This is a genomic window from Streptomyces sp. NPDC050625 (genome assembly GCF_040654755.1).
Taxonomy (GTDB): Bacteria; Actinomycetota; Actinomycetes; order Streptomycetales; family Streptomycetaceae; genus Streptomyces.
In genome coordinates, this window is the sequence record NZ_JBFAIQ010000042.1 from 1 (window position 1) to 51422 (window position 51422).

Here is a 51422-nt window from a genome sequence, read left to right on the forward strand (position 1 = left end):
ACACACGCCGCAACGACGCGCACAGAAAAGCCGATCACGGCCACTGTCAACCATCAGCTGGGACCGAACTGTCAAGCATCACCCGGGATCGGACACCGACGAATGTCAGTGGTTGTTCATACAGTCTTCACATGACTCAAGGGCGCGCCTACGGCGCGCCGGGGCGCCCCGCCGCCCCGGCCGGGCATGCGGCGTGGACGCCGGTCCCGTCCGGTCGCCGGACGCCCCGCACGTAGTCCGCCCGAGGGGCAGAGCGACGACGGGCCGTTCGAGGCCGCGGCGTGGTGGGCCGGGGGTCGACGGCCTCCGAGACTTTACGCAGCTCCCATGGGGCGAGCCTCGAAGAACAGGGGGCCGATCGGGCACCCCCGCGAGCAGGGCAACTCCCTGCCCGATTCGCCGGGCGAGCGTACGGCCCCCTGTTCACTCGCCCCATGGCAGCTACTGCCCAAAGTCTTTACGGCCGGCGACGTGCCCACGCGCGCCGCTCACCAGGGACAGGTCGCGTCAATCGGGATCCAGGGAGCCCAGGAGGAGTTCGTCCCCGGCGGGAAAGCGGGCGGTGCCACCGTCCTCCCAGATGACCACGACGGCCAACCCGCCCATCGGTCCCCGGTCGGTCTTCGCGGTCTTGACCCTGCGCCACTCGCCCTCGTACCCGATCACGTCTCCGGGGGCGATCAGAGCCGCACGCTTCGTCGGGACGTCTAATCGGCCTCGACGGGGCGGACGTGCCTCAAAGGGGCGTCCCACTCGATGCCACCCCCTTGAGGGCGGATGTACGCGATCTCGTTGATGATCTGTCCGGTCTTTTTGACCCGCTCCTCGATCACGCCTTGGAGCTCCCCGGTCCGCCCCGAGACCGTGTCCTCGACAATCGTTCCCTGCGGGTACGGCAGCTTGCCGTGGCTCAGCATCGTTGATGGTTTCTCGGTCTGTGTCATGACCCCTCGTCCCACCTGCGCATACGTCTGTCATCCAAGAGAACTCCCGCTGTGCGGCGTCAACTTGCACAGCGCTTGCACAAGGGAGGGGGGTCGAGGTGGCGGGGTGAGACGATGGAAGGTAACGGAAGTCGAGCGGGGAAGACGCACATTATGAGCGCGATCAAGATTCCCGGACCCGGCACGAACGTGGCCGTCTGCCGCAAGGAGCGTGGCCTCAGCCAGGTCGCCCTTGCCCGGCGGGCGGGTGTGTCGGTTTCACTGCTGAGCAAGATCGAGGTCGGCGACCGCGCCCTCACCCAGGGCATCGCCGCCGCCCTGGCGCGTGCCATGGGACTGACCCTCGACGAGCTGTTGGGCACGGAGCCGGTCGCCAAGACGGACGAAGCCAGCCTGGCCGCGCTGAACTTCGCCATCCGGCGTTTCGACATTCCCGATGCCCCACCATCGCACCCGGAGGATCTACCCCGCGAGTTGGCCGAGCTGAACGAGCACCGCTACCGCACCGAACTGGGCGGGGTCCTCCAGAAGTTGCCCGGCGTGCTCGCGAGGTCGACCAACTACGCGCATGCCACCGAGTCGCCAGACGCCTGGACACGCGTTGCCGACACGTACTCGGTCGTGTACTGGCTGGCCGCCCGCTTCCGGTGGATGCACCTCGCCGAACTGGCCGTCATGAAGCAGCGGCTCGCCTCCGAGCGCGCACATCCGATCGCCGCCACGGTGGCAGCCCGCGACGAGGCCGGGACGTTCCTCAACTCGGGCGATTTCGCGGGCGGGTTGGCCGTCGTCGACCGCGCGATCGTCGAGGCGGAGTCGATCCTTGAGGGACGCGACCGCGCTTTCGGTCTGGGCATCCTGCACCTGCGCGGCCTCACCCTTGCCGGTCGCCTCAAGGACGAGGCTGCCGCCGACGAGCACATCCGGGCGGCGTGGCGGACCGCCGAGGAGTACGGCGAGGACGCCGACGAGCACGGCATCCACTTCGGGCCGGACCAGACCGCTACCCACGTCATCTCGACGTACTCCGACATGGACCAGCACCGCCGGGCGCTGGACACCGCCGACGACCTCATCCGGGAGGGCACGACCCTGCCCGCGACCCGCATCGGTCCCCTACACATGAACCTGGGGCGGTCGCATCTGGCTCTGGGGGATCGGGATTCCGCCCTCGAAGCCCTCGAAGAAGCCTGGAACGTCGCCCCCGAGATGGCACGGGTCCACCCTACGAGCCAGGAACTGATGCGCGTGCTGACCTCGCTGCACCGCCGCAGCAATCCGAGGCTGACCCGTCTTGCCAAACGGGCTGGCGTGCCCTTCTGATCTACCCCGCCCAACCAAGACTGTATGAACGACCGTTGACGAACGCGGACCATCCCGCGTCGTGCACGGACTTGGCGAGCCGGGTGCGGCCGAGTCCGGACACCGCGAGGTCTTCCACGTACACCGCTTGGTTGTCGCGGATGATCTGCGTGGATGCCTTGTGGTGCCAGTCCCGGCGCCGGTCCGCCACCTTGGCATGCCGGCGTGCGCCGCAGGGACTGTTGCAGGACGACCGCTGAGACGTCGGCGAGCCAGGCGCGTTCCTCGCTGCGCTTGGCCTGGGTGATGTGAAGCCGGGACAGGTCTGCCGACTTCACGTACGGCAGCCCTGCCGCGTGCGCTTCCTTAGCCGCCGTCCGACCGGGTTCCACACAGAGATCTACCGCCGCCGCACCGGCCGCGCCGCTGAGGACCGTCTGCCCCTACTCCAGCAGGCGTTCGGCGTCCTCCGGGACCCATGGGAAGGGCACGTCGGGCCAGCGGGCGGCAGCCCACGCGTCGAGATCGACAGCGAGAACGGCATCGATGAAAACCTGAGGCGGCCGGTAGCCGTGAACGGTGCTGTAGTGCGTGATCAGGAACGGGGCGGCGTAGGCGATGCCGATCTCGCCCGGGATCCGTATCTCCCCGTTCCCTTCCGGGGCCTCCCCTGTCTCAGGACACAGGTCGCACTCATGGACGCCGAGGCAGACGTTCATCCACTGGACCCGCTGGACGGCCTGCAGCTTCTCCACGAAGCCCGCGGGGACAGGCCCTGTCGAGTACGGCTTGCCGGCTTCCAGCCATCCGACGTTCAGGCGCGTGTACTCAGGGCGGTACCAGAGCTCGTAGAACGACTCCCTGTCCCCGAACGTGTCCTCGTCCTGGTAGGTGTACTCGCTGAGATCTTCGTAGAACACCCGCACATCATCGCCGCACGCTGCGCGAACTGCTTCCGGCTGAACTCGGCAGCGACGCCGGGGCCCCTGCCCGCCGCCGGAATCGACAAAGACGCCGCAGCCCGACCCACCCGGGGGCATGGCTCATTCGCCGGCGAGGACGCAGAACTCGTGGCCCTCCGGGTCGGCCAGGCACGTCCAGGGGACGTTGCCCTGGCCGAGGTCGAGGTCGGTGGCGCCGAGGGCCCGCAGCCGGGCCACCTCCGCTTCTTTGTCGTCACCGGGGTACGGCAGCAGGTCAAGATGGACGCGGTCCGGCACGGTCTTCACGCCCGGCGTGCGGAGGAACTCGAGATACGGGCCGACACCCTTGGCGGAGCGCAGCACCGCTTGATCGTCGGTCACCTCGTGCAGGGTCCAGTCCATCGCCTCACCCCAGAACCGGGCCATGGCCCGCGGATCCACGCAGTCGACCACCACCGCGGCGATCGGCCCGGTGTCGCGGTAGACCTCCCGAGGCTCCAGCACGCAGAACTCGTTGCCCTCCGGGTCGGCGAGGACCGTCCACGGCACGTCGCCCTGGCCCACGTGGGCCGACGTCGCACCGAGAGCCGTCAGGCGCGCGACCAGCTCCGCCTGATGGACGGCAGAGGTGGTGGCGAGGTCGAGGTGCACACGGTTCTTTGTCGTGGTCTTGGGTTCCGGGACGGGAACGATGTCGATGCCTACGGCGACGGGGTCCGGCCAGACGAGACCGCCGGCGGGTCCGACGTACGTGGTCACGCCGGGGCTGTAGGCACTCCAGCCGAGCGCCTGGGCCCAGAACCGGCCGACGGCCGATGGATCAAGAGCCTTGATATTCACCATCACTGGTCGCAGTGCCATGCCGGCGATCCTATGCACCCGCCCTGCAACGTGGCTGCAATCCGTGGCGTACAGCGGCCGTCACGACCAGGCACCGATGGTCCGCAGCAGCAGGTGGAAATCGTGGGCGGCCTCGGCGGTGGAGAGCGTCGCTGCGGTCAGCACGGCTGCGGTCGCCGCGGTGAGGGCCGGATGGCGCCCCAGCGGCGGTGCGAGGAGTGCGGCGACGCGGCGGGGCACCGGGCCGGCCGAAGCGAGGGGGCTGCGGCGGCCGAGGATGCCGAGGGCGGCACCGGTGGTGCGGGCGCGGGCCGGGGCGCGGTGGGCGGCGAGGGCTGCCTTGCCGACGGTACGGGCGACGCGGGTGCGGTCGCCGGTGGCGGTGGCCGCGTTCTCGTCGGCCCAGCGCTCGATGGTGTACGTGGCGGCGGTGGCGAGGGGGCGCAGCAGCGGGTTGGCGGCGGCGCCGAGCTGGGTGAGGGCGACGAACGCGTAGTGGTGGGCGGTGAGGTGCGCGCGTTCGTGGGCGAGCAGGACGTCGTGCTCGGACTCGTCCAGGGTGTGCAGCATGCCGGTCGATACGACGACCCGGCCGGGCAGCCCGGGGACGGCGAAGGCGTCGGGGGTGTCGTCGTCGAGGACGACCAGGCCGTCGCGTGCGGGCATGCAGGCGGCCTCCCATGCGGCGGTGGCCAGTGAGCGGGCGCGTCGCCACAGCATCCGGGCGGCCATGAGCACGGCGCCGCCGAGCAGCAGGCCGGCCATCAGCGAGACGGACAGTTCGGCGGGGTCGTCGTGCCGTGCCGTCTGTGCCGACCAATGCCCCAGGGCCGCGAGTTGCGGGATGCGGACCAGGCCGGCCACGGCGAGCAGGCCCAGGGAGATGGTGGTCGCCGCGCCCAGGACCAGGGCCGAGGCGGCGAGCAGCCAGGTGGCAAGGCGGGGCTCGCAACGTTCGGCCAGCGGGCGGGCCCGACCAGAGCCACAACGTGGCCGCCGCGCGGAAACTGCGGGCCGAGAAGGCCGGACTCGTCCACGGCCTCCCCTCCGCCGTGCAGTGCGGCGTCTACCAACTGAGCGGGAGTGGCGCTGCCCACACCGGGCCTGCATCCCTCCCGCGAGATCACGGTGAACCGCGACGACCCGCAAAAGCCCGCCGTATTCGCCGTCTCCACCATCCGCTTCGTCCACTACGACCACGCGTCACGACGTCCGATCGGCCGATCGGCCGATCGGCCGGAGCGACCTCCCCGCAACCAAACTTCTACAACATGTAGTACGTTTGTCGGGTAGCCCCTGCCGCTTCACCTTGATGTCACTTTAGAGTCACCGGAGTGCGGGAGCCGACCGGTGGCGCGGCCCGTTCCGTGTCGTCGTCCGACCACCCGTAAGGACCGCCCATGATCGTGCCCGCCACCGCCCAGCTCGCCTTCGACGGCTCCGGTATCGACGGCTCGTTGTTCACCTCGGTCACCGACTTCGCCCGTGACACCAAGTGGCTCAATACCCCACTGGAGCTGGGGACCAACCTCGGCCTGGGCGTTTTCGCGGTGCTCATGGCGGCGGGCTGGTGGTCGGCGCGCCGCCGGGGCACGGAGGCGATGACCGTCGCGCTGGCCGCTCCGGTCGCCGTCGTGACCGCCTTCGCCGTCGCCGAGGTGGTCAAGAAGCTCGTCGCCGAGGTGCGGCCCTGCCGGTCGATGCCCCACGCCTACCTCGTCGACGCCTGCCCCGCACGGTCCGACTACGCCTTCCCCAGCGGCCACGCCACCGTCGCCGCCGCGACCGTGGCCGCGCTGTTCCTGCTCGACCGCCGCCTGAGCGCCATCGCCGCCGTGTTCGCCCTGGTGGAAGGCTTCACCCGGGTCTACGTCGGCGCCCACTACCCGCATGATGTGCTGGGCTCCGTGCTCATCGCCCTGCCGGTCGCCCTCCTCACCAGCCTGGCGCTGCGCCGCTGGGCCACTCCGCTGGTCGGGGCCCTGAGCCGCGGCACCCTGCGACCGTTGCTGACCGCCGGGGCCGGCGCCGCCGCGCAGCCCGCCCGGTAGCCTCGGCCGCAGAGGTGATCCGTGATGACCGCACCTCCTCTGCCCGGAGTCTTCGCCGACCTCGCCCCGCTCCTTGACCACTGGGGTTACGCGGCGGTCGGCGGCCTGCTCTTCGTGGAGGACTTCGGTGTGCCCGTCCCCGGGGAGACGGCGCTGATCGCCGCCGCCGTGTACGCGGGCGCGGGGCAGCTGAACGTCGTCGCGGTCGCCGTGATCGCGTTCCTCGCCGCGGTCTGCGGCGACAACATCGGCTACGTCATCGGCCGGTACGGCGGCCACCGCCTCGTGACGCGTTACGGCCGCTACGTGCTGCTCACCCCGGCCCGGGTCGCCAGGGCGGAGGCGTTCTTCGTACGCAACGGCGGCAAGGTCGTCACGGTCGCCCGCTTCATCGAGGGCCTGCGCCAGGCCAACGGCATCGTCGCCGGACTGAGCGAGATGCCCTGGCGCCGCTTCCTCGCCTTCAACGCCCTGGGGGCGGCGCTGTGGGTGGGGGTCTGGATGACCCTCGGCGATCTCGCCGGAGACCACATCGGCACCCTGTACCCGGCCATCCAACGCTACGAGTTGTACGTGCTCGCGGCAGCCGGCGTCGCCGTCGCCGCCATTGTCGTACGTCACCTGCTCCGCCGTCGGACCGGTGGGCGAGACAGTGAGCCAGGGCGGCGGGTATGAGCCGAAGGCGTCGCCAGTCGTAGGGCGGATGGCCGAACTTCGGACGGTGCCAGTAGTAGGCGTTGACGAGCGCCCAGCCGCGTCAGTCGTAGCCGTTGAGCAGCGCCCAGTTGCCGACGCAGACCACGATCCCCCAGCGCGACCGTGCCCATCCCCCTTGCGGGGTCGTATCCCGAAATCACGCCGGTCAGGTCAGCGCGCACGCAGACCGGCTCCGGCCGCGTGGGCGCGCATCGCCGCCTCGAACAAGCGCTCAGTGTCATGCGCCGTCAGTGCCAGGCTCGCGCAGCACGCCGCCACCAGGACCGCAGACGCCGCCATCGCACCGCTGCGTCGGGGCACCGGCGGGGCCAGCAGCGCCTTCACGCGCTGTGGCACCGGGCCTCCCGCAGCGGCCAGCGCCCCCTTGCGGGCCTGGCTCGCGGCCAGAGCCACCCGCGCGATGGCCCGCGCCACCAGCGGCCGGTCCGCGACCACAGCCCGGGCCCCGGCCTCCTCGTCCGCCCACCGCTCCGCCGCGAGATGCAGCACGAGCGAGATCAGATGGTGCCGATTCCGCAGGCGCGCGCTCGTGGGGGAGCAGGGCCTGCCGCTCCTGCGGGTTCAGCAAGCGCAGCATCCCGGAGGAGACGACCACCCGTCCCGGCAGGCCGAGCACGGCGAACGCCGTGGGCACCGGGCGGTCGACCACGGCCAAGTCACCCCCGCGGCGATCTGACGGCACTGCCGCCAGGCGTCGACCAGAGCGCGTCCCCGCCGCCAGGACGCCACCGTCACGCTGACCACCACGACGAGCACGACACCGGCGCACACCGCGGACACCCCCGGCTCACCGGGTCCTCCGCCTTCAGCGCACCCACCGACCACGGCCCCTGCGCCGCCACCGGCGGCACCTGGCCGACGACGGTGAACGTCAGGATCGCCAGCTCCCTGGGCGGGACGCAGCCAGCACCGCGCTCACCAAGCAGCGGCAGATACATCGGCACCGGCCAGAACGCCGTGCTATCCCCGCTCGGGGCCGTCACCGTGCAGCAGCTGCCCGAGCAGCCGCTCGTCCTCCGGCGACAGGTCCGACACGAACCGCGCCAGCACCGTCGCACGGTCCCCGCCCTCGTCCAGCAGCGAGTGCATCCCCGCCGCCGCGAGCCCCGGCTGGTCGTGCACGGGCGCGTACAGGTGGCTGCGCCCCTCCTTCCGCCGGGTCACCAACCCCTTCTCGCACAGCCGCGTCAGAATCGTCAGCACCGTGGTGTACGCCGAGTCCCCGCCCAGGTGCTCGTGCACCGCGGCTGCCGTCGCCGGCTCGCCCGCCGCCCACAGGGCCGCCAGCACCTCGCCCTCCAGCTCCCCGCGCGCGCGGCGCCCGGACTCCTTGCTGCCCGTCACGCGGACACCTCCTTCTGCTCGACCCCACCTCCGCCCCACAGGGCTCTCTCCGGCCGGTCCAAACTACTACGAGCCGTAGAAAGATGAAGACCGTCGGATTCGAGGCGGGGCCGCGCCGGTCTGCCACCGGCCGGCCAGATCCTGATCACCGCCTCACCCAACCCCTACGACCAAACAGACACAACGCCTCAAAAAACCCTCGGACTGCGCCGCCCAAAGGCTCTTCACAGGGATTCGCCATTCCCTCACGTCACCGGCTGACTACTGTACGAACACGCCGCGCTGCCCACGGCCACCCGAGGAGGAATCCTGTGTCATCGCCCTGCGACCCCCAGTACGCCCCCGCCGGCGATGTGGGCGCAGCCCTCATGATGATCGACTCTCGGCTCAAGGCCGTCTACGACCAGAAGACCCAGACCGACGCCGAACAACAAGCGCTGACCGACCAGTTCGCCGCGTCCCTGGGTCCCGGCGGAATCGATGACATGCTGGACGGCACGTGCACGCTCATCTACATGTTCATGCAGTGGCTACGGATGGCCTACGAGGACCACGGCAAGGACGTCATCGAGTACGTGGTGCCCAATCTCGTGGCCTCGATGCGCATGATGCCCAGGAGCGTCCGCCCCGAGGCCATCCCCACCATGGCCGGCCTGCTCATCGCTGCGGGCACCGGCCTGAGCCCCAGCCTGTGGCGCAAGCAGTACGGATACTGGACCAAGGACGAGTTGACTCCCCTGGAAGCCACCACCTTCCTGCTGGCGGAGCACATCAACCGACTCACCGACGACCGCGACTTCGCCACCCGCCTGATCACCGAAGCCCTGTCCAGCGCAGACGAAGGCTGACGTGCGCGGCGGTGCCGGGTCGAGGACGAACTCCCCATCATCTATGGCGCGGTGAGGCGTTGCAGTGCGGCGTGGGCGGGTGGGCCCCAGGTCGGCTTGCCTCCGGGGCGGCCGTGGACGCCGGCGTGTCCGATGTGGATGCAGGCGAGGGCGCGCAGCACCGCCCAGCCGCGGGCGCGGCGTAGGGTCGCGGTGTCCGGGCTTGGCCGGTAGGTCTCGTGGAAGCGGTCGATGGCGCCGTCCGGCAGCAGGATCCAAGCGGCGGCGAGGTCGCAGGCCGGGTCGCCGGCGAAGAGGTCGCCGAAGTCGATCACGCCGGAGAAGGTGCCGTTCGTGGTCAGGATGTTGGCTGGATGCAGGTCGCCGTGGAGCCAGAGACGTGGGCCCGTCCAGTCCGGCGCGGCGGCGGCATCCTCCCAGACCGCGATGACGGCGTCCGGGTCGCGAATCAGCCCCAGCTCGGTGGCCGAGGCAAGCCCTTGGGTGAAGTGGTCGGCCGTGTCAGCCAGCGGGCCACCGCGGTCCCGGCCTGCCGGCGCCCCGTCGGGGGCAGGGTGGTGAAGAGCGGTCAGGAAGTCGGCCAGGGTGACGGCCGCCTCCACGGCGCGCGTAGCGGGGGCGCGGTCGGCGGGCTCGCCCGGTACCCAGGTGGTGACGAGCCAGGGCCGTGGAAACCGTTCGGAGGGCTCACCAAGACGCTGCGGGACGGGGATCTGCAGAGGAAGGTGCGGGGCGAGGAGGGGCAGCCAGGCGTGTTCCTTGCGCAGCAGCGCGTCCGCGGACTGCGTCGCCCACGGCAGCCGGACGGCGAGGTCGTCGCCGAGCCACCACACTTGATTGTCCCAGCCGAGCGCTCCGAGCTTCAGGGGGCGATCAGCCAGGTCGGGGTGCTGCTCGCGCAGCAGATCCCGGATCAGGTCCTCGGTGATGTCCATTTCGGTGTCCGTCATGTGGAGCGACGGTAGTCGGGTAGAACTCACGACCACGGCCTGGAGCTTGATACAGATCCGCCCGGAACCCCTGGCAGGCCACGTTTCCACCAACGACCGTGAACCCCATTGTGCGAAACGGCATTTCATGACCTGTTCCGGAGGCCGATACGGTCGGATTCATGGAGTGGAGTTTTCAGACGGCCGAAAAGCTCGCGGCTGCGTTACGTGCCGGCGAAGTGACCGCGGCGGAACTGACCGACGAGGCGATCGCCCGTATCGAGCGGGACGACAAGGCGATCAACGCGATCTGCGTGCCGGACTTCGACCGTGCACGGGCCGCCGCGCGCGGTGCCGACCAGGCGCGCGCCCGCGGTGAGGACCGGCCACTGCTCGGCATTCCGGTAACGGTCAAGGAGTCCTACAACGTCGCCGGGCTGCCCACGACCTGGGGCATGCCGCTGCACCGGAACTACCTGCCGGCCGAGGACGCGGTGCAGGTGTCGCGGCTCAAGGCCGCCGGCGCGGTGGTGCTCGGCAAGACCAACGTGCCCTTGGGGCTGCAAGACGTGCAGAGCTTCAACGAGATCTACGGCACCACCAACAACCCTTGGGATCACGCTCGCACGCCGGGTGGATCCTCCGGCGGATCCGCGGCGGCCCTCGCAGCCGGATTCGGCGCGCTGTCCATCGGCTCCGACATGGCCGGTTCGTTGCGCACCCCCGCACACTTCTGCGGTGTCTACGCACACAAGCCGACACTCGGGCTGGCGGCGATCCGCGGCATGGTCCCGCCCCCGGCGCCGGCATTGCCGGCCGACCATGACCTCGCCGTCGTCGGTCCGATGGCGCGCACTGCCCGCGACCTCACACTGCTGCTCGACGTCATGGCCGGACCGGACCCGCTGACGCTCGGTGTGGCGCACGAGTTGAGGCTGCCGCCCGCGCGCCACGAGCGGCTCTGCGACTTCCGCGTCCTGGTCCTCGACAACCATCCGCTCATTCCGACCGGGTCCGCAGTACGGGCGGGCGTGGACCGGGTCGCCGACGCGCTGGTCGACGGCGGCGCCCGAGTCGAACGGCGCAGTCCGCTGCTGCCCGATCTGGCCGAAGCCGCGCTGATCTACAGGCAGTTGCTGTTCTCGGGATCCGCTGCGCATTTTCCCGTCGAAGCGTACGAGCAGCTGCGGAGCCGCGCCGCCGGACTGAGCCCAGACGACCAGAGTCTCAATGCTGCGATGCTGCGCGGCATGGTGCTCAGCCACCGCGACTGGATCGAGGCGAACAGCCGTCGCGAGCTCCACCGCCATGGCTGGCGGCAGTTCTTCGGCGAGTTCGACGCCGTGGTGTGTCCGATCACGCCCACGCCCGCGTTCCCGCACGACCACAACCCCGATCCAAGGGAACGCCGGATCGACATCGACGGCGTCGAGTACCCGTACTTCGACCAACTGGTTTGGGCCGGTCTGGCCACCATGCCCGGCCTACCCGCCACCGCCGTACCAGCGAGCCGGTCCCCAGAGGGTCTGCCGGTGGGAGTGCAGCTCATTGGTCCGATGTTCGAGGACCGCACCCCACTGCGGCTGGCCGAACTGCTGGAGCAGAAGATCGGCGGCTTCCAGTCACCGAAGTAGGGCGCATCCTGGCAGGTCACGGCCCTGGCAGGGTGTGCACCGCTCCGCCGGCCAGTGCATTCCTCACTGTCCGCGTTCACCGCGTGATCCGCCGATGTGGGCGAAGCGACTCCCGATGTTATTCAATGAGGTGTGCCCGCCAGGGAGAGAGCCGCATGGACTCCACACCCTCCCCTTCGTCCTCTTCGCCGTTCGAACTGGTCAGCAGCGCTCTGGGGCGCTACATCCCGAGCGGCGGAACGGCACCGGCCGCGCGTCCTGCCGACGCGCAGGGCGACCGCACCACCACTCGACGCGTACCCGACGACGCGGCAACCAGCCGTCAGGAGCAGATTCTCGGCGCGGTCAACCTGGACAGGGACCTGAGAATCACCGGCTGCAATCTGGACGCCCCCGTGTTCGCGGGTCTGGACGCCGTGGTCGGGAGCCCTTTCGTCGATCTCCTGCCTCCCGGGGACATACCGACAGTCACCAGGCGGTTGCGGCAGGTCCTGGAAACCGGTGAGGCGCACGTCGCCCGGATCCAGCGCCTGCGGCGCGGCGACGGGTCGGAGCTGGTGGTCTCGCTGAGCATCCTGCCCGCGGCCGTGCCCCAGGAAGGCCTGACCGTCTCCGTGATCGCCATGGCCAGGCGGCTGCACCTGTACGCCGCGGAGACCGCGATCGGCACCTCGCTGGACATCGGCGAGACCGCGCAGTCGCTGGCGGAGTCCCTGCTGGCGTGGGGAGACGTGGCCGCCGTCGACCTCGACTTCGCCGTGTGGACGGGCGAGGGAGTCACCGAGCGGGCGCAGGGGCGCATCCGGCTACGTCGGGCGGCCCTGGTACCCGACCGGGCCTGGCCCGAGGGCTATGTGACTCCGGGCGACGATCTTCCCAGCGACGCGAGTCGCCTGCTGGCGCAGGCGGTACAGCGGGACGATGCCCCGCAGGCCATCGTCATACCCGACCGGGAGGCGGTCGAGCGGGTGCTCGGCAGTCCGCGAGTGATGCGTGCCCTGGTGCCCGGTGACCGGTCGGCGGGTGTGGCATGCATACCACTGGTCCTGGACGGCCCGCCGCCTGTCGTACTGGGCGTGGCGGAGGTCTGGCGGCGGGCGGACTCTCCCTTCCGCGACAGCGAGCTGTTCGACCTGCAGGAACTGGTGGCCAGGACCGTCCATCACGTCGACCTGGCCCGTCAGCACCAGCGCGAGCACACGCAGGTGCTGGCGTTGCAGCGCCGGCTGCTGCCCCGGGCGGGCGGCGACACCATCGAGATCGCCAGCGTCTACCAGCCCGCCACCCCCGACAGCGCGGGCGTCGGCGGCGACTGGGTGAACAGCTTTCCGCTGCCGGACGGCCGTACGGCGCTGGTGGTCGGTGACGTCGTCGGGCACGGCCTGGGAGCCGCGGCGACCATGGGCCAGCTGAGCATGGAGGCCCGCGCGCTGCTGTCCGCGGGGCTGGCGCCCGACGAGGTGCTGCAGCACCTGGACGCGACCGTGACGCTGCTGGACGACTCGGAGTCCGGGCTGGCGGCCGGCTACAGCGCTCTCGGGTCGACCTGCTGCATCGCCCTGTACGACCCGGTCAGCCACGACGTGGCGCTGTCCAGCGCCGGCCATCTCCCCCCGGTCCTGGTGTCCCCGGACGGGCACGCGGGCCCGCTCGCGGTCCGCCCTCATCCCGGGCTGGGCGCCGAGTTCGCGCTGCGAGAGCCGTTCGACGTGCACACGTTCGACGCACCCCCGGGCTCGCTGCTCGCCCTCTACACCGACGGCCTGGTGGAGGATCCGGCCCTGTCGATCGACGAGGGCATCAGCAGGCTGGCGGACACCGTGTCCAGGGTGCACCCCTGGGACGCCCTGCAGCAGGCCGCACGGCGCGTCGTCTCCACGCTGGCGCCCGTGCGTCAGCGCGACGACGTGACCCTGCTGCTCGCGCGCATGATCGGCTACCGCAAGGGGGACACCGCGACCTGGCGGCTGCCCGCCCGCTACGACGCGCCCGCCCGTGCCCGCGCACAGATCTCCGCGCTGCTGCGGCAATGGCGCACCAAGGACGACACCCTGGACAACGTGCTGCTACTGGTCAGCGAGCTGGTCACGAACGCGGTGCTCTTCGCCACCGGTCCCATCACGGTACGGCTGATCAGGGCCGGTCATGGCCTTCTGTGCGAGGTGGGCGACACCGGCAACGGCAGTCCGCGTCTGAACCGGGGCGGCCTCCTCGACGACCGCGGTCGTGGCCTGTACATCGTGCACAGGCTCACCACCCGGTGGGGGGTGCGGTGGACGGACACCGGCAAGGTGGTCTGGGCGGAAGTCGCCAGGTGACGCGGTCGCAGGGCGGGGCGCGGCCGGCGTACGGCACCTGAAGCGCGGCGAGGGTACGGGCGGCGTGCGCGTCCGCCGGAGCCACCGACGGTACGCACGGCGCCCTCAGCTGTACAGGTGTCGTGCCCTGTGATGCGGGCGACCCGTTCTGCTGGTGCGGGTCGCGCGGGCTCGTGCTACAGCCACTCCCCCTCCAGGGCGGTGGCGGTCAGGCCCGGTGCCGCCGCGTACAGCACGGCGCGGCTGCCCGACTTCTGCCCGGCGTCGTGCGCCCGCCGCATGATGTCGAACACGGCGGCGCCTCCGCGGTTGCCGCTGGTGTAGCTGTCCCGGCTGTAGTCCAGCAGCCCCGACGGCCATGTGTCGGGCATCGTCTGCTCCATGTACTCCAGCACCCGGGTCCCGCCGGGATGCGCGAGCAGCACGTCGGGGTGCCAGGAGTCGGGGTTGTCCTGGTAACGGACGCGCAGCCACTCCCACATCGCGGTGACCGTCTCCTGTACGGCGCGCGGCCCACGCCGGTCCATCACGAAATGGGTGCCGTCCGACCGAGTCTCCAGACGGTGCAGGTCGTGGGTGCCGGGCAGGGTGTGGTGCCAGGCGGCGTCCAGCCGCAGCATCGACTCGCGCCTCGGGCGGCCCGTGACCACCGCGGCGACCGCGGTGTCCGCGAACAGCAACCGGACGATCAGGGACTCAAGGGTGTCGTCCGCGGGCTGGTAGGTCGTGCTCAGCGCCTCCGCGATCACGACGAGGACCACCCGGTCGGGGTCCGCGGCCACGAGTTCCGCCGCCAGCGCCAGGGAGCGGGTCCCCGCGATACAGGCCCACTGCGAGGCCGGCAGCAGCATCACATCGTTGCGGAGCTGGAGCCTGTTGGCCAGGGAGACGTCCAGACCCGGCAGCGCCGGGGTGGTGGAGTGACTGGTGATCAGGCAGTCGATGTCCGCGGCGTCCAGCCCGGCGATCTGCAGGGCACCGCGCGCCGCATGCTCCCCGTAGGACTGCACGGCCTCCCAGGCCGGCGCGGTGCGCTCCTGGACGGTCTGCGGCGCGGGTATCGCCTCAAGGGCGGCGATCACGCGGTCCACGTCCTGCTGGCTGAACCCGTCGCGTGCCAGCGCCTCTTGGGCCGGCCCGACGCCGACAGCCTGCAGGCCGTTGCCCTTGCCCGGCGCGACGGCGGTCTCCAGCGGCAGCATCCACCCGCGGGTCTCGATGCCCGTACTGGCCGCGATGCCGTCGATCCGCGGCGCCCACGCCGCGTGCGGGTGCCGGTCGCGCACCTCCGCCACGATCTGGCTGGTCTCCACGGCGTGCTTGCCGTGTATTACGGCAGGAGGACAGAGGTAAGCGGCCATAATGGGGCACCTTTCCGGGGGAACAAGCAGGAATGTCGCGAGTGCTGTGTCATGGGTCACTTTGGGACTTCGCACCCAAGGCGTTGCCGATGGGCTCCACTTCGGGAGCCGGTGGCCGTTTCGAGCATGGACGCTAAATGGACATTTCCGCTGTGATGCAGGCAACTTGGGCAGCCTTGGAATGCGTGACACGGCACACACCGCCGCAATAGGGACCTTCAGTCCAGTTCCACAGGTGACTTCCCGTCAGTCAGGGAGAGCCCCTGGTCATTGCCGCCACAGCCGGGAGACACGCCGCCGCCCCCTACCTTCACGGCCGGCCACCTTCGACGCGAGCATCACTAATCGCACGCTTGCTCTTCCGGGGCCTCCGCACGTGGGCCAGTGACCTGACAGGTCATCATCGCCGCGACCGCGGCCCTCGCTCACTCCGTGCACAGAACCCGAGCCACGCCACCACGGCACACCGATGACACACCGGCCACTCAGAGCCCACCACAGGGATCACGACCGGTTCCCGGCCCTGACGCCGAGCCGCGGGTTACCCGGTGGGGAAAATACCCCAGGGGGTATTTGACGCTCGTCGCCGGATGGCCTTACTCTCACCGAAGAGATACCCCCGGGGGTAATTGAGGAGGCAACCAATTGGCGCGTGAAGTGACACCCGAGACATGCGCCGCGGCCTGGGCCGACGGTGCGCTCGTGGTCGACGTACGGGAGGCGGACGAGTACGCGGCCGGACACGTACCCGGCGCGCGACTGATGTCGCTCCGCACCCTGCCGGCCCGGTGCGACGAACTGCCCGCCGACCGGCAAAGAAGGTAGAGCCGCCTGACCCCGTCCGGCACCCGCACACCCGCCAGCTGGAAAGGAGAGCCGTCTTGGCCGCCACCCCCTCCCCCGCCGACGCACCGATCTCCGGCCGCCACCGCGTCGCCGTCATCGGCGGCGGCAGCGCCGGCATCAGCGTCGCCGCCCGCCTGCGCCGCGCAGGCGTCAACGACATCACCCTGATCGAACCGTCCGACACCCACTGGTACCAGCCGCTGTGGACCCTGGTCGGCGGCGGCCAGGCGACCCTGGGCACCTCCCGGCGCCCCGAGGGGTCGGTGATACCGGACGGCGTGCGCTGGATCCGCCGCCGCGCCCTGGCCATCGACCCGCAGGCCCGCACGGTGACCCTGTCCGGTGGCGGCGAACTCGCCTACGAACACCTGGTGATGGCACCGGGGCTCCAGCTCGACTGGGGTGGCGTCCCCGGCCTCGGCGAGGCCGTGGGCCACGACCGGGTGAGCAGCAACTACGCACCCGAGTACGCCCCGCGCACCTGGGAGCTGATCAAGCAGATGCGCTCGGGCACGGCCGTCTTCACCCATCCGGCAACCCCACTGAAGTGCGGCGGCGCCCCGCAGAAGATCGCCTACCTGGCCGCCGATCACTGGCGCAGGCGCAAGGTCCTCGACGACATCCGGATCGTCTTCGTCATCCCCGATCCGGCCATGTTCAAGGTGCCCGCGTGGTCACAGGTGCTGGAGAAGGTGGCCGACCGGTACGGCATCGAGGTGCGGCTGCGCTCCGAGATGACCGCCGTCGACGGCGACGCCCGCGAGCTCACCGTCACCGACCACGTCGACGGCACGAAGGAAATCCTCGGCTACGACTTCCTGCACGCCGTGCCGCCGCAGAGCGCGCCGGACTGGGTCAAGGCGAGTCCGCTCGCCGATCCGGCCAGCCCCCAGGGCTTCGTCGCCGCGGACAAGCACACGCTCCAGCACCCGTCGTACGACAACGTCTTCGCGCTCGGCGACGTGGCGAACCTGCCCACCTCCAAGACCGGCGCGGCCGTACGCAAGCAGGCCCCGGTGGTCGCCGCGAATCTGCTGGACGTGATGAACGGACGCTCCCTGTCGCGCCGGTACGACGGCTACACGTCGTGCCCGCTGGTGACGGCCCGCGACCGGATGCTGCTCGCCGAGTTCGACTACGACCTGAACCCCACGCCCTCGTTCCCGCTGATCAACACGTTCAAGGAGCGGCGCGACATGTGGGTGTTCAAGCGGTACGTGCTGCCGCCGGTGTACTGGCACGGCATGCTCACCGGCCGCCTCTGACCGGTCGGCCCGGGCTTCCCCCGACCCGGGCCGGCCACCGCCCCCGCCCTCCGACAAGGGCGGACCAGACCCTTCTATATACCCCCCGGGGTAATTAGCCCTTCCGCTACGGAGGTCACCCGACCATGTTCTTCGCCCAGTACTACCTCGACTGCCTCTCCCAGGCCTCGTACATGATCGCCGACGAGACCACGGGCAAGGCTGTCGTCGTCGACCCGCGCCGCGACGTCTCCGAGTACCTCACCGACGCCGCCGCCCACGGTTTCACCATCGAGGCGGTCGTCAACACCCACTTCCACGCCGACTTCCTCGCCGGCCACCTGGAGCTCGCCGACCGCACCGGTGCCTGGATCGGCTACGGGCAGCGCGCCGAGGCCGAGTACCCCATCCACAAGCTGACCGACGGCGAACGCATCAGCCTCGGCGACGTCCAGCTCCAGATCCTCGAAACCCCGGGTCACACCCCGGAGTCGATCAGCGTCCTGGTGTACGAGCATGCGGACGACACGGTCCCCTACGGCGTGCTGACGGGTGACGCTCTCTTCATCGGCGACGTCGGCCGCCCCGACCTGCTGGCCTCGATCGGAGTGACCGCCGAGGAACTCGGCAGGATGCTCTACGACACCGTCCAGCACAAGCTGATGGCCCTCCCGGACGCCGTCCGCGTCTTCCCCGCCCACGGCGCCGGCTCCGCCTGCGGCAAGAACCTCTCCACCCAGCGCCAGTCCACCATCGGCCGGCAGCGTGCCACCAACTACGCCTGCCGGCCGATGAGCGAGGAGCGGTTCGTGGAGCTGGTGACGGAGGGGCAGCCGTCCGCGCCCGCCTACTTCGTCTACGACGCGATCCTCAACCGCAAGGAGCACGGCCTGTTCGACGCGACCGTCGCACCCCGGCCGCTGTCGGTCGAGGAGTTCATGGAGCGGCGCGCGGCGGGAGCGGTCGTGATCGACACCCGCTCGCCGCAGGACTTCGCGCCCGGCTGTCTGCGGGGCTCCGTCAACGTGCCCGCGGACGGCCGCTTCGCCGAGCAGGCGGGCATGGTCGTCGCCCCCGAGCAGGAGGTCGTCGTGGTCGCGCCGCAGGATCGCGAGGAGGAGGTCGTCACCCGGCTCGCCCGGATCGGCTTCGACAAGGTCGGCGGGTATCTGCGCGAGCCCGAGGGCGCCTTCCCGGCCCTGGCCGACGAGATGGAGCAGGCCAGCCGTCTGACCACCGACGAACTGCGCCTGCTGCTGGACGGCGACGAAGCACCTCTGGTCCTGGACGTGCGCAACACCTCCGAGCGCGAAGAGGGCTTCATCGACGGCTCGTTGCACATCCCGCTGGCCGAACTGGCCCGCCGCATCGACGAGATCCCGGCCGACCGGCCTCTGGTCGTGCACTGCGCCGGCGGCCACCGCTCCTCCATCGCCGCCAGCCTGCTGCGCCACAAGGGCCGCTCCGACGTCTCCGACCTGCTCGGCGGCTACGGCGCGTGGCTCGCCCTGCCCGCGTCGGCCGACGTCTGATCCACCCGCTAACCGGGCGGTGACCGGGACACCGGCCGCCGCCCGCCCCCGTCGAAAAGACGCTTCACAGGCAAAAAGAACGCTTCACGGACAACAGGGAACCCCCGATGCCCCTCCATGCCGACACATCACGTCTCGATCCCGCCGCTCTGCGCGAGCTGACCCAGTCGGGCCAGGGCCCGCGTCTGCTGGACGTACGCACGCCCGGCGAGTTCCACACCGCGCACATCCCCGGCTCCTACAACGTCCCTCTCGACACCTTGCGCGAGCACCGCGCCGAACTGCTCCACCACCTCGACGAGGACGTCGTCCTCATCTGCCGCTCCGGCGCCCGCGCCGCCCAGGCCGAAGGCCCTCGCCGAGGCCGGCTTGCCCAACCTGCGCGTCCTCGACGGCGGCGTCATGGCATGGGAGTCCGCCGGCGGCCCGCTCAACCGGGGGCCCGAGCGCTGGGACCTGGAGCGCCAGGTCCGGCTCGTCGCCGGAAGCCTGGTGCTGGTGACGGGCGTCGCGGGCCTGTTCGTGCCCGGACTGCACCTGATCGGCACGGCCGTCGGTGCCGGGCTGGCGATCGCCGCGCTCACCAACACCTGCGCGATGGGCATGCTGTTGTCGAAGCTGCCCTACAACCGCGGCCCGCGCACCGACCTCGACACGGTCGTCGCCGCCCTGCGGGATGCGTCATGATCGCCGTCATCATCGCCGCCTCCCTGCTCATCGGCGTCAGCCTCGGCATCCTGGGCGGCGGCGGATCCATCCTGACCGTGCCGATTCTGGTCTACCTGGCCGGCATGGAGACCAAGGAGGCCATCGCCACCTCCCTGTTCGTCGTCGGCGTCACGAGTGCCGCCGGGGTCGTCTCGCACGCCCGTGCCGGACGCGTCCGCTGGCGTACGGGGCTGCTGTTCGGTCTGGCGGGCATGACCGGCGCCTACGCGGGCGGACGTCTCGCCGAGTTCATCCCCGGCACGGTCCTGCTCATCGCGTTCGCCCTCATGATGATCGCCACGGCGGTCGCCATGATCCGGGGGCGGAGGCAGGCGGCGAAGAAGGTCCACCACGAACTCCCCGTTCTCCACGTGCTGTTGGACGGCATCGTCGTCGGCCTGGTCACCGGACTGGTGGGCGCCGGCGGAGGCTTCCTCGTCGTGCCCGCCCTCGCGCTGCTCGGCGGTCTGCCGATGACCGTCGCGGTCGGCACCTCACTGCTGGTCATCGCCATGAAGTCCTTCGCGGGCCTGGCCGGTTACCTCGCCGGCGTGCATATCGACTGGGGCTTCGCGACCCTCGTCACGGCGACCGCCGTGGTCGGCAGCGTGCTCGGCGGTCTGCTCGCCGGACGTATCCCGCAGGACGCGCTGCGCAAGTCCTTCGGCTGGTTCGTCGCCGTCATGGGTGTGTTCGTCCTCAGCCGGCAGATCGGCACCGACCTGCGCCACACCCTGCTGACCAGCCCCTGGACCTGGGCCTTCGTGGCCGCGGCCGCGGGGATCGCCTTCAGCCGGTACATGCTCAGGCGCTCCGGACGAACGCCCATGCAGACGAGCGACGCCCCGGCGATGCCGGACAGCGGAAGCCCGGATCGCCTCGCCACCCGCCCGTGAACGGGAAACGCGCACCCCGTGCCGGGGAACAATGCGGCCTCGCCTGACGCTGCTATTCATACCCCTCTGGGTATTCAGATCGCAGACGACAGCCGAGGGGGACCGTCAGCAACCCGGCGGAGGAGCGTGAGGACCATGACGACGGCAGGACGTGACCGGCCCCCGACGGGCGAGGACAGCTGCGTCGTGACCAGCTGCGGGCGCAGGATCGCCGTGCGGTATCTGCGGCTGGCGCCCGCGGACCGGCCCATCGGCCGGGTCACCCTGGACGTGGGCCGCGACCAGGGCGGCGAACCGGGCGTGTGGGCCGCGCTCACCGCCGACGAGGCACGTGACCTGGCCCGCCTGCTCCTCCTACAGGCAGGCCAGGCCGAGCGCGGCGCCTGACCCGTCGTACCCACCCCCGAGGACCCCGGTCGTCTCAGGTGTAGATGATCTGGCTGCCGGCCGCACGCTCGTAGAACTCCCCGACCGTGATGATCCCCTGGACCTGCTCGACCAGGTCGTCCTTGTCGAGTTCGAAGAGGTCGACGGACGCCTTGCAGGCGTAGATGCCCGCGCCGGTGTCGGCGATCATCTCGATGAACTCGGGGATCGGCGGGATGTCGAGCTTGTCCATCTTGCGTTCCATGTACCGGGTGACCAGGTCCGGCACGCCCGGCATGCCGCCCAGCAGGGTCGGCAGGTGCAGACCCGGGTTGCCCACGGTGGGCAGCTTGATGTGCTCCCACCGCTTCTTCGTGATCGCGTCCAGGCCGAAGAAGGTGAAGAACAAGTCCGCCTCGATGCCCTCGGCACGGGCGCCGTTGGCCATGATCAGGGCCGGGTAGATCCCTTCCAGGGATCCCTTGGAGACGATGATCGAGACCTTCTCGATCGTTGCGGTGTCGGCCATGACGGGCCCCCTCCTCAGATGCAGCCGCGGGGCTTGGGGATCCCGGCGATCTTCGCGGCAATCTTCGCCGGGCCCTTCGGGAAGAGCTGGTAGAGCTCCTTGACGCTCACGCCGGAGGTCTTGCCGAGCACCCGCACGGTGGGGCCGGTGCCCTTGGCCGCGTGCTGCTCGCGCATGAAGCGGATGACCGTCCAGTGCCGCTCGGTCAGTTCGTCGATCCCCTGCTCGCGGGCGATCTGCTCGGCCATCGGCTCGGTCCACTGTGCGGGGTCGGTGAAGAAGCCTTCGTCGTCGACGGGGACGGCGGTGTCGGCGTAGGTGGCGGTGGGCATGACGGTGTGCTCCTCTCGGTCAGGCGGACACATGGTTCTTGCCGCGCTCGGGCATGGCCGAGCCGATGCCGGGCACTTCTCGGCCGGGCAGCAGGCTGTGCCAGTACAGCCACTCGAAGGCGAGCTTGCCGAGGTGGCTCGCGTGCGACTCCTTCAGCAGCGGCAGGCCGACGGGGCCGGGGAAGTGGCCGGGCAGCGGCTCGGTGTCGTAGTTGAAGTCGATGAGCAGGGCCTTGTGGAAGCCGGTCTCCACGAAGCAGTTCGTGTGCCCGTCGAAGGCGGCGTCCAGCGGCTGTCCGGCGAGGAAGCGTCCGATGTTGTGCACCAGCACCTCGCCCTCGAAGTGGGCCACCGAGCCCGCCTTCGACGCCGGCAGACCGGCCGCGTCGCCGATGGCGAACACCTCGGGGCGGTCCGGGTGCTGGAGGCTGTGCGGGTCGACGGGGATGAAGCCCAACTCGTCGCCCAGTCCCGCGGAGCGGCCCACGTACTCCGCGCCGGCGTGCAGCGGCACGACCACCGCCAGATCGAAGGGCACCTCTCGCTCGTCGTACGACACCAGCCGGCCCCCGGCACCGTCGACCTCGCCGAGCGTGAACTCGGTGACCAGCTCAACTCCCTTCTCCTTGAGCAGCCCACCCAGCGCCTTGGCCGCGACCGGCTTGGTGAAGGCCGCGTCCAGCGGGGTGACGTCTGTCAGCTCGACCCGGTCCCGGATGCCTCGCCGCTGGAAGTACCAGTCGGCAAGGAACGCGAACTCCAGTGGCGCGACGGGGCACTTGACCGGCATGTCCGCCACGTCGATCACCACGCGGCCGCCGTCGAAGCGTTCCAGCGCGTCGTGCAGACCGGCCGCGCCGGGCAGGTCGTAGAAGGTGAAGACCTTCTCGCCCCAGCCGGGACCGGTCAGGCCCTCGGTCTCCTCCGGCAGCAGCGTCGCTCCGGTGGCGACCACGAGGATGTCGTACGACAGCCGGATGCCCTCGGCGAGGTGCACCGTGCGCGCGTCCAGGTCGACCCGCTCGATCCGCGCCTGCTTGTAGTCGACGGCCGTGTCCAGCTGCCGGGGACGCGACCGCACGAGGTGGCGCGGCTGGGCGAGCCCGAACGGCACGAACAGCAGGCCGGGCTGGTAGAGGTGGTCGTCGTCCTGGTCGACGACCGTGATCCGGCACTCGCGCCGGTCGTATGTGCGACACAGGCGGTTCGCCGTCATGGTGCCGGCGGTTCCGCCGCCGAGAATCACGATGTGTTTGCCCATGTCTTCAGCGTCGTACGGGAGATGGCGGCCGGACATGGGCCTCTCGTCCCCACTCGGGTACCCACCCGGGTATGTCTTCGGCTGGGACCACCGACCCCGGCGGTCCGCCCACGCGCCGCGAACCTCCTGGAAAAATACCCCGCAGGGTATACCGGTGCGGCCATGGGTGCGAGGGCCGAACGGTCCTCGGCGGACCCCGTCGGCCCCTCGCCCCGCACCCGCGCCCAGTGGTCGACTGGATTGCGGAGCAGCCGACACCAGCGAGAAGGGCTCGGCCATGACCGGCAGCGCACCTCACGCCCTCAGCACGAACCGCCCGCAGTCCACAGCCGTGCACCGTCTTGAGGTCACCCACGTCGAGCAGGACGCCTACACGGTGGACGTCCGAGGACACCGCTCCGGGTCGACCAGCCGCCGGAGGCGGGCGGCACGGACACCGCACCCACCCCGACCGAGCTGTTCGCGGCGTCGCTGGCCACCTGTGTCGCGTTCTACGCGGGCCGCTACCTCCACCGGCACGGACTCCCCCGCGCCGGCCTGCGCGTCCGCACGGAGTTCACCATGGCCACCGACCGCCCCGCCCGGGTCGCCACCCTGCACGTCGTGGTCGTCCCACCGCCGGAGCTGCCCGAACAGCGCCGCGCGGCACTGCTGGCCGTGGCCTCGCACTGCACGGTCCACAACACCCTCCACCAGCCGCCCGAGATCGACATCGCACTGGAACCCTGAGGCCGCCCCCTTCCGTCACCACTGGTCCTGGCCTGCATGGAACAAACCCGACCCCGCACCGGTTGAACCCGGCAGATACCCCACCGGGTATATACGCAGCAGGAGAGGGAACCCCATGTCGACCGTCGAACTGACCAAGGACAACTTCGAGGAGACCATCACCGGCTCCGACATCGTGCTGATCGACTTCTGGGCCGCCTGGTGCGGACCGTGCAGGATGTTCGGCCCCGTCTACGAGAAGGCGGCCGAACGCCACCCGGACATCGTGTTCGGCAAGGTCGACACCGAGGCACAGCCCGAACTCGCCGCGACTTTCCAGATCTCGTCCATTCCCACGCTCATGGCGGTCCGCGACCGGACCGTGCTGTACGCCCGGCCGGGCGCCCTGCCGCCGCAGGCGCTGGAGGAGCTCATCGGCAAGATCCGGGCCGTCGACATGGAGGACGTACGCCGGCAGGCCGCCGCGGGGACGGCGGGCGGGAACTGACGGCACAGGGCACCCGCGGCGGCTGCGTGGGTGCCCTGTGCCGCAAGGGTTCAGCGGTTGCGCAGAGCGGCGAGCGTGGCATCCAGGTCGGCCGCGCGCGGGCGGTTGTGCGGCAGCTTGCCGAGCATGACCGCCATGCCGCAGGTGTTCGTCAGGGCGGAGAAGACCAGGCCGCCCGCGATACCGGCCGAGATCAGCAGGAGGGCGGGGTGCACGAGCAGGCCCAGGGCGAGGCCGAGGAGCACCATGGTGCCGGCGGTGAAGCGCACCTGGCGTTCGATGCTCCAGCCGGCCCGGGTGTCGCAGGCCGCCGGTGTGTGCAGGTCGTGCCCCTCGGCGGCCCAGGCGCCGGTGCCGCCGGCGAGGGTCGCCGTGGCGATGCCGTGCGCGGCCAGGAGCCGGCAGGCGTTCTCGGAACGGGCTCCGGAGGCGCACACGACGAGGACGTCACCGCGCTCGGCCGCGTCCCGGATCTCCGGCAGCGCCCGCCGGATGTGGTCCACGGGGATGTTCAGCGCGCCGGGCAGGTGGCCCGAGGCGTACTCGGCGGGCGTGCGCACATCGATGACGGTGAGCTCGTGCAGCCGGGTGCGGGCCTGGTCCGTGCCGAGTGTGACGGGAGCGGGGGAGTTGGTCATGGCAGTTGTGATCCTTAATGGTCGACGTCGTCCCGAACCGGGACGTACAGTACCCCTAGGGGTATCTTTCGAGGAGTGATCGTGGAACTGGAGCTTGAGGGTGCGGGCCTGAAGGCCGTGCTGAACCGGCTGCGCCGGGCACAGGGGCAGATCTCCGGTGTGATCCGGATGATCGAGGAGGGGCGCGACTGCGAGGACGTGGTCACGCAACTCGCCGCCGCCTCGCGCGCGCTGGACCGCGCCGGTTTCGCGATCATCGCGACGGGCCTGCAGCAGTGCGTGACGGACATGGAGTCCGGCCGCAAGAACGGCGAGGACCCGGAGGCGATGCGCGCCCGCCTGGAGAAGCTGTTCCTGTCTTTGGCGTGATCATGTTTGAGGCCGGCCTCACGCGACCGCGTCGATCAGCATGAAGGCGGCCACGGCCAGCAGCGCCAGGGCGAAGATCCGCTGAAGCGTGCCCCCGGAGACCTTGGCGGACAGCCGCCTGCCGTCCCAGGCGCCGAGGATCGCGGCCCCGATGAAGGGGCCCACGACCGCCCAGTCCAGCCCCTCGACCGTACCGGCCCGGGTCGCCAGCGCGGCCAGTGAGTTGACGCTGATGACCAGCAGGCTGGTGCCCACCGCGTTGCGCATCCGCATGCCGAGCACGCCCACCAGGGCCGGTACGGCGAGGAAGCCACCGCCGACACCGAGGATGCCGGTGACCGCGCCGAGCCCGGTACCGGCCGCCGCGGCGCGCCCCGGCCGCACCGTCACGGTGCCCTCCGCGGCCGGACCGGAACGCAGCATGCGGACGGCGGCCGCTCCCGCGACCACGGCGAACGCCGCCGTCAGTGCGGCCTCCGGCACACGGGCGGCGAGCGCGCCGCCCAGCATGGCCGGACCGATCCCGGCAGCCGCGAACAGCAGCCCCGTACGCCACCGCACATTCCCGTCGCGGGCATGCGCGAGGAGCGCGGTGACCGAGGTGAGCGTGACGATGACCAGACTCGCGGTCGTCGCCCCGACCGGACTGAAGCCGAGCAGGTAGATCAGCGCGGGGACGGCCAGGACGCTGCCGCCTCCCCCGAGCGCGCCGAGCGCCAGGCCGATGACGGCTCCGGCGGCCAGGGCGAGTATGACCGCGCTCACGCGACGGTGCCGTTACGGCCACGCTCGTCCACCACCGGCAGACCCGCTTCGGCCCAGTCCCGCATCCCGCCGATCACGTCCACGGCCTGGGAGCCGCGGGCGACGAGCAGTTCGGCCGCCTGTCGGGAGCGGTTGCCGGAGCGGCAGATCACGACCAGGGGCAGAGCCTGCGCGTGAGCGGGCAGCCCCGCCCCGGCGGCCAGTGCGGACAGCGGCAGGTGCACGGCTCGCGGCGCGTGCCCCGCCTGCCATTCGTACGGTTCGCGCACGTCCAGCAGCACGGCGTCACCGCCGTCGTCGGCGCCGCCGTGCCCGGTGCGCACGGCCGCCTCCTGCACGCTCACGCGCCCTGGGCCGCGCCGGCCTCGTCGGAAGATGCTCATCTCGGTTTCTGGCTCCTGTGTCCCATGTCGGTACGGAGTTTCGGCCTCTGCGCCCGGCGCCGTCAGGCGGTCCGGACGGTGAGTCCCGCCTTCTCGGCCGCGTCGAACGAGTCGTCCACGGCGACGACGTCCCGGCCCGCGGCGTCCAGCAGGGAGGCGGCGATCGCCGCGCGCGCTCCGCCCGCGCAGTGCACCCACACCTCGCCCTCGGGAACCTCGTCCAGGCGGCGGTGGAGGGTGTGGATCGGGATGTGGACCGAGCCCTCGACGAACCCACCGGCCCGCTCCGAGGCCCGGCGCACGTCCAGGACGACGACGTCCTCGGACCGCCCGGCGAGGTCGGCGAAGGTTCCCCTCGGGAAGGAGGCCGGCGCCTCGCCCTCACGCATCCAGTCGGCAGGCCCACCCGTGGCCGCGGCGGCCGGCCGGTCGATACCCACCCGCACCAGCTCACGCTGGGCGGCAGCGAGCTGCTCGGGCGACTCGGCGAGCAGGGTGACCGGCTTGCCCCAGGGGATCAGCCAGGCCAGATACGTGGCCAGTTGCCCCTCCGCCTCGAAGTTGAACGAGCCTGCGACATGCCCATGGGCGAAGGCGACCCGATTGCGCAGGTCCACCACCCACTCCCCCGCGCCCAGCCGGGCGGCTATCTCCTCGGCGTCGGCAATGGCGGGCGGGGTCAGATCGACGGGCGCGGGTCCGGCGGCGTTGGCCGGGCCCATGTGCGTGTAGTAGGCGGGGACGTCGTCCAGGCCCGCCAGCAGATCGGCGACGAAGGTGTCGACGTCCCGGGTGAGGGCCTCGTTGGACGCCTTCTCCTTGCCGATGGTCGTGCCAGTGCCCTCGGCCTGGGAGGACGAGCAGAAGCTGCCGAACCCGTGGGTGGGCAGCACGGCCGTCTCCTCGGGCAGCTCGGCGGCCAGCCGGTGCGCGGAGGCGTGCTGGGCGCGGGCCAGCCCCTCGGTCAGCCGGGGCTCGACCAGATCGGGGCGGCCGACGGTGCCGATCAGCAGCGAGCCACCGGTGAACACCGCGGCCGCCGTGCCGTTCTCCTCCAGCACATAGGAGGTGTGGTGGGGGGTGTGTCCGGGCGTGGACAGCGCACGCAGGGCCAGGCCGGCCTCGGGGTCGACCTCCGTACGGTCACCGTCGTGCACCGGTACGCGGTCGAAGGCGACGCGGGCTCCGGCGGGCACGAGGTAGGCGGCACCCGTGACCCGGGCGAGCTCCAACCCGCCGGTGACGTAGTCGTTGTGCACGTGCGTCTCGACGACGTGCGAGATCCGCACCCCGCGCCGAGCGGCCGCCGCGATCACCTGGTCGAGGTCGCGCGGCGGGTCGACGGCCACGGCCGTGCGCTCACCGCCCGCGAGGTAGCTGCGGTTGCCGAGTCCCGACACCTCGATCGTGTCGATGAAGAACACGAGGCACTCCCTTCCGGTGATGGATTACCCCAGGGGGTATACCTAGGAAGGTAACATGATTACCCCAGGGGGTATTTTCAAGGGCCGGAAGGCCCGGAGAAACACCTCATGTGCACGTCGCACGCGGCCGGACACCCGCCCCGCGCCACACGAGCCGATCAGAAGGGCAGACCACCGCCATGCGCTACGACCGCACCGTCCACCTCGACACCGACTTCGCCACCGCCGTCACCCGCACCCGCGAGGCCCTCGCCGCCCAGGGCTTCGGCATCCTCACCGAGATAGACGTCACCGCCACACTGAAGGCCAAGCTCGACCACGACATGGAGGACTACGTCATCCTCGGCGCCTGCAACCCGCCCCTCGCCCACCGCGCCCTGGAGACCGACCGATCCATCGGTCTGCTGCTGCCCTGCAACGTGGTGGTCCGCCGCGACGGCGACCGCACCGCCGTACAGGTCCTCGACCCCAACACGATGGTCGCTCTCACCGAACTCGACGCCCTTCGCCCGGTCGCCGAGGAGGCCACCCGCCGCCTCGACGCCGCCCTCACGGCCCTGGCGTCGACGGACACGACCGACTGACGGCGCTCCGCCCTCCCACGCGGGCCGCTGTGTCACCGCACCGTCCACGTCAGTGAGGTGGTCGTCTGCGCCCGGACCGCTGGATCCCGTATGGCAGTCGCGTGGTCGGTCACGGTGGCCGTGACTTCGTGGCCGCGGCCTCGGACGCCCAGTTCACGTGGTGTCACCGACAGCTCGCCCGTGGCCCACCTCACCTGCCTCCCGTCGGCGTACCAGGTCAGTTCGAGGTCGGCGAGGCCGGTCAGCGGTGCGAGACGTACCGTGATCCGGCGACCTGGCCCGATCGGCCGGGATCGAGGGAGGGAGGAGGTCAGCGCGTCCGCGTCGGCGCAGAAGCCGGCGATCATCGCCTCGCGGCCGACGAGGTTGAACTCGGTTGAGGCCAGGGAGCGCATGAGGGACGTCTCGGTCGGACGGTAGACACCCGCCTCGTAGTACCCCCCGCCTTCGTACGTGCCCACGACCGAACCGGACGGATCCTGCTCCCCGAGCCAGCGGTACCACTTCGTCGCGCCCGGATCGCGGCGGAGGGTGAGGTTGGCGACGGCCGGCTCCTCGGCGGAGGGATACGTGCCGTAGCCCGTGTATTGGTACTCGTCGGCCAAGTGACCTATGGAGTGGCCCAGTTCGTGGGCGCCTATCAGGTACGACCTGTCGTTGTCGGACGACATCGTCGCCACCCCATGGAAGGCCGAGCCCGACGGCAGGTCGGCAGCGGAGTAGCCCGCGCCGCCGTACTTGGTGGAGTTGGCGACGACGAAGACGATGTCGGCGTCCGGGGCCAGCTCGGCGTACCGCGCGACCTCATCGGTGTGGACGCACAGCAGTCGCTCGACGCCGTCGCAGAAGAAGGAGGCGCCCAGCGCGGTGTCCTTGACGACGTCGGCCCCCGGGTCACCGGAGACGCCGGACTCGTTGGAGACGGTGTTGACCAACCAGACGTTGAACAGGCCGCGGTAGCTCCGGTACGGCTCGATACCGAAGATCGCGTCCAGCTTCTCCTCGGCGTCGACGGCGAACTCGCCCTGCTCGTCCGCCGTGTAGCCGTCGCCCAGCACCACCAGGTCGACCCGTCCGGACACCGGACCGGTGCGCTGGAGTGCCTTCACCGCCGAAGTGGCGCCCGCCGGTGTCGGCGTGTGGCGGGCGATCCGGCCCGGGGTGCCCGCCGGGACGGTCACCTGGCGGGGCTCGGACAGAGGTCCCGGGAAGTACTCGACGTGCTGAGTGCGGACCGGAGGCACGGCCGCCTCCGCCCGCCCGGGATTCACTCCGCCGACCAGCGCCGTCATGGTGGCCAGGACAGCCCCGACGGCGGAGGCCCAACGCATACGCGGTCTTGCGCGGTACGGCACGGCGACCTCGCTTAAGTATTCAGTTAAGTGGATTTAATGCCGCGCTTAATGTAGGGGACGAGGCCGCAACTGGCAAGGCTGTCACCGCAGTTGACCGAAGACCGAGAGCCGCTACTGCGTGACCGCTGCGGCAGATCGACGTACCGGTGACGGCGGCCCCGGGGATGTGCGGGTGAGTACGGAGGGCGGCCGGGTGCCGGTGGCCACCACCACGGCCACCGCCGACGGCCCGCTGTTCGGTATGAAGGTAAATGCCGGGCGATAATTTTGTCCGTATTTTGGACACGGTATTTCCGTGTGTGACCAGACTCGCGATGCGCTGCCGGTTTCCGGCTATTTCACTTACCGACCTATTACGTCGTGGTTACCTATGCACTTTCGCTTGGATGCCCTCATCCGAGCCGGCGGACTAGCGTGGTTATTGCACGAAGCGCCCCGTACAATCATGGTCTTTGACGGGTCGTCCTTCTCTTCGATGGAGGCCGCCATGTACGTGCATGCACGGGCATTCGCCGCGGGAGCGATGTCGGCCGCGCTACTCGCCGTCGGCGCAGGTGGAGCCGTGGCTGCTACGACGCCGCCGCATCCCGCATCGATCACGGTCAAGGCTAGCCCCACGACCGTGAAGGCCGGACGCACGGTCCACTTCGTCGGGCACACGACCGGCATTCGGGCCGGAGCAACCGTGATGCTGCAGTTGGACAAGAACGGTAAGTGGGTTCCGCTTCACGTCAACTCCAAGATCAAGAAGGGCAACGCGTACGCCCTCGCGACCCGAGTGAACATGAAAGGCACACAGGAATTCCGTGTCGCCTCGGGCAAGACCCACTCCCCCGCTGTCAAAGTGACAGTGCAATAGGCCATTTCCCTACCGAGGGATGGAGCACCCTCGGTGTACGGCCGCTCCGCGTCTGATCGTGACCCTCGGGCCGGAGCGGCCGACTTTGCGTCCGCTCCCGGCCCCACGCGTCAATCCTGGTCATCGGGCGAGCTTCGCAGACCGCCTTTCGATCATTGTGTGTCACCTCTGGAGAGACACCCCTCGGGCTGGACCCACCCGCCTACGGTGCGGCCACGAGGGCGGGTCCCAAGCGGGCGGCCCGCCGCAGCCGACAACCAAAGGGGAGGCTTCGATGACGAGTGTGGAAGTGTCACTGAAGGAGATGATGGCGGGGGTCGACGGGGCGCTGGGGGCGGCGGTCGTCGACTACACCAGCGGTATGGCCCTGGGCACCCTGGGCGGGGGCAAGGGCCTGGACCTGACGGTCGCCGCGGCCGGGAACACGGATGTCATCCGCGCCGAGGTGCGCACCATGGAGCATCTGGGTCTCAAGGGCCAGATCGAGGACATCCTGATCACCCTGGAGAAGCAGTACCACCTCATCCGGCTGGTCGCCGGTCGTAACGGCAACGGGCTGTTCCTGTACCTCGTACTCGACAAGACCCGCTCCAACCTGGCGATGGCTCGCCATCAACTCAAGAAAGTGGAGGAGCAGATCGAGGTGTAAGCCGCTCCAGATCCGGGCTGACGTGTGCTCATGAATTGAAGAGTTCTTCAAGTCATCACATGCACATGATCCCAATTCGGGTAGGCGGGCAGCGCGGCCGCGTCCTTCCTCCGGCTAAGGGAAGGCCAGTTCGGCCCAGATGGTCTTCCCGGATGCGGTGTACCGCGTGCCCCAGCGCTGGGACAGCTGGGCGACGAGGAACAGGCCCCGGCCTCCCTCGTCGTCCCGACGCGCTCGCCGCAGGTGTGGTGCGGTGTGCGCGTTGTCGGACACCTCGCACAGCAGGCAGCGATCCTTGATCAGCCGCAGCATGACGGGTCCGGTGGCGTACCGCATGCCGTTGGTGACCAGCTCGCTCACCACGAGTTCGGCGTTGAACGCAAGCTCGGACAGGCCCCAGATGTCCAATTGGCGCTCGGTCAGTGTGCGGGCGTGAGCCACCATGGCCGGGTCGGGCGGCAGCTCCAGGTCCGCCACATGGTCGGCGTCGAGCCGCCGGGTGCGGATGAGCAGCAGCGTGGCATCGTCCACCTGCGGTCCCGGCGGCAAGGCCGACAGCGCCCGGTCACACAACTCCTCCAGCGGGCATCGTTGCCAGGTGAGCACCTGGGCCAGGCGGTCGATCCCGCTGTCGATGTCGGTGCGCCGGTCCTCCACGACGCCGTCGGTGAAGAACGCCACCAGGCTGCCGCTGGACAAGCTCAGGTCGACGTTCTCATAGGGCAGGCCGCCCAGTCCCAGGGGCGGTCCCGGCGTCAGCGAGGACAAGGCCACCGAGCCGCTCGCATCGGCCACGATCGGCGGGGGATGGCCCGCGCTCGCCCAGGTGCACCGGCCGTTCACCGGGTTGTAGATCGCGTACAGGCAGGTCACCCCGAGCGCCTCGTCGCTCAGCCAGTCATTCGCGTGGGGTTCGGAGTCCTGCGCGACCAGGCCGTCCAGCCGGGTGAGCAACTCGGCCGGGTCCAGGTCCAGCAGCGCAAGGGTCCGTACGGTGGCGCGCAGCCGGCCCATGGTCGCGGCCGCGTGCACGCCGTGGCCCACCACGTCGCCGACGGTCAGGCCCACTCTGGCACCGGACAGCGGGATCAGGTCGAACCAGTCGCCGCCCACGCCCACGCGGTTGTCGGCAGGCAGATAGCGGTACGCCACGTCGACCGCGCTCTGCTCGGGCAGGTGCTGTGGCAGCAGGCTTCGCTGCAGTACCAGGGCCGCCGCATGCTGGCTGGTGTAACGGCGGGCGTTGTCGATGCCGACGGCGGCTCGCTCGGCCAGTTCCACGGCGAGCGTCTGCTCCTCGGGCCCGAAGGGGTCGGGGTTGCTGCTGCGCCGGAAGGTGGCAAGGCCCAGGACGGTGTCGCGGGTGAGGAGCGGGACGAACAGGCAGGTGGCCGAGGCGGCCGATCCCCTCTCGCCCGGTGTCTCGGACGATGAGTCGTCGACGACGGGGCGGCTGGTGGCCAGGCTCAGAGCCTGCGGTGACGACGGTGCGTAGGAGATGGGACTGGTCCGGAACTCCTCCGGGGTCCGGCCGTGCAGCCGCAGCAGACTGTGCCCCGGTGCCGAGCCCGTCGGCGGCTGGCGTCCCTCGATGACCGCCGGCGGCAGATCGACCAGCACTTCGTCGGCCAGCTGCGGTACCGCCACATCGGCGAGCTCCGCGGCCGTACGGCGCACGTCCAGCGAGGCACCGATGCGCTTTCCTGCCCGGACCAGCAGCGACAGCCGTTCCTGGGCCCGGTAGCGGTCGGTGATGTCCAGGGACTCCTCGAACAGTCCCAGCAGCTCGCCGCGGGCGTCCACCAGCCGGTGGTAGGAGCAGGACCAGACGTGCTCGCGCACCGGGTCGGCGGGGGCGCGGCCGCGATAGTGCATGCCCATGATCGGTTCGCCCGTCGTCATGACGTGCTCCATGATCTGGTCCTCGTCCGGAGGGTGGTGCCGGGAGATGAATTCGCCTTCGGGAAAGAGATCCGCGGCCGGCCGGCCGATGTACTGGGCGATCCCCGCGAGCTCCAGATCGGTGGAGACGTTCCCCCAGACGACGCGCATGTCGGTGTCGAAGATGGTCAGGCCCACGGTCGACTCGGTCGCCATTCCCTGGAGCAGCGCCAGCTGCGCCTCCCAGCCGCGCAGTGCCTCCAGCTCGGCCGCGACCACGACGGTGGCGGCGACACCCAGGTGTTCGAGGGGACTGAACGTCACGGCCGCGCGCAGGGTGCGTCCGTCCCGGCAGCACAGGTCCAGGACGGTGCTGCGGGGCTTGTGCGTCTTGCACAGGGCCGACAGCCGCTGCCCGGGGGTGGACGCCAGCAGTCGACCGGCCGGCTTTCCGAGCACGTCCTCCGGTGAGTGTCCGAGGAGGCGCTGGGCCGAGGCTCCCCACCCGGAAATGCGGCCTTCGGCGTCCAGTACTGCGGCGGCGGCCTTGGAGAGGTCCAAAGGACTGTGGAAATCGACGTTGGCCGTATCCGGAAAACGATCCATGACACCGCTTCCCTCCGTGCTCCCTCAGCATCCCGTGCCGCAGGAGGGACGACAACCGCACCCACGATCAGCACCTGCTCACGCAGGGCGACCACCGATGGTCCCCACGCGGTTCGGGGCTGCTCGACAGGAAATCGCCTCCGCGCCCAGCCTCGACGCGCGGGTGCCGACCTGCCCCGAGTGGACGCTCTTCGATCTGGTGCGGCACCTGGGCGAGGGGCGCCGCCGCGGGGCCGCCATCGTTGCCGCAGGGCCTGCCTCCGCTCCCCCGGCCAAGTCCGCATGGGAGGGCGCCCCGGCGGCGCCTCGGGAGCGCGAGGCCCTGGCGGCCTGGTTGGCCGCGTCGACGCGGCAGCTACTGGACGCACTGCGGGAGGCCGGCCCGGATCGCGGCTGCTGGACGTGGTGGGGTACGTCGCAGTCGCCGCAGACCTGCAGTGCCGTGGCCCGGCACCAGCTCCAGGAGATCGCGCTGCACATCTACGACGCCAAGATCACCGTGGGTGCCCCGCAGCCGCTGCCGGACGAGGTGGCCCTCGACGGTGTCGACGAGTTCCTGTCCACCTGCTGCGCAACGACGAGCGCCTGGCCGCACCAGCCCGCTGTCGTCGATTACCACACCACCGAGGGCCGCTCCTGCTCCAGGCCTGGGAGCCGGAGGAGTAGGCGGTTCAGGTTCAGGAGTGTTTCTCGAATCGGCTCGGCACGGGGAAGTAGGCGTCGAGGAAAGACCTCAACAGCCGGTTGCACCGGTCGAAGTCTGCCTCCGTCGAGCAGGTATCGTTGAGGCAGAACACCTTCTTGTCGCGCTTCAGCAGCAACTGGTCCAGTCGATTCGCCGAGTTGGGCAACGACACGTCGACGTAGACATAGGAGAGTTCCGAGGGCAGCGCCCGCTGTGTGTGGAACGCGTAGTAGTGGTACAGCGACGATGGCACAGCCAGGTCGTCCGGCCCGCGGAAGCGTGTGCTGGCCGTCAGCTGATGCTGTTCGGGGAAGTCCTTTTCGATCTCGTCGAGAATGGTGCGCCGCAGGGGGTGCGGGACGTGGCGCATCTTCTGTACGAGCAGCCTGCCGAACCGGTCCTGGACGATGGCCCTGTTGTTCTTGCCCGCGAGGGAAACCGGTGGGTCCTCGGTGAGGCGGGGCCCCAGGGGCACCAGGGCGGGTGAAGGGAAGAACTTGCTCAGGCCGTTGGCGAGGAAGAAGTCTTCGGGAAGGACCTCGTTGCCCAGGAACACGTCGTCGTTGAAGTAGAGGAACTGCTCGGACAGGCCCTCGATGTGGTGGAGTTGGCTTTCGATCGCGTGCGAGTTGAACGTCGGAAGGTACTCCTGCCGACTGAATATCTCGCGATGGCTGACCACGGTGATACCGGGCTGGGCAGTGTCCAGCCACGCCGGCGTCTGGTCATCGGTGACGAGGTAGATGTTGCGGATCCACGGGGCGTGCATGGCCAGCGAACGAAGCGAGTATCGCAGTTCGTCGTGGTCCGCATACCGGCCCGCGTTGGCCGCCTCCACATGAAGTCCCTCGCTCGACACCGCCGCCCGGCGGCGCAGCCACGCCGGATCGTTGCCGTCGACCCAGGTGTAGACCGCGTCCACGGGAAAGTCGACGTCTCCTGGGAGCAGGGCTGTGAAGGCCTTGTGGGTGCGCACCATTGCGGTGGAAGGGGCATGGAGCCCGGCCGGAGCCGTGAAGTCCGAAAGAGGAGACCGTACTTCGGGCTCGTCAAGAGGTACGGACTCGGTGACCGCGTTGCGGCGCGGTGCGCGGAGCATGCCGTCTTCCGGCGCCCAGAACTCGATCTCGCAGGCATGCTCGGGCCCCAGTACCAGTTGTGCACTGGGCTCGGTGTGGAACCAGAACAGGCTCAGCGTCGACGCACCCGAACCCGCCCGCCACGCGCGCGCCCGGTGGGCGGGAACGACACGAGGGCCGCGGGCTCCTCGGCGCACCAGATACCCCGGAACCTCATGAGACAGCTTGCGCAGTGAGCTCACGGCCCGCTGCCGGTCGCCGACGGGCACCGCAACGATGGTGGAGTGCCTCTCCTGACCGCGTATGCAGAAGTAGTCGATGCCGGAGCGCTCCAGGGCGGCCGTCACTCTGGACAGGTTGCCTGCCCGCGCCACATGCGGCGCAAGGTCCACCTCACTGAATGCGATACGCGCACGGCCATGGGCCCAGGTGACCACGGCCCCGGTGGCCGCGATCCGTGAACGACACAGCACGGCCAGCACCGAGAGCATCGCGCGGCGCACTGCGGGCGTCACGAACGCACCACTCACCAAGGCCTTGAGTCTTCTTCGTGACTCGGGAGAGTAACGGCGGGCGATGGTTCGGCGCAGCCGGTGAGGCATCAACGCGCGGTAGGCCCTGACGAGAGCGGCACCTTCGGCATTGACCGAGCGACTGCTGGTGGATCGGGGTTCAGCTGGGGACGTTGGGGACCGCGTCGATGACTGCGGCAGTTCTTGTTCGGCGGCGGTTGGGTCCATGGTGAGCCTTACCTTTCCCGGCCTCTCCAGGGCTGCCGGGCATAGCGCCGGCAGGGCAAGAGACCTTCGCCTCGGTGAGGATGCCGCCGAAAACCGACAGGTTCACTGTCACGGCCGTAACACGGATCACAGACTCAGGTGGGAACGGATGGTGGCTGGGAGCGGTCCTGCTGGCCAACAAGTGTGTGTCCACTCTTGTGTTCCACCGTCAAGCGCAAGCAGAGGTAATCGGGTGTCATGAACCAAGCTCTGTTGTCCCATGCCGTGACCCTTGCGGCGCGGGCCCGCCGTACGGTGAGACGGGCCCGTGGCAGCATGGAGCAGATCAGAACCGTGCCCGCCTTCGGTGGTCCGGGGCGTGGCCAGTCGGTGCTGCGCCCGGTGCACCTCTCGGTGCTCGGTGGCGGGACGCTCAACGTGGCTGTGCCCGCTCCCGTTGGTCATGACGAACTCGCGTCCGCATTCCTGCACATGGAGCGGCGCACGGAGTCACGTCGCATTGCCTTGGATCCGGAGGAGCAGCAGGACGGATCCACTCTGCTGACAGCCACCACCGCGTTGTGCCATCCACACCATGACGATCCGCAGCAGCCAGGTCTCAGCCTCGGGGACGGGCTGTGGCGGCTGACCGTCGTGGTCGCATACCGCTCGGGTTCCACGGCACGGTTCGCCGTGACGCCACCGCCCACGCCCACCGGGGACGGTCCCACTCGCCCGTCCTGCCCAAGTGCTGCTACCGGCACGGTATTTCGGCTGGTGCGCTCCATCGAGGGGCACGTGATGCTCAAGGTCATCGCCCCACGCCGGCAGGCCGAACTCATCGGCTACTCCGTGCGCTGGGACCGCGTCACCGTCCACGGCCGGCTGATCGCGCCCGGCCTCCCGCCCTCACACTTCACCGCGGAAGCGGTGCCGCGCACCGTGGGCAGCATCATCCCGATCCGCCCCGAGTGGCAGGGCGACCGGTTCACGTTCGATGTACCGCTCGCCGCCATGTCCGCGGGAGCAAGGACAGGGCATCTGTGGGACCTGCGTCTGCGGTGCGGCCGTACGAAGGTCAAGATCGGTCGACGACTGACCGACGTCCGGCACCCCGGCAAGGTCTTCCGTACGCCGTTCCGCACCGTCGCGCTGACCGACGGCACGCTGCTGCGGGTGCACGCCCATGTCTCCGGAGCCGGACGGGCCGCGGTGAGCTGCACCATCATTCCCACACCCGAGGACCACACCCGATGAAGATCACTTTCCTGCTCACCTGGGCCGACGGCATGGGCGGCACAGAGATGGCTGTCTACACCCAAGCCGCGCACCTCGCACAGCGCCATGAAGTGGAAGTGCTCAGCGTCTTCAAGACCCTTGAGGAACCCTTCTTCGAGGCGGGCCGCGCGGTGGCACGACGCTATCTCGTCGACCGCACCGGACACGTCGGCCGGCCGGTGCGCGCCAGCACGCTCGACGAGGGGACGTGCCGTTTCCTCACCTCGCTCCCCAGCGAGATCATCAAGCCCGACTGGGAACCCACGTTCGATCGGCTCTCGGACATCGAGCTGACGGCAGCGTTCTCCGCCCTGGACACCGACGTGCTGATCACCACGACGCCGGCTCTGCTGGCAGCCGCAGCGGAGCTGGTGCCCTGGAACGTCATCACCATCCACCAGGAACACCGCGCCTCCCAGCTGCGCGGGGTCACCGGCGAACCACTGCTGATGTACGCCCCCGCGGTCGACGCGCTCGTCTCACTCACCGAGCGCACCAGCGAGTGGTTCGCCGACTCCCTCGGCCCGGCCGCACCGGTCCTGGCTGCCATACCCAATGCCGTGCCGGACGGTTTCCGGCCCCGGTCGGACCTCACGAACAAGACGATTGTCCTGGCCGCCCGGATGACGCCCGAGAAGCAGCTCGACCATGCCATTGAAGCGTTCGGATCCCTCGCCGACGAGCACCCCGAATGGACCATGCGCATCTTCGGGGACGGCCCGCAGGAAGTTCGTCTCCGACGGATGATCGACGGGTTGAACCTCCACGACCGCGTCCAACTCCTCGGCCAGTCCCCCCAGATGGAATGCGAGTGGGCCAAGGCGGGCATGGCTCTGCTGCCTTCCCGCAACGAGGCGTTCCCGCTGGTCCTGCTGGAGATGATGGCTGCCGGCCTGCCCGTGATCGCCTACGACATCGTCACCGGCCCCGCCGAGATCATCCGCCATGGAATCGACGGCCTGCTCGTCCCCGCGGCGGACAAGGAAGCCCTGGCCGACGCGATGTCCACGCTGATGGCCGATGACGCGCTGCGCCGCTCGTACGGCGCAGCCGGCCGCACAGGCGTGCGGGAGCGGTTCTCGGCGCAGCGCATCACTGCTCAGTGGGAAGAACTCTTCACCCGCCTGGCAGCCCGCAGGACCACAGCGACCCGTACCGCCGACCGCGCGGACCGCATGGCCCGCCGGGCCGCCGCCGGTGGAAGCCGCCACTTCAACATCGCTGCCCCCGTCAGCACACTGGCGGCTTCCACGGACGAACAAAAGGCCAGAGAGGTCATGCTCCAGGCCACGGACCGTACGGGCAATCTCGTCAGAAGCGCCGGCCGGCTCGCCGAGGTACGAGACGACATCTCCGCGGCACGCATGGCCGAGTGGAATCTCGAACTCGTGACCGAGGCGCTCACCACACACCATGTCCCCTACCTCATGGTGCGCGACGGCACTCCTACCCATCGCCTCGCCGTCGAGATCGAACACCGCGAGCAGGTTCTCCACGCGCTCGCCACCGCGCTCCACGCCCAGCCCGTCTACGCGGAGCTGATCACTCCCAAGGGAGTGGCGCCCGGTGCGGTTCTGGCCGAGCGGCTGCGAGCGGTCGGGGACGTCATGGGCCTGCGCGTCTTCAAACCGGTCACCACCGAGAGCCGCACCCTGCGCTATGGCCCGGCGTACGGCTGCCAGGTCGAATTCTGGGCCGAGAACGACGAGGGCGAGGAGCTGCCCGGCTGGCGCAGGGCTCCCCGTGGATCCACCCTGGTCGGGCCCTGCCTGCCCGATCTGAAGCCCACCGCGCAACTGCGCATCGGCAAGCGCGACTATCCCACCTCGACGGCGTTCACCGACCGCCTCATCGGGGACATCGACTTCCCCATCGACGCCGTCTACACCTGGGTCGACGACACGGACCCCGAGTGGCGCGAACGGCGCGACGCGGCAAGGAAGTCCGCAGGCATCGCCGACGAAGAAGCGGACAGCGGGGATGTCCGGTTCCGCAACCGCGACGAACTACGCTACTCCCTGCGGTCGTTGGCCATGTACGCCCCCTGGATCCGCAACATCTACCTCGTCACCGACGACCAGGTCCCGCACTGGCTGGACACGTCCCAGCCCGGCATCACGATCGTCAGCCACCGGGAGATCTTCACCAAGGCGGACTGGCTGCCCACCTTCAACTCGCACGCCATCGAGAGCCAGCTCCACCACATCAGCGACCTGTCGGAGCACTTCCTCTACTTCAACGACGACGTCTTCCTGGGCCGCCCCCTCACCCCGCAGTCGTTCTTCACCAGCAACGGCCACACGCGCCTCTTCTGGTCACCCACCGCGGTTCCTCCCGTGCCGCTGTCCCAGGAGGACGAGGGCTACTTCGCCGCTGCCAAGAACAACCGGGCCCTGCTCCAGCGGGACTTCCAACGGACCACGACACAGGGCTTTCTGCACACCCCCCACCCGCTGCGACGCAGCGTACTCACGGAGATCGAGGAGACGTACCCGACCGAGATCGCCACCACCGCGTCCAGCGCCTTCCGGGCGAGGACGGACCTGTCCGTCCCCTCCTCACTGCACCACCACTACAGCTATCTGACCGGCCGCTCACACCCGTCCACCCTTTCCAGCTCATTCATCAACGCCGGCCGCTACGACCACCACACCCGTCTGAGCCGTCTGCTCGCCACACGCAGCCACAGCGTGTTCTGCATCGGCGAATCGCCGAACGCAGAAGTCCCGGTGGACGAACAGGACCGCGTCCTGCGTGCCTTCCTCACCGCCTACTTTCCCGTGCCGTCGCGGTTCGAACGGAGCTGACCGCACACGCGCTCCGGCGACGTACTTCACATTCCCACAGGAGAGACAAGGCCGTGTTCGATCAAGTCAGCCGCGCGCGCAGTGCACCACCGCGGGAGAGCAGGGACGCCACGCAAGCCGGTGACCGCCCCCGGCGACTCCATGTGCTGGACGCGCTACGGCTCATGGCCGCGCTCGCCGTGATGGCCTATCACTACCTGGCCCGGGGCGGCGGCTGGCACACGGACGTGAAGGCGATCTTCCCCTCAGCCTTCCCTGTGGCCGCATACGGCTGGCTCGGCGTCCAACTCTTCTTCCTGATCAGCGGCTTTGTCATCTGCATGAGCTGCTGGGACAAGTCGCTGCGGGAGTTCTTCGTCTCGCGTGTGGTGCGGCTCTACCCGGCCTACTGGTTCGCGGTCGTCGCCACCACGGTGACCGTGGCGGCCATCCCCGGTGGCGCGCGCCCACTGCCGTGGAGCGATGTGCTGACCAATCTGACGATGCTTCAAGAGGCCCTCGGTGTCCCCCATGTGGACGGCGTCTACTGGACGCTCTTCGTGGAGCTGAGGTTCTATCTGCTGTTCGCGATCGTCGCGTGGTGGGGACTGACGTACCGCCGTGTCCTGCTCTTCTGCTGCGTCTGGGCCGCGGCCGGCGCACTCTACGCGCGGGCGCCGGTCAACGACCCGGTACGGCTCCTGCTCATGCCGGACAGCAGTTGGTACTTCATCGCCGGCATGGCGCTCTACCTCATGCACCGGTACCGCCCCAATCTGATGCTGTCCGGCATTGTCCTGCTGTGCTTCTGCGCGTCCCTCCCCTTCGCGCTGAACACATGGAAGAACACCGGCACGTACATGGGTCATACCGTGCCGTCATGGCCAGTGATCGTCATCATTGCGGCGAGCTTCGGCATCATGACACTCGTCGCCACGACGGAACTCTCCTGGATGTCGTGGCGTTGGCTCACCGGCGCGGGCGCCCTCACATATCCGGTGTACCTGCTCCACCAGGACATCGGCCGGGAGCTGTTCAGCCTGCTGTCTCCCCGCGCACCGTCCGGCGCGCTGCTCTGTCTGGTGGTCGCGGCCATGCTGATTCTCGCCTGGCTGGTGCACCGATACGTCGAGCGCCCTCTCGGACGCCGCCTGAAGCGAGGCCTTGCCCAACTCTGATCACCAGGAAGGTTCTCCACACCATGCGTCTGCTGAATCCCTTCTCCGCCGTCGCGTCGTCAGGCAAGCGCACCTCCACGTCCGTGGCGCCCCACGTGCAGATCTGTGCCCACACGGACGACGATCTGTACTTCATGACGCCAGACCTGTGGCAGTCCGTGCGTTCCGGAGTACCCCAGGTCAACGTCTACCTGACGACGGGCGAGGGCGACGGCATCAACCTCGCCATGGACGACGCCGCCCGAAAGACCGCCACGCCTGACTTCCCTGCCTACACGGCCGCCCGCCAGCATGGCATCCGGGCCGCCTACGCATTCATGGTCACCGGCAGCCGCCGAGCCCCCTGGCAGCGCTCCGCCATGAAGATCCGGGGAGTCACAGCAGAGATCAACCACCTTGACGAGGGCGGCATCACACTCGTCTTCCTCAACCTGCGCACCGGCCGGGGCGCACAGAACGCGAACCTTCTCGACCTGTGGCAGCAGAACAGCAAGAAAATCGCGACACTGCGCCCGACATCCAGCCCCATCCCTTCCCGATGCGATGGGCAGTCGCTGACCCGAGATGCCCTCATCGGCACACTCACCGAGATTCTTCAGGGCTACTCCCCCGCCGTCGTTCGCATCATGAACCCTGATCCTCAATGGACCGTGATCGACAAGAAGACAGGCGACGTCACCTATTGCGACAACTCCGACCACACAGCGGCGGCCCTCTTCGCCATGGCGGCGCTCGAGAAGTACGAGCGAACCGGCCGACAACGGCCCGCCGCCGTCGAAAGCTACGTCGGGTACTGCAACAAGCTGCGCCCGCGCAACCTCAGCCCCCAGCAAGCCGCCCGCAAGTTCTCCTACCTGGAGGTCTACGGCGGCGAGGACGGCCATGACTGCGAGCAACCGCCAGGCCTGTGCGGGGACAGGCCCCTCGGCAACCGTGCGTACAACCGCTTCTACGGGCAGAGCACCAACCATCGCTGGCATGCCGGCACCAACTGGCTCCAACTGCGGTCCGACGGAAGACTCGCCGCCTTCGCCGTGCTCGGCGGCCGGCCGGTCATGTGGACCCAGGACCGGCCAGGCGGTGACTCGTGGTCGGGACCGGCGCCACTGGGCCACCTGCCGGCCGGCGGCGGTCGCGTCGTTGCGCGTCTCGACGCTACGCGCGACGCCGGCGGCCGCGTCCACGTCATCGCGGTCAGGGCTGCGGTGGGCCCGTCCCCCGAACAGCAGCAGCGCAACCTGCTGCACATCGCCGAGGACCCCGTGACCGGCGAGTTCGGTGCCTGGAGCGACCTGGGCAGCCCGTACGGCACATCGGCCGAACATGAACCGCACCGTCGGTCCCTGGGCATGCCGGTGCTCGTTGCGTCCGGTGACGGCGTTCAGGTCGCGTTGCGCAATTTCGGCACCGGTCTCAGCTCCCGTCTCCTGACCGAGCAGGGATGGGAGCCCTGGAGCGACCTGAAGGGCAGTGTTCTGGAAGGCTTGGCTGCCGTCGCCAGGAGCGAAGGCACGGTCGAGTTCTATGCCACCAGCGGCACAAGCGGCATGGGTGTCCTGCGTTGGTACCAAACCACCCCTGGCGGGACCTTCACCCGCGACTACGGCACCCAACTCGCCCAGCCCGCCGCCCCCATGACCCTCATCGAGCAGCCGGACGGCAGCCTCCTGATGTACTCAAGGCAGCCCGGAACCGGGTGGCTCGTCGCCAACCGTCAACACCGTCCGAACGGCACGTGGAACACGCAGCCCGACATCGCCACCACCACTCCTGGCTTCGGTCCGCTCGCCCACACCGTACTGGCCGAGGGGAAAGCCGCGGCCCTGGTTCAACGCACCGACGAAACCGGACTCAGCCTCTGCGTTCAGCCCCTCGACGGCAGCCCGATACGGCAGGAGTGGACGCCGCTCGGCGGCGGCCCGTTCATCCACACCCCGGCCACATCCCTGGACGGCCAAGACCGGCTGGTCATCGCCTACATCGACGCCCAGGCCTGCCTCACCACACTCACGCTCGATCTGTCCAGCGACCGGGAACTCAGCACCCTCCCGTCTTGGAGCACCCATCACATACCGGGTTGTCAGTCGACGAGTCGCCGACAGCGGTGAACGAGAGCCATCAGCACCGGTTCTGCGGGACGTCCTTGACGAACACGATCGCATCGCTGTCCGCCAGGTGGGCCGGGTCGAGCGGGGCGTAGCCGAACCAGGGCGAGACACGGGGCGCGGGGCACCTGTCGCCCAGGACGGTGGCCAGCCGCGGGGCGTCGATGACACAGCGGTCCTGCGGGAGGGTGTACAGGAGTCCTTCGACGGTGTCCGGCGGCGGCGCGTCCACTCCCTGGTGCCGGATGGTGCCGAGGGCCGTGGCCACGAAGGCGTACTCCTCGCCGAGCCGGGCGCTCACCAGCGCACCGGCGCTCCACCACTCCACCGGCCCTTCCCACAACTGCATCGAGCTCTTCACCCGCTGGAGGTGGGAGTTGTGGGCGTGGATGAGCGCCGGGCCCCGTTCGGCGAGGGCGAGGAGGTTGTGGGCCATCATCTGGTCCCGCACGCCCACCAGTCGGGTCATGCGGGCCGGTGAGGTGTCGGCCATCCAGTAGTGGTAGCGCAGCATACCGGTGGCGGTGCGTCCGTACAGGCGTGCCCGGTCCCAGTCGTCCCGCGAGGTTGCCGTGATCAGGTGTGGCGTCTGCTCGTCGAACAGGGCCACCAGGTCGTCGGCGAGCAGCCGCAGCCGACCGGCCTCGGCCGACTGCCCCACGGACCGGGCCGGGTCCATCATCACGGCGGGATCGGTCCACCGGTCGTCGGTGCCGAGCAGGTGGTCGAGTGTTTCCGCCGTGCAGGGGAGCAGGTTCGCGTTCACCCGGGCCGAGAGGTAGGCGTGGAGCTCGGTGAGGGCCTGCCGGGGGCTGGCGGCGCCGGTGATTTCCAGCGGGCCGTCGACACCGGCGAAGCGGAGCTGTTCGGACGCGGCCCGGCCGTCGTTGTGGGCACGCATCCAGCGCACGAGTTCGCGGTTGGCCGCGGAGGCGCCCCAGCCATGACTGAATCCGTGCTCCATGACCACGTCGAGGGTGCCCGTGCCCGAGGTGACGTAACCGTCCACGACCAGGCCCTTCATGCAGTCGCTCTCGATCGCGATCGTCCGGTAGCCCTCCTGCTCGACGAGCTGCCGGACGAGGTCGTTGCGCAGGTCGAGCAGTGTGTCCTCGCCGTGGGTGGGCTCGCCCAGGGCCAGCAGCCGGGGCCGGGCAGGGAGCAGGCTCATGATGGCGGCAGCCTCGACGGCCCGGGCGGTGATGTCGGTAGCCATGCCTTAAACGGTATCGTTGAACCTTCGATTGAAACTTTGCCGCGATATCGTCGGTGCCATGGGGCAAAACCTTCAAAGCGCCGTGCGGCTCAGGCCGATCGATCTGGCGCGCGGGCACGGGCTGTCCACGCAGGCGGTCAGGAACTACGAGGAGGCCGGCATCCTTCCGGCTGCCGGTCGCACACCCCACGGCTACCGCACCTATACGCCGCTGCACGCGCGAGCCCTGCGCACGTTCCTCGCCCTGGTGCCCGGCCACGGTCACCCGACGGCGACGTCGATCATGCGGTCGGTGAACGAGGGGGCGGTCGACGAGGCGTTCCGTCTCATCGACGAGAGCCACGCCCAGCTCCTCGACGACCGCCGGACCCTCCAGGCCGTGGAGCGCGCCCTGCGCGATCTGGAGCCCGCCACGGCGTCCCACCCCGACACCGCGTCCGGGGCCGACGGCACGTTCATCGGGCCGCTGGCAAAGAAGCTCGCAATCCGTCCCGCGACGCTGCGCAAATGGGAGCACGCCGGACTGGTGCGCCCGCGCCGCGACCCGCTGACCGGGTACCGCGTCTACGACGAGTCCGACGTGCGGGACGCCCGGGTGGCCCACCAGCTCAGGCGCGGCGGCTATCTGCTGGAGCAGATCGCCCCGCTGATCGCCCAGGTACGCACGGCCGGCGGGCTGGAACCGCTGGAGGCCGCACTGGGCGACTGGCGCGGCCGGCTGTCCGCCCGGGGACGCGCGCTGCTGGCCGGGGCCGCCGAGCTGGAGGCGTACCTCCGCGAGCGCGGATGAGACTTCGGCGGTCGGCCGAAACCTACTACGCCCGCCGTCCAACCCTCAGCCCTGGCCGTCAGACCGTCCGACCACCCGACACGTCGTCACGGGAGACGGCCAGGTAACCCACGAACGACACGATCGCCACCGTCCAGGCGAGGGTCACCGGGCCCAGCCCCAGTCCGAGCCCGCCCCGGGCATGGCCGAGCGCCATCCAGTCGGCCAGGGATGCGCCGAGGGGACGGGTGATCACGTAGGCGGTCCAGAAGGCGGTCACGGCGTTCAGGCCGGCGAAGCGATGGGTGACTGCGGGCACGCAGATCGCGGCGGCGAAGAGGGCGACAGAGCCGAGGTATCCGAAGCCGACGGTGGCGGTCAGGTCGCCGGCCGCCGTGCCGAGGGCGAACGTGGCAAGAACCGCCGCCCAGTAGAAGGCCTCCCGGCGGCGGGTGCGGATGCTGAGGATCGACAGGGTCCGCTCGCTGGCGTACCACAGGGCGAATACGGCGACCAGTGCGGTGAGGAAGAGCGGTGTGGACACCGTGTAGGAGATGCCGAGGCCGACGTGCAGGACGTCGGCCGCCATCGTGCCGAACACACTGACCATGACGACGCCGGTCCAGTAGACCCATGCGACGTACCGGCGGACGGCGAGCTGAACGGCCAGGGAAGCCACGAGGGCCAGACCACCGAGCGCGACTGCCGGTACCGGGCCGAGCGAACGGGCCAGCAGGTCCGACGCCGTCTCGCCCATTCCCGTGGTCAGCACTTTGATGATCCAGAAGTAGACAGTCACTTCCGGCACCTTGTTGGCCATGGCACGGAGGGGGGCGAGGGGGCGGTCATCGAGAAGGTGCTCTGTGGTCATGAAGCGCACGATGACACGGTGAAGTCCCGGTGCCACAGGTGCCTTTGCCATTGTTTTGAGGCTTCTAATGCATGAGTTTCAAAACCGTGCCGACAGCCTGACCGCAACCTGAACATGTTGACGACATCCCTGGTCAGGCGGGTTGAGTCAGTGATAGACGGCCCGTGTCCGTAGTACCGCGGTACCACCGCAGCGCCCGGGTTCAGCCTTCGGTACCACCGATCCGGGCGATTGCGAACTTAGGTTGTGGGTGTGGCGTCGGACCCGACGGACGCCGAGCCCGAGAGAAAGAGCGCCAATGATCGACGCACGGCAGCTGACCAAGAGGTACGGGGAGAAGACAGCCGTCGACGGCCTGGAGTTTGTCGTGAAGCCGGGTACGGTGACCGGCTTTCTGGGCCCCAACGGAGCGGGTAAGTCCACGACGATGCGCATGATCGTCGGGCTGGACGCCCCCACGAGCGGCTCCGTCACGGTGAACGGCCACCACTATGCCCGGCACCGTGCGCCGTTGCAGGAGGTCGGCGCGCTCCTGGAGGCCAAGTCGATTCACCCGGGCCGCTCGGCCTACAACCACCTCAGGGCATTGGCGCTGACCCATGGCATCCCACGCCGCCGAGTGGACGAAGTCATCGACCTCGCCGGCCTGGGCAGCGTGGCCAAGAAGCGCGCCGGCGCCTTCTCCCTGGGAATGGGCCAGCGGCTCGGCATCGCCGCGGCACTCCTGGGCGACCCGCAGACGGTGATGCTCGACGAACCCGTCAACGGACTGGACCCCGAGGGAGTGCTCTGGATCCGCAACCTGCTGACGTCGCTCGCCGAGGACGGACGCACGGTGTTCGTGTCGTCGCATCTGATGAGCGAGGTTGCGCTGGTGGCGGACCACCTGATCATCGTCGGGCGCGGTCGGCTGCTGGCCGACACGACCGTGCGGGACCTGGTCCGCGAGGCGGGTGGCGACACCGTGCGGGTGGCCACGCAGGACCCGGCGCGGTTGAGGGACGTCCTGGCGGGGCCGGGCGTCGACATCACCGGGCACATCGGCTCGGAGGAGTTGCAGGTGACCGGGCTGACCTCGCGCGAGATCGGCCTGAAGGCCGCCGAGCACGGGATCGCACTGTTCGAACTGAGCACCCGCCAGGTGCCGCTGGAGGAGGCGTTCATGAACCTGACCCGGGATGCCGTGGAGTATCACGGTTCCACGACCGGCACCGAGACCGTCGAGGCCCTCGGGAGGCCGGCATGAGCACCCTCACGGAGACCAGGGAAGCACCTCCGACCAAGACCGCTCGCCCTGCCTACCGGGTGACCGGTCGGCGTGTGCTCGCCTCGGAATGGGCCAAGCTCTGGTCGCTGCGGTCGACCTGGATCACGCTGGGACTCGGGCTGCTGTTCCTCGTCGCGTTCGGGCTGATCGCCGCGAGCCGCTACAAGTCGGGGATCGGCTCCGGCCGCATGGACCGGGACTTCGCTCGTTCGACCGCCGTGAGCCTGTCGCTCTTCGGTACGAACTTCGCCCAGCTGGCCCTGGGTGTCCTCGGTGTGCTGATCACAGCGGGTGAGTATTCGACCGGCATGATCCGGTCCACCCTGGCGGCGGTGCCGCGCCGGCTCCCGGTGCTGTGGTCGAAGGCGGCCGTATTCGGCCTGGTGGCGCTGGTCACCGGAACGCTCGGCGTGTTCACCGCCTTCCTGTTCGGCAGCCGGATCGTCTCCGGCACGCCCGCGGCCATGGACTTCTCGCATGCCGGAGTCGTACGGAGCTTGCTGGGAGCCGGACTCTACCTCGCCCTGGTCGGCGTGATCGGCACGGCCTTGGGCGCCCTGCTGCGCTCGGTGGCCGGCGGCATATCGGTCCTGGTCGCCGTGCTGATGCTGATTCCCGGGCTGGTCTCCCTGTTGCCCAGCTCATGGCAGGACGACATCAGCCCCTATCTGCCGAGCAACGCGGGCGAGTCGATGTTCGCGCTGACCCACGACGCCACCAGCCTGTCCCCCGGGTCCGGGCTGCTGGTCTTCCTCGGCTGGACTGTGCTCGCACTGTCCGGGGCGGCATACAGGCTGCTGCGCAGCGACGCCTGACACCCTGCATGATGATCAGGTGACCACAGTGACCTCCGTGCCCTCCGAGGCCACCGCGTCCCCCGAAGACCTCGACGGGATGGGACCGCTGGTCGCCCGCCTCTCCCGGGCCGGCCAGCGGCTGCGGCAGGCCGACCAGGCACATCCGTGGGTACTGGACACCACGGTGGTGGCACTGGTCTTCGTGATGTTCTGCCTGCCGGACCTGCTGCACACCGGGAGCGGCGACAGCGACGGGCCGCGCCGCTTCCGCCTCGCCTTCACCCGGCTTCCCGTCGTGGGGATGCTGGCGCTGCAGACCGGGCTCGTAGTGCCCCTGCTGTGGCGCCGCCGCGCGCCGGCGGTCGCCTTCGGCGCCGTCACGGCCGTGTTCGTCCTCCAGTGGTCGCTGGGTGCCGCGCTGCGTGCGGACATCGCCCTGTTCATCGCCTTGTACAGTCTCGCCCTGCATGGGCGGATACGGCAGCTGCCCTGGGCCTGCGGGGTCATGGCAGCAGCCATGGTGCTGGTCGCGGTGCGGGTGTCGGTGGCCGTCTCGGTCTGGGACGCGCTGTTCTTCCTGCTGAGCACGGCAACCGCAGCCCTCGCGCTCGGCCTCGTGGTGCGCATTCGCCGGGCCCAGCTCGCGGGGCTGCGGGACCGGGCGGCCCGCCTGGAGATCGAACGCGACCAGCGCAGCCGGCTCGCCGCCGCGGCCGAACGAGCCCGAGTGGCCCGGGAGATGCACGACATCGTGGGCCACAACCTGTCCGTCATCATCACCCTTGCCGACGCGGGGGCCTACGCCACCGCCGTCGCTCCGGAGCGGGGCAGGGAAGCCCTTCTCCTCGTCGGCGACACGGGTCGCCAGGCCCTCGGCGAACTCAGACGCGTGCTCAGCGTCCTGCGCGAGGCGTCGGACGGTCCGCAGGACGGGCCCGAGCTCAGCCCGCAACCCGGCCTCAGGGACATCGACGCACTCTGCGAAGGGGTGCGTGCCGCGGGCCTGGCGGTCGTCTACCGGACCGCCGGTGACGTGGACCATCTCGACAGCGGGGTACAACTGACGGTCTACCGCATCGTTCAGGAAGCCCTGACGAACGTGCTCAAGCACTCCGGAGCCGGCACCCGGGTGAACCTGTCGATCGTCGTGAAGGACACTCGGCTGACCGTCACGGTGCAGGACACCGGTCCGGCCGATGCCACGTCCGGCCGTCCGGACCCGGCGAACGAGGAAGGACACGGTCTGGTGGGCATGCGAGAACGTACGGCTCTCTACAACGGGACCCTGAGCGCGGGTCCCGCCGGCCGCGGGTGGACAGTGCAGGCCACCCTCGACCTCGTATCCCCAGGCGGTGCCCAGTGACCACCGTACTCATCGTGGACGACCAGCCGCTGCAGCGTTACGGCTTTCGCATGCTGCTCGACTCGGTCCCCGAGACAGAGGTCGTCGGTGAGGCAGCTCATGGCGCGGAAGCGGTCCGCATGGCGGCCGAGCTCCGCCCCGACGTCGTCCTGATGGACGTCCGTATGCCCGGCATGGACGGTATCGAGGCCACCCGCCGCATCACCGCCGCGGGCGACCGATCCCGCGTCCTCGTGCTCACCACGTTCGACCTCGACGAATACGTGCACGCAGCCCTGCGCGCCGGAGCGAGCGGCTTCCTCCTCAAGGACGTCCGCCCGGAAGAGCTGCTCTCCGGCATCCGTGCCGTTTCCGTCGGCGACGCTGTGATCGCTCCCGCGCTCACCCGCCGTCTGCTGCACGAGTTCGCCCAGCTGGTGCCCCGTTCGGGTGAGCTCACCGAAGATCCGAGACTGGGCAGCCTCACCGACCGGGAACGCGAGATCCTCGTCGCCATCGGGAAGGGCTGGACCAACAGCGAGATCGCCTCGAACTTCGTCCTGTCCGAGTCCACCGTGAAGACTCACGTCGGCCGGGTCCTGGCCAAGATCGGCGCACGCGACCGCATCCAGGCCGTGATCTTCGCCTACGACCACGGCCTGGCCCGGCCTCATGCCGGGAGCACCGACTGAGACTTCACGATGTGACGCCAAGTGCGCCGGTGTCACGCCGCCCCCGTCACAGGCTTCAGCGGATGCCGGAGTCGAAGGAGACGACGATCGTGGTGAACCGGCCGCCGGTGACGGTGACCGACGCCGGTGGGGCGATCGGGGCGACGGCGCCAGTGAGGTTGGCGGGGCGGACGGTGTAGGTGCCCGGCGGCAGCGAAATGCGGAAGTGGCCCTCGGCATCGCTGGTGGCTTCGGCGATCGTCCGTGCGGGATCGCCCCTGGTGATGGTCAGCCGGGCGCGCAGGGGCCGGTCGGGGCACGGGCTGTGCTCACGGATCACCGGGCAGCCGCCGTCGACCATGGTGCGGCCCCTGATCCCGGAGTCGGACGCGTCCGGCGATCCGGCTCCATGAGAGTCCCCGCATCCGGCGGCCGAGACCGCGGCGGCGAGCGCCAGGACGGCGAGCGCGGTCCGAAGGTGGCTCTTCATCGGGGCTCTCCTTTGTGGATACCCCGGCCTTCAGGCCGGGGAGGAAACGAAGCTCCTGCGGAGCAGGGCAGGGAAAGCCGGTTCACCGCCAGGGCGGACCGGCGTCCACCATCCACCGGACCGACTTCCGCCACTCACACGCGAGTTGATAGAATGTGAGACATGACGCAGACGGTGAAGCGGGCTTTCAAGTACCGCTTCTACCCCACGGACGAGCAGGCAGCTGAGCTGTCGCGCACGTTCGGCTGCGTCCGCCTCGTGTACAACAAGGCGCTGGAGGAACGCACGCGCGCTTGGTACGGCGAGCAGCGCCGCATCTCCTACGTGCAGTCGTCGGCCGCGCTGACCAAGTGGAAGAAGACGGAGGAACTCGCCTTCCTGACGGAGGTGTCCTCTGTTCCGCTCCAGCAGGCGCTGCGTCATCTTCAGACGGCGTTCGGGACCTTCTTTGCCAAGCGGTCCCAGTACCCCCGGTACAAGAGCCGGAAGAAGTCCCGGGCGTCGGCGGAGTACAC

The 51422-nt window shown here is 69.7% G+C and carries 49 protein-coding genes and 3 pseudogenes; 29 read left to right on the top strand and 23 right to left on the bottom strand.

All coding sequences use genetic code 11. From position 1 onward, the window contains the following. Positions 1-507: 507 nt before the first annotated feature. Together AB0I54_RS42915 and AB0I54_RS42920 are read right to left on the bottom strand one after the other, a co-directional pair. Positions 508-666 (bottom strand): hypothetical protein, encoded by a 159-nt coding sequence (locus tag AB0I54_RS42915; RefSeq protein WP_363301808.1) that lies wholly within the window; start codon positions 664-666, stop codon positions 508-510. 41 nt (positions 667-707) lie between these two features. Beyond that, positions 708-944, bottom strand: coding sequence for a hypothetical protein (locus AB0I54_RS42920; RefSeq protein ID WP_363301809.1), 237 nt, complete (start codon positions 942-944; stop codon positions 708-710). 153 nt (positions 945-1097) lie between these two features. On the opposite strand from AB0I54_RS42920, the gene AB0I54_RS42925 reads away from it, so the two are divergent. Then, positions 1098-2267: a helix-turn-helix domain-containing protein gene (locus AB0I54_RS42925; RefSeq protein ID WP_363301810.1), complete on the top strand. Its 1170-nt coding sequence runs from the start codon at positions 1098-1100 to the stop codon at positions 2265-2267. 422 nt (positions 2268-2689) lie between these two features. Here the strand turns inward: AB0I54_RS42925 and AB0I54_RS42930 are convergent, their stop codons facing one another. From AB0I54_RS42930 to AB0I54_RS42940, 3 genes are all read right to left on the bottom strand, one after another. Further along, positions 2690-3172: a hypothetical protein gene (locus AB0I54_RS42930; protein ID WP_363301811.1), complete on the bottom strand. Its 483-nt coding sequence runs from the start codon at positions 3170-3172 to the stop codon at positions 2690-2692. Positions 3173-3289: 117 nt separating this feature from the next. Beyond that, positions 3290-4030: a VOC family protein gene (locus AB0I54_RS42935; RefSeq protein ID WP_363301812.1), complete on the bottom strand. Its 741-nt coding sequence runs from the start codon at positions 4028-4030 to the stop codon at positions 3290-3292. Between the two features lie 60 nt (positions 4031-4090). Then, complete coding sequence (locus AB0I54_RS42940; protein ID WP_363301814.1) at positions 4091-4873, bottom strand: M56 family metallopeptidase; 783 nt, start codon at positions 4871-4873, stop codon at positions 4091-4093. A 536-nt stretch (positions 4874-5409) separates the two neighbouring features. Here AB0I54_RS42940 and AB0I54_RS42945 point away from each other — a divergent pair. Continuing rightward, a complete protein-coding gene (locus AB0I54_RS42945; RefSeq protein WP_363301815.1) occupies positions 5410-6060 on the top strand; it encodes a phosphatase PAP2 family protein in 651 nt (216 codons plus the stop codon). A gap of 24 nt (positions 6061-6084) precedes the next feature. Further along, positions 6085-6735: a DedA family protein gene (locus AB0I54_RS42950; protein ID WP_363301816.1), complete on the top strand. Its 651-nt coding sequence runs from the start codon at positions 6085-6087 to the stop codon at positions 6733-6735. Between the two features lie 192 nt (positions 6736-6927). On the opposite strand, the gene AB0I54_RS42955 is transcribed toward AB0I54_RS42950, so the two are convergent. The 3 genes and pseudogenes from AB0I54_RS42955 to AB0I54_RS42965 all read right to left on the bottom strand — a co-directional run bounded on the left by AB0I54_RS42955 (position 6928) and on the right by AB0I54_RS42965 (position 8121). Beyond that, complete coding sequence (locus AB0I54_RS42955) at positions 6928-7266, bottom strand: hypothetical protein (RefSeq protein WP_363301857.1); 339 nt, start codon at positions 7264-7266, stop codon at positions 6928-6930. A gap of 91 nt (positions 7267-7357) precedes the next feature. Beyond that, positions 7358-7546 (bottom strand): annotated as a pseudogene (locus AB0I54_RS42960) (hypothetical protein); the annotation flags it as partial. A 191-nt stretch (positions 7547-7737) separates the two neighbouring features. Beyond that, complete coding sequence (locus AB0I54_RS42965; RefSeq protein ID WP_363301817.1) at positions 7738-8121, bottom strand: BlaI/MecI/CopY family transcriptional regulator; 384 nt, start codon at positions 8119-8121, stop codon at positions 7738-7740. Positions 8122-8432: 311 nt separating this feature from the next. On the opposite strand from AB0I54_RS42965, the gene AB0I54_RS42970 reads away from it, so the two are divergent. Then, positions 8433-8969 (top strand): hypothetical protein, encoded by a 537-nt coding sequence (locus tag AB0I54_RS42970; RefSeq protein ID WP_363301818.1) that lies wholly within the window; start codon positions 8433-8435, stop codon positions 8967-8969. Between the two features lie 41 nt (positions 8970-9010). Here the strand turns inward: AB0I54_RS42970 and AB0I54_RS42975 are convergent, their stop codons facing one another. Beyond that, on the bottom strand, positions 9011-9919 hold the full coding sequence (locus AB0I54_RS42975; RefSeq protein WP_363301819.1) for an aminoglycoside phosphotransferase family protein: 909 nt from the start codon (positions 9917-9919) through the stop codon (positions 9011-9013). A gap of 161 nt (positions 9920-10080) precedes the next feature. On the opposite strand from AB0I54_RS42975, the gene AB0I54_RS42980 reads away from it, so the two are divergent. Then, entirely contained in the window at positions 10081-11532 is a 1452-nt protein-coding gene (locus AB0I54_RS42980) for an amidase (RefSeq protein ID WP_363301820.1), read from the top strand. 155 nt (positions 11533-11687) lie between these two features. Next, a complete protein-coding gene (locus AB0I54_RS42985; RefSeq protein ID WP_363301821.1) occupies positions 11688-13850 on the top strand; it encodes a SpoIIE family protein phosphatase in 2163 nt (720 codons plus the stop codon). 176 nt (positions 13851-14026) lie between these two features. Here AB0I54_RS42985 and AB0I54_RS42990 read toward each other — a convergent pair whose 3' ends face one another. Then, positions 14027-15211: a type III polyketide synthase gene (locus AB0I54_RS42990; RefSeq protein WP_363301822.1), complete on the bottom strand. Its 1185-nt coding sequence runs from the start codon at positions 15209-15211 to the stop codon at positions 14027-14029. Between the two features lie 645 nt (positions 15212-15856). On the opposite strand from AB0I54_RS42990, the gene AB0I54_RS42995 reads away from it, so the two are divergent. The 6 genes and pseudogenes from AB0I54_RS42995 (at position 15857) to AB0I54_RS43020 (ending at position 20824) form a co-directional block, all read left to right on the top strand. Then, complete coding sequence (locus AB0I54_RS42995; RefSeq protein ID WP_363301823.1) at positions 15857-16036, top strand: rhodanese-like domain-containing protein; 180 nt, start codon at positions 15857-15859, stop codon at positions 16034-16036. A gap of 56 nt (positions 16037-16092) precedes the next feature. Further along, entirely contained in the window at positions 16093-17322 is a 1230-nt protein-coding gene (locus AB0I54_RS43000) for an FAD/NAD(P)-binding oxidoreductase (RefSeq protein ID WP_363301824.1), read from the top strand. A 125-nt stretch (positions 17323-17447) separates the two neighbouring features. Next, the gene (locus AB0I54_RS43005) at positions 17448-18833 is read left to right on the top strand and encodes a rhodanese-like domain-containing protein (protein ID WP_363301825.1); all 1386 of its coding nucleotides are present in this window, start codon (positions 17448-17450) and stop codon (positions 18831-18833) included. Positions 18834-18940: 107 nt separating this feature from the next. After that, positions 18941-19520: pseudogene (locus AB0I54_RS43010) on the top strand (rhodanese-like domain-containing protein). Continuing rightward, positions 19517-20437 carry a sulfite exporter TauE/SafE family protein gene (locus tag AB0I54_RS43015; RefSeq protein ID WP_363301826.1) on the top strand — a complete coding sequence of 307 codons (921 nt, stop codon included), beginning with the start codon at positions 19517-19519 and terminating at the stop codon, positions 20435-20437. Before AB0I54_RS43010 ends, AB0I54_RS43015 begins: the two are co-directional and overlap by 4 nt. Before the next feature lie 135 nt (positions 20438-20572). After that, a complete protein-coding gene (locus AB0I54_RS43020) occupies positions 20573-20824 on the top strand; it encodes a hypothetical protein (protein ID WP_363301827.1) in 252 nt (83 codons plus the stop codon). A gap of 34 nt (positions 20825-20858) precedes the next feature. Here the strand turns inward: AB0I54_RS43020 and AB0I54_RS43025 are convergent, their stop codons facing one another. From AB0I54_RS43025 to AB0I54_RS43035, 3 genes are read right to left on the bottom strand one after another with little or no spacing between them, the layout of a single operon-like run. Next, positions 20859-21332 carry a DsrE/DsrF/DrsH-like family protein gene (locus tag AB0I54_RS43025; RefSeq protein WP_363301828.1) on the bottom strand — a complete coding sequence of 158 codons (474 nt, stop codon included), beginning with the start codon at positions 21330-21332 and terminating at the stop codon, positions 20859-20861. 14 nt (positions 21333-21346) lie between these two features. Continuing rightward, on the bottom strand, positions 21347-21664 hold the full coding sequence (locus AB0I54_RS43030; protein ID WP_363301829.1) for a TusE/DsrC/DsvC family sulfur relay protein: 318 nt from the start codon (positions 21662-21664) through the stop codon (positions 21347-21349). A 19-nt stretch (positions 21665-21683) separates the two neighbouring features. Further along, the gene (locus AB0I54_RS43035; protein ID WP_363301831.1) at positions 21684-22925 is read right to left on the bottom strand and encodes an FAD/NAD(P)-binding oxidoreductase; all 1242 of its coding nucleotides are present in this window, start codon (positions 22923-22925) and stop codon (positions 21684-21686) included. Positions 22926-23396: 471 nt separating this feature from the next. On the opposite strand from AB0I54_RS43035, the gene AB0I54_RS43040 reads away from it, so the two are divergent. Both AB0I54_RS43040 and trxA read left to right on the top strand, forming a co-directional pair. Next, positions 23397-23654, top strand: coding sequence for an OsmC family protein (locus AB0I54_RS43040; RefSeq protein ID WP_363301855.1), 258 nt, complete (start codon positions 23397-23399; stop codon positions 23652-23654). 115 nt (positions 23655-23769) lie between these two features. Next, positions 23770-24141, top strand: coding sequence for a thioredoxin (trxA, locus tag AB0I54_RS43045; RefSeq protein WP_363301832.1), 372 nt, complete (start codon positions 23770-23772; stop codon positions 24139-24141). Between the two features lie 50 nt (positions 24142-24191). On the opposite strand, the gene AB0I54_RS43050 is transcribed toward trxA, so the two are convergent. Continuing rightward, a complete protein-coding gene (locus tag AB0I54_RS43050; RefSeq protein WP_363301833.1) occupies positions 24192-24779 on the bottom strand; it encodes a rhodanese-like domain-containing protein in 588 nt (195 codons plus the stop codon). A gap of 81 nt (positions 24780-24860) precedes the next feature. Here AB0I54_RS43050 and AB0I54_RS43055 point away from each other — a divergent pair, with 81 nt between their 5' ends. Then, on the top strand, positions 24861-25148 hold the full coding sequence (locus AB0I54_RS43055; protein ID WP_263215692.1) for a metal-sensitive transcriptional regulator: 288 nt from the start codon (positions 24861-24863) through the stop codon (positions 25146-25148). A gap of 18 nt (positions 25149-25166) precedes the next feature. Here AB0I54_RS43055 and AB0I54_RS43060 read toward each other — a convergent pair whose 3' ends face one another. The 3 genes from AB0I54_RS43060 to AB0I54_RS43070 all read right to left on the bottom strand — a co-directional run bounded on the left by AB0I54_RS43060 (position 25167) and on the right by AB0I54_RS43070 (position 27720). Continuing rightward, positions 25167-25913, bottom strand: a complete 747-nt coding sequence (locus tag AB0I54_RS43060) for a sulfite exporter TauE/SafE family protein (RefSeq protein WP_363301834.1) — start codon at positions 25911-25913, stop codon at positions 25167-25169. Continuing rightward, positions 25910-26296 carry a rhodanese-like domain-containing protein gene (locus AB0I54_RS43065; protein ID WP_363301835.1) on the bottom strand — a complete coding sequence of 129 codons (387 nt, stop codon included), beginning with the start codon at positions 26294-26296 and terminating at the stop codon, positions 25910-25912. The genes AB0I54_RS43060 and AB0I54_RS43065 overlap by 4 nt, the downstream gene beginning before the upstream one ends. 62 nt (positions 26297-26358) lie before the next feature. Beyond that, complete coding sequence (locus AB0I54_RS43070; RefSeq protein ID WP_363301836.1) at positions 26359-27720, bottom strand: MBL fold metallo-hydrolase; 1362 nt, start codon at positions 27718-27720, stop codon at positions 26359-26361. 179 nt (positions 27721-27899) lie between these two features. Here AB0I54_RS43070 and AB0I54_RS43075 point away from each other — a divergent pair, with 179 nt between their 5' ends. Then, positions 27900-28304 (top strand): DUF302 domain-containing protein, encoded by a 405-nt coding sequence (locus AB0I54_RS43075; protein WP_363301837.1) that lies wholly within the window; start codon positions 27900-27902, stop codon positions 28302-28304. Between the two features lie 32 nt (positions 28305-28336). Here the strand turns inward: AB0I54_RS43075 and AB0I54_RS43080 are convergent, their stop codons facing one another. Further along, positions 28337-29596: a M64 family metallopeptidase gene (locus AB0I54_RS43080; protein ID WP_363301838.1), complete on the bottom strand. Its 1260-nt coding sequence runs from the start codon at positions 29594-29596 to the stop codon at positions 28337-28339. A 550-nt stretch (positions 29597-30146) separates the two neighbouring features. On the opposite strand from AB0I54_RS43080, the gene AB0I54_RS43085 reads away from it, so the two are divergent. After that, positions 30147-30518 carry a hypothetical protein gene (locus AB0I54_RS43085; RefSeq protein ID WP_363301839.1) on the top strand — a complete coding sequence of 124 codons (372 nt, stop codon included), beginning with the start codon at positions 30147-30149 and terminating at the stop codon, positions 30516-30518. A 274-nt stretch (positions 30519-30792) separates the two neighbouring features. Continuing rightward, positions 30793-31167, top strand: coding sequence for a hypothetical protein (locus AB0I54_RS43090; protein ID WP_363301840.1), 375 nt, complete (start codon positions 30793-30795; stop codon positions 31165-31167). Positions 31168-31281: 114 nt separating this feature from the next. On the opposite strand, the gene AB0I54_RS43095 is transcribed toward AB0I54_RS43090, so the two are convergent. Further along, complete coding sequence (locus AB0I54_RS43095; RefSeq protein ID WP_363301841.1) at positions 31282-33654, bottom strand: SpoIIE family protein phosphatase; 2373 nt, start codon at positions 33652-33654, stop codon at positions 31282-31284. Positions 33655-33751: 97 nt separating this feature from the next. On the opposite strand from AB0I54_RS43095, the pseudogene AB0I54_RS43100 reads away from it, so the two are divergent. Continuing rightward, positions 33752-34288 (top strand): annotated as a pseudogene (locus AB0I54_RS43100) (maleylpyruvate isomerase N-terminal domain-containing protein); the annotation flags it as partial. Between the two features lie 43 nt (positions 34289-34331). Here the strand turns inward: AB0I54_RS43100 and AB0I54_RS43105 are convergent. After that, positions 34332-36158: a stealth family protein gene (locus AB0I54_RS43105; protein WP_363301842.1), complete on the bottom strand. Its 1827-nt coding sequence runs from the start codon at positions 36156-36158 to the stop codon at positions 34332-34334. Positions 36159-36473: 315 nt separating this feature from the next. On the opposite strand from AB0I54_RS43105, the gene AB0I54_RS43110 reads away from it, so the two are divergent. The 4 genes from AB0I54_RS43110 to AB0I54_RS43125 are packed head-to-tail and all read left to right on the top strand — an operon-like array spanning position 36474 to position 43487. Beyond that, positions 36474-37394 (top strand): hypothetical protein, encoded by a 921-nt coding sequence (locus AB0I54_RS43110; RefSeq protein ID WP_363301843.1) that lies wholly within the window; start codon positions 36474-36476, stop codon positions 37392-37394. Next, entirely contained in the window at positions 37391-40222 is a 2832-nt protein-coding gene (locus AB0I54_RS43115; protein ID WP_363301844.1) for a stealth conserved region 3 domain-containing protein, read from the top strand. Before AB0I54_RS43110 ends, AB0I54_RS43115 begins: the two co-directional genes overlap by 4 nt. 53 nt (positions 40223-40275) lie before the next feature. Continuing rightward, complete coding sequence (locus tag AB0I54_RS43120; RefSeq protein WP_363301845.1) at positions 40276-41379, top strand: acyltransferase; 1104 nt, start codon at positions 40276-40278, stop codon at positions 41377-41379. 23 nt (positions 41380-41402) lie between these two features. After that, positions 41403-43487, top strand: a complete 2085-nt coding sequence (locus AB0I54_RS43125; protein ID WP_363301846.1) for a hypothetical protein — start codon at positions 41403-41405, stop codon at positions 43485-43487. A gap of 10 nt (positions 43488-43497) precedes the next feature. On the opposite strand, the gene AB0I54_RS43130 is transcribed toward AB0I54_RS43125, so the two are convergent. Next, positions 43498-44700 carry an erythromycin esterase family protein gene (locus tag AB0I54_RS43130; RefSeq protein ID WP_363301847.1) on the bottom strand — a complete coding sequence of 401 codons (1203 nt, stop codon included), beginning with the start codon at positions 44698-44700 and terminating at the stop codon, positions 43498-43500. Between the two features lie 58 nt (positions 44701-44758). On the opposite strand from AB0I54_RS43130, the gene AB0I54_RS43135 reads away from it, so the two are divergent. Beyond that, complete coding sequence (locus AB0I54_RS43135) at positions 44759-45490, top strand: TioE family transcriptional regulator (RefSeq protein ID WP_363301848.1); 732 nt, start codon at positions 44759-44761, stop codon at positions 45488-45490. Between the two features lie 58 nt (positions 45491-45548). On the opposite strand, the gene AB0I54_RS43140 is transcribed toward AB0I54_RS43135, so the two are convergent. Beyond that, positions 45549-46340 carry a hypothetical protein gene (locus tag AB0I54_RS43140; protein WP_363301849.1) on the bottom strand — a complete coding sequence of 264 codons (792 nt, stop codon included), beginning with the start codon at positions 46338-46340 and terminating at the stop codon, positions 45549-45551. A gap of 298 nt (positions 46341-46638) precedes the next feature. Here AB0I54_RS43140 and AB0I54_RS43145 point away from each other — a divergent pair, with 298 nt between their 5' ends. The 4 genes from AB0I54_RS43145 to AB0I54_RS43160 all read left to right on the top strand — a co-directional run bounded on the left by AB0I54_RS43145 (position 46639) and on the right by AB0I54_RS43160 (position 50438). Next, the gene (locus AB0I54_RS43145) at positions 46639-47586 is read left to right on the top strand and encodes an ATP-binding cassette domain-containing protein (RefSeq protein ID WP_363301850.1); all 948 of its coding nucleotides are present in this window, start codon (positions 46639-46641) and stop codon (positions 47584-47586) included. After that, on the top strand, positions 47583-48422 hold the full coding sequence (locus tag AB0I54_RS43150; RefSeq protein WP_363301851.1) for an ABC transporter permease: 840 nt from the start codon (positions 47583-47585) through the stop codon (positions 48420-48422). Before AB0I54_RS43145 ends, AB0I54_RS43150 begins: the two co-directional genes overlap by 4 nt. 79 nt (positions 48423-48501) lie before the next feature. Continuing rightward, positions 48502-49767: a histidine kinase gene (locus AB0I54_RS43155; RefSeq protein WP_363301856.1), complete on the top strand. Its 1266-nt coding sequence runs from the start codon at positions 48502-48504 to the stop codon at positions 49765-49767. Next, a complete protein-coding gene (locus tag AB0I54_RS43160) occupies positions 49764-50438 on the top strand; it encodes a response regulator transcription factor (protein WP_363301852.1) in 675 nt (224 codons plus the stop codon). Before AB0I54_RS43155 ends, AB0I54_RS43160 begins: the two co-directional genes overlap by 4 nt. Before the next feature lie 55 nt (positions 50439-50493). Here the strand turns inward: AB0I54_RS43160 and AB0I54_RS43165 are convergent, their stop codons facing one another. Further along, on the bottom strand, positions 50494-50907 hold the full coding sequence (locus tag AB0I54_RS43165) for a carboxypeptidase-like regulatory domain-containing protein (protein ID WP_363301853.1): 414 nt from the start codon (positions 50905-50907) through the stop codon (positions 50494-50496). A gap of 162 nt (positions 50908-51069) precedes the next feature. Here AB0I54_RS43165 and AB0I54_RS43170 point away from each other — a divergent pair. Continuing rightward, on the top strand, positions 51070-51422 hold a 353-nt coding region (locus AB0I54_RS43170; protein WP_363301854.1), incomplete at its 3' end, for a transposase.

Bases quoted from the DNA above. Each gene is read 5' to 3' on its own strand.
- AB0I54_RS42985 (WP_363301821.1), top strand. From the start codon at position 11,688: ATGGACTCCACACCCTCCCCTTCGTCCTCTTCGCCGTTCGAACTGGTC.
- AB0I54_RS43035 (WP_363301831.1), bottom strand. From the start codon at position 22,925: ATGGGCAAACACATCGTGATTCTCGGCGGCGGAACCGCCGGCACCATG.
- AB0I54_RS43130 (WP_363301847.1), bottom strand. From the start codon at position 44,700: ATGGCTACCGACATCACCGCCCGGGCCGTCGAGGCTGCCGCCATCATG.
- trxA (WP_363301832.1), top strand. From the start codon at position 23,770: ATGTCGACCGTCGAACTGACCAAGGACAACTTCGAGGAGACCATCACC.
- AB0I54_RS43005 (WP_363301825.1), top strand. From the start codon at position 17,448: ATGTTCTTCGCCCAGTACTACCTCGACTGCCTCTCCCAGGCCTCGTAC.
- AB0I54_RS42935 (WP_363301812.1), bottom strand. From the start codon at position 4,030: ATGGCACTGCGACCAGTGATGGTGAATATCAAGGCTCTTGATCCATCG.
- AB0I54_RS42980 (WP_363301820.1), top strand. From the start codon at position 10,081: ATGGAGTGGAGTTTTCAGACGGCCGAAAAGCTCGCGGCTGCGTTACGT.
- AB0I54_RS42990 (WP_363301822.1), bottom strand. From the start codon at position 15,211: ATGGCCGCTTACCTCTGTCCTCCTGCCGTAATACACGGCAAGCACGCC.
- AB0I54_RS42950 (WP_363301816.1), top strand. From the start codon at position 6,085: ATGACCGCACCTCCTCTGCCCGGAGTCTTCGCCGACCTCGCCCCGCTC.
- AB0I54_RS43125 (WP_363301846.1), top strand. From the start codon at position 41,403: ATGCGTCTGCTGAATCCCTTCTCCGCCGTCGCGTCGTCAGGCAAGCGC.
- AB0I54_RS43065 (WP_363301835.1), bottom strand. From the start codon at position 26,296: ATGAGCATCTTCCGACGAGGCCGGCGCGGCCCAGGGCGCGTGAGCGTG.
- AB0I54_RS42920 (WP_363301809.1), bottom strand. From the start codon at position 944: ATGACACAGACCGAGAAACCATCAACGATGCTGAGCCACGGCAAGCTG.
- AB0I54_RS43150 (WP_363301851.1), top strand. From the start codon at position 47,583: ATGAGCACCCTCACGGAGACCAGGGAAGCACCTCCGACCAAGACCGCT.
- AB0I54_RS43090 (WP_363301840.1), top strand. From the start codon at position 30,793: ATGACGAGTGTGGAAGTGTCACTGAAGGAGATGATGGCGGGGGTCGAC.
- AB0I54_RS43030 (WP_363301829.1), bottom strand. From the start codon at position 21,664: ATGCCCACCGCCACCTACGCCGACACCGCCGTCCCCGTCGACGACGAA.
- AB0I54_RS43085 (WP_363301839.1), top strand. From the start codon at position 30,147: ATGTACGTGCATGCACGGGCATTCGCCGCGGGAGCGATGTCGGCCGCG.
- AB0I54_RS43105 (WP_363301842.1), bottom strand. From the start codon at position 36,158: ATGGACCCAACCGCCGCCGAACAAGAACTGCCGCAGTCATCGACGCGG.
- AB0I54_RS42945 (WP_363301815.1), top strand. From the start codon at position 5,410: ATGATCGTGCCCGCCACCGCCCAGCTCGCCTTCGACGGCTCCGGTATC.
- AB0I54_RS43110 (WP_363301843.1), top strand. From the start codon at position 36,474: ATGGAGCAGATCAGAACCGTGCCCGCCTTCGGTGGTCCGGGGCGTGGC.
- AB0I54_RS42925 (WP_363301810.1), top strand. From the start codon at position 1,098: ATGAGCGCGATCAAGATTCCCGGACCCGGCACGAACGTGGCCGTCTGC.
- AB0I54_RS43135 (WP_363301848.1), top strand. From the start codon at position 44,759: ATGGGGCAAAACCTTCAAAGCGCCGTGCGGCTCAGGCCGATCGATCTG.
- AB0I54_RS43025 (WP_363301828.1), bottom strand. From the start codon at position 21,332: ATGGCCGACACCGCAACGATCGAGAAGGTCTCGATCATCGTCTCCAAG.
- AB0I54_RS42975 (WP_363301819.1), bottom strand. From the start codon at position 9,919: ATGACGGACACCGAAATGGACATCACCGAGGACCTGATCCGGGATCTG.
- AB0I54_RS43165 (WP_363301853.1), bottom strand. From the start codon at position 50,907: ATGAAGAGCCACCTTCGGACCGCGCTCGCCGTCCTGGCGCTCGCCGCC.
- AB0I54_RS43080 (WP_363301838.1), bottom strand. From the start codon at position 29,596: ATGACGGCGCTGGTCGGCGGAGTGAATCCCGGGCGGGCGGAGGCGGCC.
- AB0I54_RS43155 (WP_363301856.1), top strand. From the start codon at position 48,502: ATGGGACCGCTGGTCGCCCGCCTCTCCCGGGCCGGCCAGCGGCTGCGG.
- AB0I54_RS43145 (WP_363301850.1), top strand. From the start codon at position 46,639: ATGATCGACGCACGGCAGCTGACCAAGAGGTACGGGGAGAAGACAGCC.
- AB0I54_RS43050 (WP_363301833.1), bottom strand. From the start codon at position 24,779: ATGACCAACTCCCCCGCTCCCGTCACACTCGGCACGGACCAGGCCCGC.
- AB0I54_RS43075 (WP_363301837.1), top strand. From the start codon at position 27,900: ATGCGCTACGACCGCACCGTCCACCTCGACACCGACTTCGCCACCGCC.
- AB0I54_RS43095 (WP_363301841.1), bottom strand. From the start codon at position 33,654: ATGGATCGTTTTCCGGATACGGCCAACGTCGATTTCCACAGTCCTTTG.
- AB0I54_RS43015 (WP_363301826.1), top strand. From the start codon at position 19,517: ATGATCGCCGTCATCATCGCCGCCTCCCTGCTCATCGGCGTCAGCCTC.
- AB0I54_RS43140 (WP_363301849.1), bottom strand. From the start codon at position 46,340: ATGACCACAGAGCACCTTCTCGATGACCGCCCCCTCGCCCCCCTCCGT.
- AB0I54_RS43115 (WP_363301844.1), top strand. From the start codon at position 37,391: ATGAAGATCACTTTCCTGCTCACCTGGGCCGACGGCATGGGCGGCACA.
- AB0I54_RS43020 (WP_363301827.1), top strand. From the start codon at position 20,573: ATGACGACGGCAGGACGTGACCGGCCCCCGACGGGCGAGGACAGCTGC.